This is a genomic window from Shinella zoogloeoides (assembly GCF_020883495.1).
Taxonomy (GTDB): Bacteria; Pseudomonadota; Alphaproteobacteria; order Rhizobiales; family Rhizobiaceae; genus Shinella; species Shinella zoogloeoides.
Window position 1 is genome coordinate 1,873,176 of sequence record NZ_CP086610.1, and the last position, 56,453, is coordinate 1,929,628.

Sequence of the window (56,453 nt, forward strand, 5' to 3'; positions counted from 1 at the left end):
TGCCCGACATGATCTTGCCGAGCTTGCCGCTATCGATGAGATGGCGCACGAACTGGTGCGCGCCGCCGAGATAGGTGTCCGGCGCCGAGCCGACCTTCAGGCTCTTCGCATCCGCGATGCGGCGCAGGTCCTCGCCCTGTTCGAGCGAGAGCACGAAGGGCTTTTCCGAATAGACGTGCTTGCCCGCTTCCAATGCCTGTTTCGAGACGGGATAATGCGCCTCGGGGATCGTGAGGTTCACGACGACATCCACCTCGGGATTGGCGAGCAACGCGCCGATCTCCTGCGCCGGCACGCCGAACTCTTCCGAACGCGCTTTGGATGCGGCGGGATTGATATCGGCGCAGGCGACGAGCTTCAGGTTCCTGAAGGTCGGGATCAGCTTGAAGTAAGCGCCCGAAATGTTGCCGCAGCCGATGATGCCGACTCCGTATTCCTTGCTCATGACGCAGCTCCTCAGAATGCCTTGACGGACGCGATGGAGCGGGTGGCAAGCCGGGCGATATCCTTCGGATTGTCGTGCTCCACGATGTAGTGGCGGACCGGCGTGCCGGCGAGCGCCTTGGCGAGATCGCCCCACGGAACGGTGCCGTGGCCGACATCCGCCCAGCCGTCCTCGTCGGCGTTCTCACCCTTCGGCGCGATGTCCTTGACATGCACGGCGGCGATACGGTTGCCGTATTTCGCGATCCACGCGAAGGGATCGGCGCCGCCGCGGATGATCCAGGCGATATCCGCCTCCCAGGCAAGGTCCGGCCCGCCTTCGAAGAGGTGATCCTGCGGCACAGAGCCGTCGGGCAGCGTGAAGAATTCGAAATCGTGGTTATGCCAGCCGAAGGTGAGACCCGCCGCGCGGATCGGCACGCCGGCCTTCTGCAGCCGCTCGCCGAGCGCGCGCCAGCCGGCGGCGTCCGTCGGGCGCTCCTCGGGCGTCAGGTAGGGGCAGTAGACCGCCTCGATGCCGAGCGTGCGGCAGATCGCGATCACGCGGTCCGGCTCGGCCTCCAGCATGTCGAGGCCGAAATGGGCGGTCGGCATGGCGAGGCCGTTGGCGTCGAGATCGGCCTTGATCTGCTGGATGGCGGCATCGTCAAGCGCGGCGTAGAGCGCGCTGTAGCCTTCGACCTGCTTATAGCCGGCATCGGCGAGGATGCGGAACACCTCGGCGAAGGGCTGGAAGTTGCGGGCGCTGTAGAGCTGGAAGCTGACTGTCTGCATGATTGTCTCCTCAAACTATTCGATATTCGTCTGGCAGGAATGGAGATCCAGCCAGCTAAACTGCGGAACCACACCGCTTTGCGCGGGCGTGAAGATGACGGTGCGGCGCTCGCCGGCCGTCAGGTCGAAGGCATTGTCGGACCAGCGGCCGGCAACGTCCGCCTCGAGCATGACGTGCAGCGCAAGGCCGGTGGCGGAAGCCGTGACCGTGAAGGCGCCGTCGTCGCGCGGCGCGGCGTCGAGCGTCAGGCCGGAGGCTGCAAGGTCGAGCGCCTTGTAGTTGACAGAGACGTGATGCCCCTCGCCCTTCATGCCGTTAGAGGCCTCGAAGGACCAGAAGAGCAGCGTGTCTTCCGGCAGGTCGGCGGCAAAGACGGAGAACAGCATCTCCGCCTTGTCCGGCCCGCAGGCGCCCTCGGCGCTGCGATAGGGCCGGCGCTCGCCGGAAAGCGAGACGAGCCAGGTGTCGAGCCTGATGGAAACCGCCTCCGCCGTGTCGTTGACGACGGAAAAGCCGATGGTCTCGCCGTCCTTCGAGGGAATGGCGGTGACGGCGACAGGCTGGAAGAAGCGGCGCACCATGTAGTGCATCGCCTTCCAGCTTCCGCCGTAGTCGAGGCTCGACCAGGAGGCGACCGGCCAGGTGTCGTTGAGCTGCCAGTAGAGCGTGCCCATGCAATGGGGCTTCAGCGAGCGCCAGTATTCGACCGCCGTGCGGATGGCGAGGCCCTGCTGGATCTGGCTGAGATAGACGAAGCTCGGAAAATCCTTCGGGAAGCGGAAGTAGCGGAACATGGTGCCGGCGATGCGCTCATTGCCGCCGTCGTTCTTCTGGTGGCTCTCCATGACCGGAGAGGCGATGTTCATGTCCTTGCGCTCGGCGAAAGTCTTCATGACAGGCATGGACGTGTAGGACTGGAAGCCGAATTCCGAGCAGAAGCGCGGGCGCACGGTGCGGTAATTGTCGAACGACTTGTTCTCGTGCCAGACGGACCAGTAATGCATGTCGCCGGAACCGTCCGAATGCCAGGCATCGCCGAAATCGAGATAGCCGGAGGCCGGGCTGGAAGGCCACCAGATCGCGCCCGGCGCAGCCTTCTTCATCGCCACTTCGATGGTGCGGTTGAGGCGGTCGTAGGAGACGAGGTAGCGGTCGCGGTTCTCGCGGCTGGCATCGAACCATGTCAGCGCGCCGACCAGTTCGTTGTCGCCGCACCAGAGCACGACGGAGGGGTGCGAGGCGAGACGCCTCACCTGATAGTCCACCTCGGCCGCGACATTGTCGAGGAAATCGACGGTCGAGGGATAGAGGTTGCAGGCGAACATGAAGTCCTGCCAGACCATCAGGCCCATCTCGTCGCAAAGGTCGTAGAACCAGTCCGGCTCGTAGAAGCCGCCGCCCCAGACGCGCAGCATGTTCATGTTGGCGTCGACGGCCGATTGCAACAGGTCGCGCACGCCGGCGGGCGTGATGCGCGAGGGCAAGGCGTCGGCCGGGATCCAGTTCGCACCGCGGCAGAAGATTTCGCGGCCGTTGACCTTCAGCGCGAAGCGGCTGCCGGCCTCGTCCTTGTCGGTGATCAGCTCGACCTGCCGCAGGCCGATGCGGCGCACGACCGTCCCGGCCGGCGTCTCGACGCGCACGGCATAGATCGCCTGCTCGCCATGCCCCGCCGGCCACCAGAGTGCCGGCTTTTCGATGCGGAACATGTGGGTAAGCTGCGTCTCGCCGGCATTGACGCCGATATCGAGCCGCACCCTCTCCTCGCCGAGCGCGAAATGCACCGGCATGATGCCCGGCTCGGCGGCGTGGAACGTGGCGGTGACATAGAGATCGACCGCGCCGTCCGCATGGTGGAACTGCCGGGTCGTGACATGCTCGATGCGGGCGACGACCAGCTTGCGCAGGGTGATTTCGCCATAGATGCCGAGCGGGGCGAGCGCGATGTTCCAGTCCCAGCCGAAATGGCACTGGGGCTTGCGCAGCATGTTGCCGTTGGGGATTGGCGAATTGCCGGGATGCCAGGGAATGAAGAAGGGCTGCTCCGCCTGCCGCACCGCGCCGGCCGCGATACTGGAATGGATCAGCACCTTCACCGTGTTCTCGCCGGCCTTCAGCGCATGGGTGACGTCGGGCCGGTAGCGGCGGAAACAATTGTCCGTGTCCTCGACCAGCACGCCGTTCACATAGACGGAGGCGACGGTGTCGATGCTGCTTATATCGAGATACCAGTCGCCCTCCAGCATTTCGGGGGCAAGGTCGAAGCTGCGCTCGATGGCCCAGTCCTTCTCCGCCACCCATTGCACGTCCCGCTCGTTGCGGCCGGCATAGGGATCGAGGATGAGGCCGGCGGCGAGAAGCGCGCTGTGTACGTCGCCGGGCACGCGCATCGGCGCGCTGTGCTCGGCGTCGGTGCTGGCGAGCTGCCAGGTGCCGGAGAGGTCGATGGTGTCGGGTGTCTGGGTCATGGTGTGATCTCTGAATCTCGCGGGTGGGGCCAGCCCCTCACCCTGCCCCTCTCCCCTCAAGCAGGGAGAAGGAAAGCAATGTTGCCGCATGTCTCCTTCTCCCCGCTCGCGGGCAGAAGATGGCCGGCAAGCCGGATAAGAGGCAGCCGGCCTCTAGATCCGCTCCTCCGTCTGCGCATCGAACAGCGACGCCAGCCCCATGTCGAAGGAGAGTTTTACCGCCGTGCCCGGCGCAAAGCGTCGTGCGCCGGCGACGCGGACGGACATGGTATGGCCGGCGTGCTTCAGCCAGAGCAGGTTGTCCGCCCCCATCGGCTCCTCGATATCGACGGTCGCCTGATGGGTCTCGATGCCGGCAAGCGCCTCATTGACCTTCACATGCTCCGGCCGGACGCCGAGCACGACCTTGCGGCCCGGCTGGAGCGCCTCGCCGGCCGCATAGCCATCGAGCGAAACGTCGACGCCGTTCACCGTGAAGACCGGCTTACCGCCCTTTTCCACGATCTCACCGCGCAAGAAATTCATCGAGGGCGAGCCGATGAAGCCGGCGACGAACATGTTCTTCGGCGCATTGTAGATCGTGTTCGGATCGGCAAGCTGCTGGATGACGCCGCTCTTCATGATGGCGATGCGGTCGGCCAGCGTCAGCGCTTCGATCTGGTCATGGGTGACGTAGATCATCGTGTTCTTCAGCGACTGGTGCAGCCGCTTGATTTCGACGCGCAGCTCCGAACGCAGCTTCGCGTCGAGATTGGACAGCGGCTCGTCGAACAGGAAGACGTCGACATCGCGCACCAGCGCCCGGCCAATCGCCACGCGCTGGCGCTGGCCGCCTGACAGTGCCGAGGGCTTGCGCTTGAGGAGCGGGCCGATCTGCAGGATTTCGGCGGCGCGGGCGACGCGCTTGTCGATCTCCGCCTTCGGCATCCTGGCGACCTGCAGGCCGAAGGAAAGGTTCTTCTCCACCGTCATCTGCGGGTAGAGCGCATAGGACTGGAACACCATGCCGATGCCGCGATCCTTCGGCTCCTCCCAGGTGACGTTCTTGTCCTTGATGAAGATCTGCCCGCCGGTCGGCTCCAGCAGGCCGGCGATGCAGTTGAGCAGGGTCGACTTGCCGCAGCCGGACGAGCCGAGCAGCACGAGGAACTCGCCCTCGCCGATATCGAGGTTGAGGTCCTGCAACACGTTGACCGAGCCGAAGGAGAGCGAAAGGTCCTTGATGGAAACGGAATGCTGCATGGCTTAACCCTTGACTGCGCCGGCGGCGATGCCGCGGACGAAGAGCCGTCCCGACACGAAATAGACGATGAGCGGGACCGCGCCTGTCAGAAGCGTCGCGGCCATGTTGACGTTGTATTCCTTCACCCCCTGCACGGAGTTGACGATGTTGTTGAGCTGCACCGTCATCGGGTAGGTATCCGGCCGGGTGAAGACGACGCCGAAGAGGAAGTCGTTCCAGATGCCGGTGATCTGCAGGATCATCGCCACGACGAAGATCGGCATGGACATGGGCAGCATGATGCGCAGGTAGATCTGCCAGAACCCTGCCCCGTCGATGCGCGCCGCCTTGAACAGCTCTTCCGGCAGGGACGAGAAGTAGTTGCGGAACAGCAGCGTCAGTATCGGCATGCCGAAGATCGTGTGCACGATGACGAGGCCGGTGAGCGTGCCGTAGATGCCCATCTCGCGCAGCACGATGACGATGGGATAGATCATCACCTGATAGGGAATGAAGGCCCCGACGATGAGGATCGTGAAGAAGATGTCGGCGCCCTTGAACTTCCAGTTGGCGAGCGCATAGCCGTTGACCGAGGCGACGAGGATCGAGATCAGCGTCGAGGGAACGGTGATGCGCACGGAATTCCAGAAGCCGCGCGAAAGGCCGTCGCAGTTGAGGCCCGTGCAGGCGGTCGCCCAGGCCTTGGCCCAGGGTTCGAACGTGACTTCGACCGGCGGCGAGAAGATGTTGCCGAGGCGGATTTCCGGCATGCCCTTCAGCGACGTGACGACCATCACGTAGAGCGGCAGCAGGTAATAGAACGCTGCGACGAGGAGCGTGCCGTAGAGCATGATGTTGCGGCCGGAGAGCGCGCGGCGGGGCTTTGCGCCCCACGGCTCGGAGCCGGTCTTGAGGGCGACGGTATCAGCCACGCTTGCGTCCTCCGAATTCGAGATAGGCCCACGGCACGATGATGATGGCGACGGTGACGAGCATCATGGTGGAGGCGGCGAAGCCCTGGCCGAGATTCTGGGCGAGGAACATGTAGTCGTAGACATATTTGGCCGGCACTTCGGACGAAATGCCCGGCCCGCCGCTCGTCTGCGCCACCACGAGGTCGTAGACCTTGACGATGCCGCTCGCGATGATGACGAGCGTGGTGATGAAGACGGGGCGCATCATGGGAACGACGATGAAGAGATAGGTCTTCCACATCGGAATGCCGTCGACGCGCGCGGCCTTCCAGATATCCTCGTCGATGCCACGCAGGCCCGCCAGCAGCAGGCACATGACAAGGCCCGTGCCCTGCCAGAGGCCGGCGATCAGCACGCCGTAGATGACGATCTCGGCATTATAGAGCGGATCGAAGGCGAAGCTCTCCCAGCCGAGCGCGCGCACCACGGACTGGATGCCGAATTCCGGGTTGAGGATCCATTGCCAGACGAGGCCGGTGACGATGAAGGACAGCGCGAAGGGATAGAGGAAGATCGTGCGGAACGTGTTCTCGAAACGGATCTTCTGGTCCATCAGCGCCGCCAGCACGAAGCCCATCACGAGGCTGAAGATCAGCGTGAGGACGCCGTAGATGGCGAGGTTCTCGATGGAGACGATCCAGCGCGGCGCGCTCCAAAGCCGTTCATACTGGTCGAAACCGACGAACTTGGCGCGCGGCAGCAGCTTGGAATTGGTGAACGAGTAGACGACCGTCCAGATCGTGCCGCCGAGAAAGATGACGACGGCGGTGAGCATCATGGGAATGGAAGCAATCTTGGCGTTCAGATTGCGAAAAAGTCGGCTGGGGCGACCGGTGTGTGCCTGGCCCGTCATGGGTCACTCCTCCTTGGTCTTCATCGGGGGTGAACGGCCGGCGGAAAACCGCCGGCCCTGTCACGCGCGCCCGATCACTCCGCCGAAGCGATGATCTCGGCAAAACGCTTCTGGGCGTCTTCCGGGGTCAGCGACGGGTTGGCGAAGAACTCGGAGAAGAGGTCTTCCTTCTGCTTCTGGCTGTCGGCCGACAGAAGCTGGTCGGCCCCCTCGATCACATTGCCCTTGGCAAGAATGTCGAGGCCCTTCTTCATGCAGTCGTTGGCGGCGGCGAGGTCGACGTCGCCGCGCACCGGCAGCGAACCCTTCTTCAGGTTGAAGGCGACCTGCACGGCGGGGCTCACCAGCGTGGAGGCCAGCACTTCCTGCGCCTTGGACTTTTCCTCGTCCTTGAGCAGCGGGAAGTAGAAGGCGTCGCCCCCGGTCGAGATGATCTCGTTCACGCCGAGGCCGGGAAGGCAGGTATAGTCCTTGCCCGCCGTCTGGCCGGCCAGCGCGAATTCGCCCTGCGCCCAGTCGCCCATGATCTGGCCGCCGGCCTTGCCGGTGATGACCATGTTGGTGGCCTGGTTCCAGTCCTGCACATTCGTGCCCTTGGACATGCGGCGCGCATCGTCGGCCGCCTTGAAGACCTTGGCGATCTCCGGGCCGGCGGCGACATCCGCATCCTTGTCGCCGAATACCTTCTGGTAGACGTCCTTGCCGGCGATGGCGACCATCAGCACGTCGAACGCGCCGGCCGCCTGCCAGGCCTGCCCGCCGATGGCGAGCGGCACGATGCCGGCCTTTTCCAGCGCGGGAGCGGCGGCGACGAACTCGTCCCAGTTCTTCGGCACGGCGACGCCGGCCTTCTCGAAGGCGGCGTTAGACAGCCAGAGCCACTGCCAGGAATGAATGTTGACCGGCGCGCAATAGATCTTGCCGTCGATCGTGCAGCTATCGAGCAGGCTCGACGGCTTGATGACCTCTTTCCAGTTCTCCCTGGTCGCGACATCGGTGAGGTCGCGCATCAGGCCGGCCTCGACGAGCTCCTCGGCCTGACGGCCATGGTTGAACTGCGTGGCGGCCATCGGGTCGCCGCCGGTGATGCGGCTGATCATGATCGGACGCGCCGTGGCGCCCGAGCCGGCAATGGCGCCGTCGACCCACTTGTTGCCAGTGGCGTCGAAGGCCTTCGCCAGTTCGGCGACCGCCGCGGCTTCCCCGCCGGAGGTCCACCAATGGGTTACTTCGAGATCGGTCGCATTGGCTGCGGCGAACGGCAGGACCACGGTCGCTGCCAGCATAGCAGCCATAAGGCGAATTTTCATGAGTCTCCTCCCTCACTGAAACGTTGCAGTAAAAACGTAGACCAATCGATTTAAACACGCAACCGGGCCGGGACCGCATTTGCGCGTTTTCTGTCGGATGCCCATCGTCTGCGGTGGATAACGCCATGTGACGGAGGTCAGGAATAACAATCAATATATTGTTTTTGCTGTACTTTTATGCATATTAATTCTTGCCGTGAAAAGGCGGCCCGGGCATGGAGAATTTATCGTTTTGTAGCACGGCCTGCGGTAAAAAAGCGAAAAACGGGATGCCCCCGGAAAATTCGACTCGACAAAACACCTGTATCGTTTCAGATTTACAGGCACTCCCCACGGGGAGTGGCGAGCGTGGTTAAAATATGTATAACCAGCCGCCAATACGAAGGATGGGCAGGCAGGGGATGGACAGGACGAAAAGCGATGGCCGCACCGCAGCAACTGCGCCCTCCAGCGAGCGGCCAACGCTGAAGACGATCGCCTTCATGACCGGCCTCGGCATCACCACCGTGTCTCGCGCCCTCAAGGATGCGCCCGACATCAGCAGCGAGACGAAGGAGCGCGTGCGCCTCGTCGCCCGGCAGATCGGCTACCAGCCCAACCGGGCGGGCGTGCGCCTTCGAACCGGCAAGACCAATGTCATCAGCCTCATCCTCAGCCTCGAGGAAGAGATCATGGGCCTGACCAGCCCGATGGTGGTGGGCATTTCGGAAGTGCTGGCCGCCACGCAGTACCATCTCGTGGTGACGCCTTACCGCACGCAGGGCAACGCGCTCGATCCGGTGCGCTACGTGCTGGAGACCGGCGCGGCCGACGGCGTGATCATCTCGCGCACCGAGCCGAAAGACCCGCGCGTCGCGCTGATGATGGAGCGCAACTTCCCCTTCGTCACGCATGGCCGCACGGAAATGGGCCTCGCCCACCCCTACCACGACTTCGACAACGAGCGCTTCGCCTATGAGGCGGTGCGCAAGCTGGTCGAGCGCGGGCGCAAGCGGATCATGCTGCTCCAGCCGCCGCCATACCTCACCTTCTACCTGCATATGCGAGCCGGCTTCGAGAAAGGCATCCGGGATTTCGGCGCGACGGTCGTGCCCTTCAACGGCGTCGATATCGACCATAGCCTCGCCGAAATCCGCGCGGCCGCCGAAGCGCTGTTCGACGCGCCCGGCGCGCCGGACGGCATCGTCTCGGGCAGCGGCTCGGGCGCCATCGCGCTCATCGCGGCGCTGGAGGCCAAGGGCCTCAGGCTCGGGCAGGATATCGATCTCGTCTCCAAGGAGCCGCATGTCCTGCTGCAATGGTTGCGGCCGGAAGTGATGACCATGCGCGAGGACATCCGCCTTGCCGGCCGGGAACTGGCGAAAGCGGTTCTCGCCCGCATCGAGGGACGTCCACCGGAGGAGTTGCAGACGCTGAGCTATCCGATCCCGACGGGAGAGGTGTAACAGGTCGGCCCGGAGGAGCGGCCTTACCACGGACTGCCCTTACCTGCCTCAAACAAAACGGCCCGGTCTTGCAACCGGGCCGTTTCATTTCAAACATTCACCGAATCTCAGCCGTTCAGTCCCGAACCCCAGGGGCCGTGGTGGCTGTCCGCGCCGTCCACGCGGTCGAAGCCGTGCGCGCCGAAGAAGTCGCGCTGGGCCTGGATGACATTGGCGGTGCCGCGCCCGCGACGGTAGCTGTCGAAATAGCCGAGCGCCGAGGCGAGCGCCGGAACCGGCAGGCCATGCAGCGCGGCGGCGGAAACGACGCGGCGCAGCGCCCCGTCGGTCTCCTTGACCATGTCGGCAAAGGCCGGGGTGACGATGAGGTTGGCGGCGTCCGGCGTCTTCGTGAACGCGCCGGTAATGGCGTCGAGGAACTGCGAGCGGATGATGCAGCCGGCGCGCCAGATTTTTGCGATCGTCGGCATCGGCAGGTTCCAGCCATATTCCTTCGAGGCGGCGGACATGACGGCGAAGCCCTGCGCATAGGCGCCGATCTTGCCGGCGAGCAGCGCGCTTTCGAGGTCCTTGATGAAGGCGGCCCGGTCGGCGACTGCAAGCGCCGGAACGGCCGGCAGGCCGAGAATCGTTTCCGCCGCCTCACGCTCGCCCTTGAAGGAGGAGATGGAGCGGGCGGCGACGGCGGCCTCGATGCCGGTCGCCGGCACGCCCATGTTCTGCGCCTCGATGGCGGACCACTTGCCGGTGCCCTTCTGGCCGGCCTTGTCGAGGATCATGTCGACCATCGGATTGCCGCTGATCGGGTCCCTGGCGGCCAGCACCTTTTCCGTGATCTCGATGAGGTAGGATTCCAGACGTCCCTTGTTCCATTCGCCGAAGACGGCGGCGATCTCGGAGGCACTCATCTTCAGGCCGTCGCGCAGGATGCCGTAGATTTCGGCGATCATCTGCATGTCGGCATATTCGATGCCGTTATGGATGGTCTTGACGAAGTGGCCCGCGCCGTTCTCGCCGAGCCAGGCGACGCAAGGGTCGTCGTTGTACTTGGCGGCGATCGAGGTCAGCACCTTCTCGACGCGCTTCCACGAATCCTCCGTGCCGCCGACCATGATGGACGGGCCGTGACGCGCGCCCTCCTCGCCGCCGGAAACGCCCATGCCGATGAAGGTCAGGCCGGAATCCTTGAGGGCGTCGAAGCGGCGCATCGTATCGCGGAAATTCGCGTTGCCGGCGTCGATCATGATGTCGTTCTTTTCCAGGTAGGGCCGCAGCAGCTCCATCTGCTGGTCCACGGCCGCGCCGGCCTGGATCATGATGATGATGGGGCGCGGCGGGCGAATGGCGGCGACGAATTCTTCAATCGTCTCGCAGGGCACGATCTGGCCCTTGAGGTCGCCGGCCTCCTCGTAGAATTCCTTCGTGCGCGCCGCCGTGCGGTTGAACACCGCGATCCTGTTGCCCTTCTCGGCAATGTTGAGCGCGAGGTTCGACCCCATTACGCCAAGACCGATAAGACCGATTTCCGCCTGTGCCACGATAATGCCTCCGTAGGATGGCGCGGCGGGGAGTGCTTCGGACCTGTGCCGGAAACGCCGCGCGAAGAGAGAGTGGGGAGCTTAGCTCCAGCGCAGGTGTTTTGGCATTCAAATCGATTTACGACAAGCAATTGTTTGTTCGAACAGTGTTTTTAGAACCGCTCGAAATCACTGCCCCGGCTTGTCGTCGCCATCGTCGAGGACACGCCAGGCGGCCCCCTCGACATCGTCGTACTGGCCGCTCTTGAGCGACCAGAGAAAGGCGCCAAGGCCGAGCGCGCCGAGAAAAAGCGCGATGGGGATGAGGAAGATCAGCGTGTTCATGCGGCTTTCACCAGGGTCTTGACCGGACGCGCCTCGTCCGCCGCGCGGGCGGCGAAGGCCGGCAGCCGGCCGCGCAGGCGAAGCGAGTTCACCACCACGATGATCGAGGATGTGGACATGGCTATGGCGGCGATCAGCGGGGTCGCATGGCCGAGGATGGCGATGGGCACGGCGATGGCGTTGTAGCCGATGGCGAGCGCGAAATTCTGCCGGATGAGACGGCCGGCGCGGCGCGCGGTCTCATGGGCGAAGGGCACGGCCTCGAGGCTTTCATGCAGGAAGACGAAGTCCGCCGCCTGCCGGCCGACATCGGCGGCCGTCGCGGGCGCAATGGACACATGGGCAGCGGCGAGCGCCGGAGCGTCGTTGATGCCGTCGCCGACCATCAGCACACGATGGCCGGCCGCAGCGCGCTCAGCGACCGCCTCCGTCTTCTCGCGCGGCGACAGGGCGGCGCGCCAGCGGCCGATGCCGAGCAGGCCGGCAATGCGCGAGACGGCCGGTGCGCGGTCGCCCGACAGGATCGCCATGTCGATGCCGTCCCGCCGGAAGGCGGCGATGGCCTCGGCCGCCCCGGCCCGCAGCGCATCCTCGAAGCGGAAGGTTTCCAGCACCTTGCCGTTGCAGGAAAGGACGACTTCCGAAAGGCCGTGCGCCTCCTCGCCCGATACCGCATTGCCGCTGGCGAAGGCGCGGTTGCCGAGGCGAAGCACGCCCTGCGCCGTCACGGCTTCCAGACCGCCGCCAGCAACCTCCGTCACCGCGTCGATGACCGGCGCGGGGCCGGCATTGGCCCCGGCGAGCGCCATCGAGAGCGGATGGCGCGAATGGGCTGCGAGCGCGGCGGCAAGGGCGAGATAGGCGCGGTTCAGCGTCTCGCGGTCGACGAGGCGCGGCTTGCCGAGGGTGAGCGTGCCGGTCTTGTCGAAGACGGCGGTGTCGATCTCGGCAAGACGCTCCATGGCCGAGCCGTCCTTGACCATGACGCCGCCGGCAAAGAGCCGGCCGGCCGCGACCACCTGCACCACCGGCACGGCAAGGCCGAGCGCGCAGGGGCAGGTGATGATCAGCACCGCGATGGCGACGAGCATGGCATGCTTCCAGTCGCCGTCGAAAAAGCCCCAGCCGAGGAAGGAGGCAAGCGCCAGCAGGTGCACGGCGGGCGAATAGATCTGCGCGGCGCGGTCGGCGATGCGGCGATAACGCGCCCTGCCCCCTTCGGCCGCTTCCATGAGGCCGATGACCTCCGAGAGGAACGAGTTGCGCGCGGTGGCGGTGGCCTCGACGGTCAGCGAGCCGGTGAGGTTCATCGCCCCGGCTTCCAGCCGCGTGCCGGGCGCGGCGGCAAGCGGATCGCTCTCGCCGTTGACGATGGAGCGGTCGACATCGCTGACACCGGAAAGGACGCGGCAATCGACCGGAATGCGCTCGCCGGCGGCAATCGACAGGTGCTCGCCGACGGCGATCTCCTCGACGGGGCGATAGTCCCGCGTGCCGTCCGGCCCGACGACCATGGCCCCGCGCGGCGAAAGGCGGGCAAGGCCGGTGATGGCCGAGCGGGCGCGGTCGCGCATGACGTGGTCGAGCGTGCGGCCGATAAGCAGGAAGAACAGCAGGCTGACGGTCGCATCGAACCAGGCGTGCTCGGCGCTGTGCAGCGTCTCCCAGAGCGAGACGGCATAGGAAAGCGTGATGGCGAGCGCGATCGGCACGTCCATGTTAGTGCGGCCGTGGCGGACGGCGTTCCAGGCGGACTGGTAGAAGAAGCGGCCGGAATAGATCAGCGTCGGGCCGGCGATGAAGGCGGAAATCCAATGGAAGAGATCGCGCGTGGCGGCCTCCGCGCCCGACCAGACGGAGACGGAGAGCAGCATGATGTTCGTGGCGGCAAAACCCGCGACGGCGACGGCGCGAATGAGCTGGTTGCGCAGTTCGTCGCCGCCCTCGGCGGCGAGCGAGAAGAGATGCGTGTCGTAGCCGGTGGCGCGGATGGCGGCGGCGAAGCCCTGCGGGTCCGTGCGCCGGCCCTCGACCTCTTCCTTCCAGACGACCGAGACGCGGCGGGTGGAGAGATTGACGCGCGAGCGAACGACCTCCGGCAAGGCGTTCAGCGCGCCCTCGACGGTGGTAATGCAGGTTCCGCAATGCACGCCCGGCACACTCAGATCGCTCTGGCGCATCCCCTCGCCCACCGGACGGCTGGCGAGCATCAGCTCTTCCGAGGACGGCAGCGCGTGGCTTGCACGCTCCGCTTCCATCGCGCCTTCGGTGCCGGGTGCGCAGCAGCTCATTTCGCGCCTCCCGCGACGACCATCCGCAGCGTCTGGTGGAATACCTTCCGGCCGTCCTGCTTCGTGCTGATATCGATGACCCACTGGCCGGGAAGGATATCGCGCTCGGCCGTGAACAGGCCCTGCCCGGCCGGCTGGAGCGCGAGGGTGAAGTCCTCCCGCTCGTCCACCGGGCGCTTGAAGACGGCGGAAACGTCGTTTGCGACGATCGGCGCGCCCTTGGCGTCGACCACGCGATAGGCGACGCGGCCGCCCTCGATGGCGAGGCTGCCCTCGATGCCGCTGGCGGCGAGCGCCTTGGCCTCGGCGACCTTGCCGTTGAACTCCTGGCTGGCGACATAGGTGTTCTGCACCACGAGGCCGCTCCAGCTATGCGAGGCGTTCCAGGCCATGATGAGGTTGACCGTGATGATCGTTCCGAAGAACAGCACCATGACGCCCAGCATGTGCCAGCCGGTGAAGACGAAGCCCTGTTCCCTGCGTTCTGCGGCCATCACTTTGCTCCCGGCGTGTTGAAGTTGGCGGAATAGACGTCGCGCTCGTGGCCCTGCCGGTCCTCGGCGATAATCTGGAAGCCTTCGGCGGCTTCCGCAAGCCTGTCCTTCGGCAAGGTGACGAAAACACGCAGCGCCGTCACCTTGTCCGGGTCGACCGGCACGTCGACGATCCGGCCGTCCGCGCTGTCGTGACCGGCGACCTTCATCGTCGCGCCCGGCATGCCCTCGATGGAAACGGTGATGACGCGCGGCTCGGGAATCATGTTGAGCAGCTTTACGGCATAGCCGTTGCGGATCGAGCCGTCCGATTCGACGACGAATTGCGGGTTGCGGTCATGGATGACGTTGAGGTCCAGCCGGTCGCGCGAAAGCAGCGCGAAAAGGAGCGCCAGCCCCGCCAGCGACCAGACGCCGAAATAGAGCAGCGTGCGCGGGCGGAAGACGATACGCCAGTTGAAATGCCTGATCCTGTCGTCGAAGCGGCCATCGGCATCGCGCACCTGCTTCGGGTCGATCGGCGCGCTGCCGCCGGCGGTCGCCAGCGCCATGTTGGCCGAATAGTCCGAAAGGGTCGCATAGGCGATCAGGCCGCGCTCCTTGCCGAGCTTGTCCATCACGTTGTCGCAGGCGTCGATGCAGAGCGCGCAGGTGATGCATTCCATCTGCTGGCCGTCGCGAATGTCGATGCCCATGGGACAGACGACGACGCAGGCGTTGCAATCCACGCAGTCGCCGACGCTCTCGCCCGCGGCGGCCGCCTTCTTGGCATGGCGGGTGCGCGGCTCGCCGCGCCAGTCGTTATAGGTGACGACCAGCGAGCTTTCGTCGAGCATCGCCGCCTGGATGCGCGGCCAGGGGCACATATAGGTGCAGACCTGCTCGCGCATCAGGCCGCCGAAGACATAGGTCGTGGCCGTGAGGATGGCGACGGTGATGTAGGCGACGGGCGGCGCCTGCAAGGTCGCGAAATTGACGAGCAGCGTCGGTGCGTCGGCGAAATAGAAGATCCACGCGCCGCCGGTCGCAACGGCGATCACCAGCCAGATCGCGTGCTTGCTGAGGCGCTTCCAGATCTTGTCCAGCGTCCAGGGGCCGGTATCGAGCTTGATGCGCGCATTGCGGTCGCCCTCGATGGCGCGCTCCACGACGAGGAAGAGATCGACCCAGACGGTCTGCGGACAGGCATAGCCGCACCAGGCGCGGCCGACGGCCGAAGTGACGAGGAAAAGCCCGAAGCCCGCCATGACGAGCAGGCCCGCCACGAAGAAGAACTCCTGCGGCCATATCTCGATGAAGAAGAAATAGAAGCGGCGGCCGGCAAGATCGACCAGCACCGCCTGGTCGGGCGCATGCGGGCCGCGATCCCAGCGAATCCAGGGCGTGAGATAGTAGATGCCGAGCGTGAACAGCATCACCAGCCACTTGAACTGCCGGAACCGGCCCTCCGCGCGCTTCGGGAAGATTTTCTTGCGCTTTTCGTAAAGCGGTTTGCGCACCTTGGCGGAGTTGACGGGTTCCGCCTCGTGGCGCTCGACGGAATTGTAGATGGTGGTGGAATTCTGCTGCATGGGATCGGCCGCACCTGTCGTTGTGCCGGCACAATGACGCCAAGCGAGGCCGCTATCGTTGATCTACGTCAAGTTTTCGGCGGAGCGAGGCGTGGCGGGTTGCCGCACGGATTCGCCTGCCGCGCATGTTCTCTTTTTGTTCGACATATGCCACGCGCTCTTCTATTGTCGGGGAAAGGAGACAGCCATGGCCCCCCTTCCCGCCCGCATCATCCACCGCTCGGTGCGGTGCGACTGGCGCATGCTCTACGATTTCGCCGCGCAGCCGCAGAACATGCCGCGCTGGGCCTCGGGCCTCGCATCCGGGCTGACGCGCGACGGCGAGGACTGGATCGCCGATGGCGGGCCGGTCGGCAAGGTCCGCGTGCGCTTTGCACCGGCGAACGATTTCGGTGTCATCGACCATCGGGTGACGCTGCCCGACGGCCGGCATGTGGACAACGCGCTGCGCGTCGTGCCCAACGGCGACGGCGCGGAGGTGATGTTCACGCTGCTGCGGCAACCGGATATGGACGATGCGGCCTTCGAATCGGACGCCGCGCATGTGGCGCGCGACCTCGATGCGCTGGCAGGATTGATGGAAGAAAGGGAGACACGGGAATGAGCGGCAAGGGCGCGGATCGCAAGATCGACTATATCGAATTCAACGTCGCGGATATCGCGAAGAGCAAGGCCTTCTACGGCGGCGCCTTCGGCTGGACCTTCACCGACTACGGCCCGGAATATTGCGAATTCCAGGACGGACGCCTCACCGGCGGTTTCACGACGCTCGCGCCGGTCAACGCCGCCGGCGGGCCGCTCGTCATCCTCTTTGCCGACGATCTGGAAGACACCCTCGCCCGCGTGGAAACGGCCGGCGGCAGGATCGTCAAGCCGATCTTCGCCTTTCCCGGCGGCCGGCGCTTCCAGTTCGCCGACCCGGATGGCTACGAGCTTGCGGTCTGGAGCGACAAATAAAAAGGGCCGCGCAAGGCGCGGCCCTTTCCATTCGAGCATTGGCCGTTATTCCCCGCCGCCCAGCGAATGGACGAAGACGGCAAGCTGCTTGACCGTGGGTTCGCCGAGACGGGGCAGCCATGCGGGCATGACGCCGTGCTTGGGGGCGCGGACCTGAGCGGCGATGGCCGCCTCGCCCTCGCCCTTCAGCCAGATGGCGTCGGCAAGGTTGGGAGCGCCCATATCGCGCATGCCCTTGGCGTCCTCGCCATGGCACGACGCGCAGTTGTCGGCGAAGATCTGCTTGCCGGGTTCGACCAGCGCGGCGTCGGACGGCGTGCCGGTCAGGCTGACGACATAGGCTGCGACCTGCTTGATCTCCTCCGGCTGGAGCATGTCGGCGAAGGCCGGCATTTCCGAAACGCGGGTCTCGTCGTCGCCCGCATGGCGGATGCCGTGGGCGATCGTCTGGAAGATATCGTCCACCGTGCCGCCCCAGACCCAGTCGTCGTCGTTGAGGTTCGGGAAGCCCGGCGCGCCGGCCGCGCCCGATCCATGGCACTGTGCGCAGTTGACCTTGAAGGCCGAGGCGCCGCCGGCAATCGCAAACTGCGAAAGCTGCGGATCGGCAAGAATCTCCTGCAGCGACGCCGTGGCGATCCTGTCGACGAAGCCGGCCTGCGCCGCCTTGGCGTCGGCAAGCTCGACCGCGACATTCTGCCGGCTCGACCAGCCGAGCATGCCCTTGGTCGCATCGGTGATCATCGGCAAGGCCGGAAAAGCGACGATATAGCCGATGGCCCAGAGGATCGTGGCGTAGAACGTCCAGACCCACCAGCGCGGCATCGGGTTGTTCAGTTCGCGGATGCCGTCCCATTCGTGGCCGGTGGTTTCGACGCCCGAGATTTCGTCAATATGCTTCTCGGCCATGATCAGTCCTCCTTGAGAGGGATTTCGGCGGCCCGTTCGGCGGCCTTGCGGGCGCCGGGGCGGAGGGTGAAGAGAACGACGGCCAGGAAGAACAGCGTCATGGCGAGCAGACCCCAGCTATCGGCGAAGTGACGCATGGCGGTATAGGTTTCCATGGGTCCCTCCTCAGCGGTAGCCGGCGGCATCGTCATAGGTGGAGAAGTCCACCAGCGTGCCGAGCATCTGCAGATAGGCCACGAGCGCATCCATTTCGGTGAGCTTCGTCGGATCGCCGTCGAAATCGCCGAGCTTGGCCTTCGGATAGCGGGCCAGGACGCCGGCCGTGTCGGCGTTCGGGTCGGCCTGCGCCCGAAGATCGGCCTCGGCATTGGCGATCATCTCGTCGGTGTAGGGCACGCCAACGCCGCGATTGGCCGTCAGGTGCATGGCGATGTTGGTCGCCTCCAGCTTCGTCTCCTTGAGGAAGGCGTAGCTCGGCATCACCGATTCCGGCACCATCGAGCGCGGCTCGATCAGGTGCTGGACGTGCCATTCGTTCGAGTAGCGGTCGCCGACGCGGGCAAGGTCCGGCCCCGTGCGCTTGGAACCCCACTGGAACGGATGGTCGTACATCGATTCCGCCGCCAGCGAATAATGCCCGTAGCGCTCCACCTCGTCGCGGAACGGCCGGATCATCTGACTGTGACAGACGTAGCAGCCCTCGCGGACATAGATGTCGCGGCCGGCCAGTTCCAGCGGCGAGTAGGGCCGCATGCCCTCCACCTTCTCGATGGTGTTCTCGAGGTAGAAGAGTGGGGCGATCTCGACGATGCCGCCGATGGCCACGACGAGCAGCGAGCCGACGAGAAGCAGCGTCGCATTGCGTTCGAGGAGGACGTGTTTATCAAGAATGGACATGGATCCACCTCCTATTCGGCAGGCTGCAGGGTGGGCGCGGCGCCCGGGATCGGGGCCTCGTCACGCTGGTAGCCGAGGATTGTCATGGTCACGTTGTAGGCCATGATGAGCGCCCCCAAGAGGAACAGCCCACCGCCGACGGCGCGCAACGTGTAATAGGGGAACATGGCGGCGACCGTTTCGGCGAACGAGTAGACCAGGAAGCCCTGCTCGTCGTATTCGCGCCACATCAGGCCCTGCTGGATGCCGGCCACCCACATGACGGCCGCGTAGACGACGATGCCGAGGGTTGCGAGCCAGAAGTGCCAGTTGACCATGCGGATCGAGTAGAGCCGCTCGCGCTTCCACAGCTTCGGAACGAGGAAGTAGACCGCGCCGAAGGTGATGAGGCCGTTCCAGCCGAGAGCGCCAGAATGCACGTGACCGATGGTCCAGTCCGTATAGTGGCTGAGCGCATTGACCGAGCGGATCGACATCATCGGGCCTTCGAAGGTCGCCATGCCGTAGAAGGCGACGGACATGACCAGCATGCGCACGATCGGGTCGGTGCGGACCTTGTCCCATGCCCCCGAAAGCGTCATCAGGCCGTTGATCATGCCGCCCCACGAGGGCATCCAGAGCATGACCGAGAAGACCATGCCGAGCGTCTGCGCCCAGTCGGGCAGAGCCGTGAAGTGCAGGTGGTGCGGGCCGGCCCAGATATACATGAAGATCAGGGCCCAGAAGTGGATGATCGACAGGCGGTAGGAATAGACCGGACGGTTCACCTGCTTCGGGATGAAGTAGTACATCATGCCGAGGAAGCCGGCCGTCAGGAAGAAGCCCACGGCGTTATGGCCATACCACCACTGGGTCAGCGCATCCTGCACGCCCGAGAAGGCCGAATAGCTCTTCACGCCGAGGAACGAGACCGGGATCGCCAGGTTGTTGACGATGTGCAGCATGGCGATCGTCACGATGAAGGCCAGGAAGAACCAGTTCGCCACGTAGATGTGCGGTTCCTTGCGGGTCATGATCGTGCCGAGGAAGGCGACGAGATAGGCGACCCAGACGACCGTCAGCCAGAGGTCGACATACCATTCCGGCTCGGCATATTCCCTGCCCTGCGTGATGCCGAGCAGATAGCCGGTGGCGGCCATGACGATGAAGAGCTGATAGCCCCAGAACACGAACCAGCCGAGATTGCCGCCGAAGAGGCGCGCCCGGGACGTGCGCTGCACGATGTAGAAGGACGTCGCGATCAGGGCGTTGCCGCCGAAGGCGAAGATCACCGCCGAAGTGTGCAGCGGGCGCATGCGGCCGAAGTTGAACCACGGCTCGATGTTGAGATCGGGGAAGGCAAGCTGAAGCGCCACGACGACGCCCACCAGGAAGCCCGTGACACCCCAGAACACCGTCGCGACGACGCCGTACTTGACGACCTCGTCGAAGTAGCCGTCGTCCTCTACGGCCGGCGCGCGGCCGGCGGGCGCGAAGGAGACGCGCCGGACCATGAAGAGCGTGCTGGCGAGCAGCACGAAGAAGAGGACCCACATATGGGCCTCGAAGAGCCTGTCCTGGGCAAAGGCCGCGCCGAGAAGGGCGAGGAACGCCCCCACGGCCAGGACGATCGTTTCCGTTACATATTTCATCGTTGGCATCCCCCAACTCGTCGATTTCTCGCGACGGCCGGTCCCGCACGGAATCGGCCATTACGCTCGACTGAGCCTTCGCAGATGCGGCGCAAACCCTCCTTGACATGGATCAAGGCACGAAGCGGAAGCCGGCGGCATCAAGAGACAGGTTGACGCAGCCGCGCGTCGCGACGCCGCGGCCCCTTCCCCAACGAGGAAGCACGATATGACGGACTATACAGGCATCGCCCGGCTGCTTTCGGATCGCCCGACGGACGCCGTTTCACTCGACTGGCTGAAAAAGGCCCACGACGCCCAGCTCACGCTCTGCACGGCGCTGGAGGAGATCGCCGACAGCCTGCCGACCAACATCAACCGGCAGAAGTGCATCTATGCCGCCAAGTCCCTGATCCCCCTCATCAACGGCATTCACCGCTATGAGGAGGAGGCCCTGTTTCCCATGCTGGAGACGAAGGGGCCGGACAACCGGGAACTGACCGAATCCATCGCCCGGCTGAAATTCGAGCATGTCGAGGACGAGTGCTTCGCCGAGGAACTGACCGACACGCTGAACCGCCTCGGCAGCGGCGACGGCACCGTGAACGCGGAAGCCGCGGGCTACATGCTCCGCGGCTTCTTCGAATCGATCCGGCGTCACATCGCTTTCGAGCAGCAGTTCATGCTGCGCGGCGCGAACCCGGCCTCCTGAGTTTCAGGCGGCCATGGGATCGCGCGATTCCACCCGTTCCTGAAGAACGAGGATGGCGCCGAGCACCTTGCCCGCGCTCGACCGGCACGGCGTCATACGACAATATGTCATGGCGTTGCCGCGCCGCGGCGACATGTAGTCGAACTCGACCACCTCGCCGGCAAAGCAGCGGTCGAGATGCCGCTTCGCCTCGCCCTCGAAACGCTGCACGCCGATGAACTCGGCAACATGCCGCCCGACGAGATCGATGGGCTTCTCGCTGAAACTTTCCGCATTGAGCGGGTTGGAGTAGAGGTATCGGTAATGCGTCGTGACGACGAAGACGCGGTCCGGCAGGCTGTCGAGGATCGCCTCGTTGAGCAGCCCGTCTTCCGCGACGCGCAGGGCAGCCATAGGCCGCGCCACCTCGGCCGCAGCGGAAGCGACCGGCCTTGCGGCCGCCTCGGTTCCGAAATAGCGGTCCAGCAGCAGCTTGAAATTATGCGCCTGCCGGAGCACGCAAGCCCTGTCCTCCGATTCCTCCCGGAGAAGATCCACCACGAGCTGGAACTGGGAACGGATCTCTGAGGCGTCCGTCGCCTCCTTCTGCAGCACGGCCAACAACGCCGGCTCGATTTCCCTGTCCAGCATGGCGACGAGATTCTCGTTTCCGGCCTTCACCGCATGCTGGAGTTGTGAATACTTAAACCAGAACAACTCTACAAGAGCTTTCAATTCATGCTCCCTAATTGCTGAGAACTACAGCAATTGCACCACAATATTACTTAATCTGTTCAGAAGCGCGGTAGATTTTGATCGAACCCTCCTGAAGGCACGCCCTCAAAAACGTTTACATTAGCAAAATGGTAACAGCGCCCAAAGAGATGTCAAACCAATAATGCAGGAAAAAGCGCGTAAACAGGAAAATTGAACGCGTTCAATTCTGAAGGAACAATAAAGAAGATCGATGCTCAAGTATTAAGGTTATGCTTGATGTTCCAGCGGTCGTGATACCACAGCCATTGGCCGGGATATTCCCGCACCCATTGCTCCACCTTGTCGTTTAGCATCTGGGCGGTCGCCTCGACGTCGATGGCGCCGTTCGCCTTGCGGGGGATCGCCATCGCCGGCTCCAGCTCGAGACGATAGCGATTGCCCGGCAGGCGAATGCAGCGGGCGGGATAGACCTCGCAGCCGAACTGGCGGACGAGCTTTGCCAGAAGCGGATTGGTCTGCACGTCGCGGCCGAAGAATTTGGTGTGCAGGCCCCGCGTGAACTTCTGGTCGACCAGCACGCCGACTGGTCCGCCGCCCTCCAGTTTGCGGGCGAGCGTGAAGGAGGAGCCGGCATGGGACGGCACCAGCTCGCCCATGCGCGCGCGGCGGAATTCGAACACCTTGTCGGCGACATAGGGATTGTTCGGCGGGCGGAAGAGCACCGTCACATCCAGCCCGAAGGCAGCGCCCGCCACCGGCAGAAGCTCGAAATTGCCGGTATGGGCGGTGAAGACGATGAAGGGGCGCGGATTGTCGCGCAGGTCCACGAAGAGCGGAATGCCGGACACCTCGATACGGCCCGGCTCCGTCTTCTCCGGATCGAAGTCGAACAGCTTGTCGAGGAAGACATATTCGGCGGCAAGCCGGCCCATATTGCCCCAGGCATCGAGCGCGATGGCCTCGATCTCCGCCTCGGATTTTTCCGGATAGGCATTGCGCAAGTTCGTCAGCGTCAGCTTGTGGCGGCGCGTCTTCGGGCCGACCCAGCGCGCCATGCGATCCGCGAAATTGATCGCACCGTCCGCCGGCAGCAGCTTCAGGATGTTCAAGAGGCCGAAGGCGAACTGCGCCACCAGCCATTGCTTGAGGTTCCTGAACGCCAGGACGAGGCGTGTGACGATCATCTTCACCGCGATCAATCCAGCTTCAGGACGATCTTGCCGAAGATCTGGCGCGATTCCATGCGCTCCAGCGCGGTCTCGATGCCGTCGAAGGTGACTTCCGTGTCGATGACCGGATGCACGATGCCGCGCGCCATCTTCTGCATGGCGTCCGCCATGTTCTCCATGCGGCAGCCGAAGGAGCCGAGGAGCTTGAGCTGCTGCTGGAACAGCATCATCAGGTTCATGTCGGTGGAAACGCCCGAAGTGGAGCCGCAGGTAACGAGGCGGCCACCGCGCTTGAGGCAGAGCATGGAGCCGGCCCAGGTGTCCTTGCCGACATGTTCGAAGACGACGTCGACGCCCTTCTTCTTCGTCAGCTTGCGCACGACGCCCTCGAAGCGGTCTTCGCGGTAGTTGATGACGTGATCGGCGCCGAGCGCCTTGGCTTTCTCGATCTTGTCGTTCGAGCCGACCGTGGTGATGACGGTGCAGCCGATCTTCTTGGCAAGCTGGATCGCTGCCGTGCCGATGCCCGAGCCGCCGGCATGGACGAGGATCGTCTCGCCGGGTTCGAGCTTGGCGTTGTCGAAGAGCATGTGCTCGACCGTGCCGAAGGTGACGGGCGCAAGCGCCGCGGCGACGGCATCGATGCCGGGCGGTGCCGGAACCAGCAGGCGGGCGGGAAGGTTCACCTTCTCCTGCGCGAAGCCGTCGAGATGGAAGCCGTAGACGCCGCCGACATGTTCGCACAGATTGTCGCGCTTCTCGCGGCAGGGCTTGCACAGGCCGCAGGTGCGTGCGCCGTAGATGGAGACGAGCTGGCCGGGCAGAACGTTGGAAACGCCCGGGCCGAGCGCTTCCACGACGCCGGCGGCTTCCGCGCCGATGACCAGCGGCATCTTGCGCTTGGCAAAGGCCATGCCGCGCCAGCCCCAGACGTCGATATGGTTGAGGGCGACGGCCTTGACGCGCAGCGTCACCTCGCCGGGGCCGGGAGCCTCCGGTTCCGGGATATCGGTGATTTCGAGCTTGCGGTCGTCGAGAAGCTGGAGGGCGCGCATGGTAGACTTCCTATCAGGCCGGTTCGGCCGTCATCACGAGGCTGGCGTTCTGGCCGCCGAAGCCGAAGGAGTTGGACAGAACCGCCGTGACGCGCGCATCGCGCTTCACGTTCGGCACGACGTCGAGAAGGATCGTCGGGTCCGGGTTCGTGTAGTTGATGGTGGGCGGCAGGGTGCCGGTCAGCATGGTCTGGATCGAGAACACCGCCTCGACCGCACCGGCGGCCGTCAGCGTGTGACCGATCATCGACTTGTTGGACGAGACAGGGATATTCGCCAGCTTGTCGCCGAAGACGGTCGACATGGAGAGATATTCCATCTTGTCGTTTTCCGGCGTCGAGGTGCCGTGGGCGTTGATGTAGCCGATGCCGCTCTCGTCGATGCCGGCGTCTTCCAGCGCCGCGCGGATCGTCGCAATGGCGGGGCCGCCATCCGGCGAGGAGCGCGTGCGGTGGAAATGATCCGCCTTCTCGCCGCAGCCCTTGAGGATGCCGAGCACCCTGGCGCCGCGGGCAATGGCCGATTCCAGCGATTCCAGCACCAGCGTCGCCGCGCCTTCGGCGATGACGAAGCCGTCGCGGTCCTTGCTGAACGGCTTGGAGGCCTTGGTCGGCGGGTCGTTCTGTGTGGAGAGCGCCGAGAGCAGCGCGAAGCGGATCAGCGCTTCCGCCGTCACGGAGCCGTCGGTGCCGACAGTCAGCGCGCGGTCGGTGCGGCCCTGGCGGATCGCCTCGACGCCGAGCTGGATCGCCGTCGCGCCGGAGGCGCAGGCGGTCGACAGCGTCACCGGCAGGCCGCGCGTGCCGTAGCGGTCGGAAAGCCGCTCGGAGATGGAGCCGAAGGCCCAGGCTTCATGCAGCGCCGCGCTCGGATGCTCGCGCAGAACGGCGAGGAAGCGATCATAGGCATCGCCCGGGCGCTGCGAGGCCGGCGCACGGTCGGCGAGCGCGAAGCGGTCGCGCCAGTCCGGCTCGATCGGCGGAGCGGCGAGGAAGAGCGGGCCGCCGAATTCGCCGGAGATACCGGCCTGCGCCAGCGCCTCGTCCGTCGTCTCGCGGGCATAGGCATAGGAGCGCTCGACCGGGTTTTCGACCGGAACGTCGATAAAATCGACCGTGCCGGAAATGCGGGTGTTCAGCCCGTCGACCGGGAAGCGGGTGATGTCATGGATGCCCGAGACGCCGCCGGTGAGCGCGGCCCAGTTGTCCTTGAGGCCCTGCCCCAGCGAGGTGACCACGCCCATGCCGGTGACGGCGACGATGGGGCGACCGAGATGATCCCTGTAAGCGGCATTCGTCATGGCCGGAACCTCACTTCTCTGCGGAAAGGATGGCGACGCCCTCGCCGCGCGAATGGCCGACCGTCGTGACGACGGCCGTTGCGGCGGGTGCGCTCATGGCGGCTTCGACGACCGTATCGAACGGCGCGACCTTGACGCCCGCGCCGAGCGTCAGGGCGGCAAGCGCAAGACCGAGCGGGAACTGCGCTTCGAGCGACTGGCCGATGACGGCGCTGTAGCCGCGCAGGGCGCTGCCGGCAAAGCGCTTATCGAGCCAGGCCTTTTCACGGGCCGTCGCATCATGTGCGCCGGATGCGCCGGAGAAGACGACGGTCTCGTTGCCGGTCGAAGCGCCTTCGGCAAGACGCTCGAGGCGTGCTTCCAGCCGGCCTTCGTCGCGCGAGCCGCGGTCGCCGCCGATGGCGTCGATGGTCGCGTAGATGCGCGCGCCACGGGCTTCGGCATGTTCACGGGATTCCAGGATCAGGAAGGCAGCGGCCGAACCGGTGATGATGCCGCCACCGGCGTTTTCATCACGCGACCAGAGCGGCGTCCAGCCGCCCGTCGCATGCGCGCCGATGGCTTCGTAAAGCAGGATGACGTCCTGTCGTTCCGCAACGAGCGCGCTGCCGACGAGCGTATGCGTCGACTGGCCGGAGCGGATGCGGTGGAAGGCGGTCTCGACGGCGCTGATGCCGGCGGCTTCCTCGCCCATGAAGGTGCGCGACGAGCCGGTGACCTTGTGAACGATGGAGATATTGCCGGCGAGCAGGTTCGAAAGCTGGGCGAGGAAGAGCGTCGGGCGCAGTTCCGTGGTCAGCTTCTCGTTGAGCAGGCGTTCGCGATCGTTGCGCTTCAGGCCCTCGTCGACGATCAGCGAATCGACGGCGATATCGCGCTCGCCGCCGCCGGCCGCCACGATCATGTCCATCGTGCCGCAAGCATCCGCATTGTCCTTGAAGCCGGCATCGTCCAGCGCCAGGCCCGCGGCGAAGACGCCGAGACGCTGCCAGTTTTCCATCTGGCGCTGGTCGCCGCGCTTGGCGATCTGCTGGTTCCAGTCGATCTCCGGCATCGGATGGACCGGATAGGGCGCGAAGCGCTCCGTATCGATCTTCAGCTCGGGAGCCTTCGCGCTACCCAGAATCTGCACATGGGCCTCGGCCCCGACACCGTGACAGGTGACGATACCGACGCCGGTGATGACCACATCGTTCTTCGCCTTCGCCATGCTCACTTCCCTTCAGCAGACGCTGCCAGCGCCTCGAACAAACCCACCTCGCCCGCGCGCTTGCGCACGATATCGGCGAGCGGCACTTCGGCAAACGGCATGGTGCGCAGCTTGAGCTGCGCGTCGCACACCTTCTTGCCGGCCGACGTAATCTTCGTCTTCGTCACGGCATAACCCGATCCGTCATGCTCCAGCACGGCCTCGATGTCGAGCACCGCATCGGGCTCGACGAAGGTGCGCATCTTCGCGCCGTCGACGCTCATCAGGAAGGGCATGGCCGCGAAATCGGACGCCGCCAGCACGAGGAAGCCGGAAGCCTGCGCCATGGTCTCGATGAGGAGCACGCCCGGAACGAGCGGCATGCCCGGGAAATGGCCCTCGAAGACCGGGCTTTTGGACGGGACCACGGAACGCGCTTTCAGCACGCGGCGCGCGCCGTCGACGGCTTCCACCCGGTCGATCATCTGGAAATATTCTAGCAGCATCGGATATGCCTCCGCCGAAAACCGAAAGGCCTGCCGAAGACGGCAGGCCGATAGCCCCTTGCGCCGGGATCGTCCGGAACAGCGCCGCCAGCGGCGGCCGGGCGCCGTGTGATCAGGCCTTGGCGGCCCGCAGTTCGTCGATCTTGGCGCAAAGGTTCTTCAGGACGAAGTATTCTTCCGTCGCGACCTTGCCTTCGTTGACGTCCTGCGTCCACTTTTCCAGCGGGATCTTGATGCCGAATTCCTTGTCGATCGCAAAGACGATGTCGAGGAAGTCCAGGCTGTCGATGCCGAGATCGTCGATCGTGTGGCTTTCCGGCGTGATCGTCTCGCGATCGATCTCGCTCGTTTCAGCAATGATGTCGGCAACCTTGTCGAATGTAGCAGTCACGCCCATACCTCATGAATCTATAGTTGGGGCGATCCTATATGGAAATCCGACGCGATTGCCAATGGGGTTGATGAGGGACCTGCATGGCTCGCGCGTCTGTGTTGCGCAAAGACCATGGCTGCGGCCCGCTATCAGACCGCGACGGAATGCCGGCCGCGCCCGCTCGCAAGATGCGCGTCGAAGACCGCCGCCACCGTGCGGGCGAAAGGCCGGCCCGCCGCCGTCAGGATGAACCGATCCCCCTCGATGCGGCCAAGGCCGTCCCTGTCCGAGGCGGCGAAGCTGCGGGCCTCGGCCCGGATCGCCGGCGCGAAGGCCGGATGGCGGGCGGCAAGATCGGCAAAGGAGAAGCCGAAATCGCACATGACGCGCTCGATCACATAGGCGCGGGCGCGGTCCTCCTCCGTCAATGCATAGCCGCGCACGACCGCGACGCCCTCCTCCTCCACCCGGCGCAGATATTCCCCCGTCGCCGGCATGTTCTGGAAATAGCCCTGCGGCAACTGGCCGATGGCGGACGCGCCAAGGCCGATCAGGGCGTCCGCCCGGTCGTCGGTATAGCCCTGGAAATTGCGGCGCAGCGTGCCTTCCCGCGCGGCGACGGCGAGCCGGTCGGCCGGCAGGGCGAAATGATCGATGCCGACGGCCTCGTAGCCGGCGGCGACCAGCATCTCCGCCGCCATCGCCATCTGGGCGAAACGCTCGACGACACCCGGCAGCGCGGCCTCGTCTATCATCGTCTGGTGCTTCTTCATCCACGGCACATGGGCATAGCCGAAAAGCGCGACCCGGTCCGGCGCAAGCGAGACGACGGCGCGGACGGTCTGCGCCAGCGTCTCCATCGTCTGGTGCGGCAGGCCGTAGAGAATGTCGCAGTTGACCGAGCGCACGCCCCTCGCCCTCGCCGCCTCCGCCACGCCGCGCGTCTGCTCGAAGGTCTGGATGCGATTGATCGCCGTCTGCACCCTGGGATCGAAATCCTGGATGCCGAGGCTGGCGCGCGTCATGCCGATGGCGGCGAGCGCGTCGTGCCGGGCCTCGTCCAGATCGTTCGGGTCCATCTCCACCGCGATTTCGGCATCGGGCGAGAAGGCGAAATGCCGGTCGAGACAGCGTTTCAACGCCACCATGTCGTCCGGCCGCAGCAAGGTGGGCGAACCGCCGCCGAAATGCAGCGCCGTGACGGGCGCATCGCGAGACACGCGGCTGCCAATGGCCGCAATCTCCGCATGAAGCCCTTTCAGATAGGCCTCGACCGGCTCGTAGCGCAGCGTCTGCTTGGTGTGACAGGCGCAGAACCAGCAAAGACGGTCGCAATAGGGAATGTGCGCGTAGAGCGACAGGCGATTCGCGGCGCCCAAGGCCTCCAACCCCTGCAGATAGGCCTGTGGACCTACACTTTCGTCGAAATGCGGCGCCGTCGGATAGCTCGTATAGCGCGGAACGGGGGAAGAAAGGCGTTTTACGAGTGCGTCCTGCATGGGATTCTCCTTCTGGGAAGGGAAATAACCCCGAAACGATTCCAGCCATTTGATTTTGATCAAGTGAAAGCCGTCAGGACTGCGCTACGATTTGACAATAGTCAGGAAGCGCTATTTCGCCGCGAGGCGACACGCTTTATGTTCATGTTTGCGTGCGGTAGCACGGCTTTGTCATGCCGCCAGGGGAAGGGACAATCGATATGGAAGTTCGCCGCCAGGATATCCATAACTCCGATATTCCGCTGGTTTGCCGGGCCTGCGAGGCGCGCCACGGCGGCGTCTGCGGCGCGCTGACGCCCGAGCAACTGACCGAGCTGAACAAGCACACCTTCCGCCACCGGCTGGAAACGGGCGCCGAGGTGATCGGTCAGGGCGAGACGGTCGTGAATTATTCCAACATCATGCGCGGCGTGGTGAAGCTGACGAAGGTGATGGCGGACGGCCGCCAGCAGATCGTCGGCCTGCAGTTCGCTCCCGATTTCCTCGGCCGCCCCTTCCTCGAGGAAAGCGCGATCACCGCCGAGGCCGCCACCGAAAGCGAGGTCTGCAACTTCCCGCGCAACGTGCTCGACCGTCTCGTCAAGAAGACGCCCGAGCTGGAGCACAAGCTGCACCGGCAGGCGCTGAAGGAGCTGGACGAGGCGCGCGACTGGATGCTGACCCTCGGCCGCAAGACGGCGCAGGAGAAAGTCGCAAGCTTCCTCTACCTCATCGCCATCCATATCGACCCGGAAAGTGTCGATACGTCGTCCTTCGACCTGCCGCTTTCGCGCGCCGACATCGCCGATTTCCTCGGCCTGACCATCGAGACCGTCAGCCGGCAGTTCACCAAGCTGCGCAAGGAAAACGTCATCCACATCGAGAACAACCGCCACGTCACCGTGCCCGACATGGACCGGCTGATGCGCCACGCGGGCAACGACTGAGGCATCGCCTCAGCGCGTGATGACGATCCGCGTGTTGGCGAGGCCATGCGTATTGGCGAGCTGGTAGAACGTCGCCGCATTGTTCGGCGAGAGCCGCACGCAGCCATGCGAGGCGGGACGGCCGAGGCGCTTGGTGTCGAAGGTCGCATGCACGGCATAGCCGCCATTGAAGAAGATCGCATAGGGCATCGGCGCATTGTCGTATTTGCGCGAGCGATGATTGCGCGAGGCCCATTTCGCCTTCCAGTTCCCTGTCGGCGTGCCAAAACCCTTGCGGCCCGTCGAAACGCGCCAGCGGTGTTTTACGATGCCGTTCTGGCTGACCACCATGGTTTGCGAAGAAAGACTGACCTCGGCCGTCAGATTAGCGGCAAGAACGGCCTCCGTCTGGAACAGCACAAGAAGGAACGCGACCGCGGTCGCAAGCAAGGTACGCATGACTTCCCCTCTCCTCGATTGCACATGACCTTTCCGTCATGTCTCACAGCGAGACAGAGTATAGACGTTTCAGCCTTCCACAATATTGACGCGCACAGCGAAAATTGAACGAAGCCGAGGGGAACATTCTTAACGGGCCGGTTGGGGAACGGCATATCTGCCTAAACCCGCACCACGCCCCAGAATACATGCCTTGAGGACAGCGACGATAAGGATCGCCAGGCCAAGACCGGCAACGATATCGACGAAATAATGACTGCCGTGCGAAATCGCCGAGATAGCCATGCCGATATTCAGAAGCACCATCGGCCATTTCACTGCGCGGACCGCTGATGCCGCCCATGCGCAAAGAAAAGCAGTGCCGGCGTGTACGGAAGGAAATGTCAGGATACCGGCGGCTCTATCGGCCGAGAGCAAAAAGGCCACGGAATCCCTTACGGCATGGAACTGCTTCAGGAAGGCATAGCCGAAATATGGATTGAGGTTTTTCAGGGACGCAGGATCAACGTCGAGCGTGACATGCGCGCCCAATGCGGGAAACCAGATCGAAATCACGCTCGCGGACATGCAGAGCAGGCCGAATGCGGCGACAAGCATGTAACCTCGTACCGCATGTCCTAGCACCACGAGAAGCAGCGGAAGCAGGAGAAGCTGGTACATGAAGCTCTGGTACGCGGCAAAAAGGGCCGTGGCGAGCCAGGGTATCCCGTCAATCACATGCGCGAAGGCGAGCCAATCGAAGCCGAGGCTCCGGTCGAGGCCGAGCAGCCTTTCGTCCGCAAGAGGCAAGGCGAAGGAAATCGCCGTATAGCTCCAGACGAGACCGGCATAGGAGATCAGGACTGCGCATCCCAGCACATCCATGAGGCCACGCAACATGATCATGCCGCGCCAGTGCAGATAGAAGGCAAGCGCGAACAGCAGGACGACTGACGGCAGGACGCTGTAGAACGACTGCCGGTCGAGCGTGACCTTCGTCCAGGGAAGCACGAGCAACCCGCAGCATGCGGCAACCGTCACCGTAAAGAGTGCGATACGTGCGCGTGTCAATTCTGAAGACATCAATTCCCGTTCCGGCTGGAGACGAGTTCAATATCCGACGCGCGGCTAAAGATACTTTAAACAGTCCTCAAAATAAGCCCGCGCCAAGGGCAGCCAGCAGCACGGCAAAGGCCAGAACGGCGCAGGCCCCGGAGAAGATGCGGAGCGACAGATCGATATCGGCGGCCGTTGCGACGGTGCGGCCGCTGGCGTTCATCATCGGCTCGTCGACGCGCGCGCCGCCATAGATGCGCGGGCCGGCGAGACCGATGCCGAGCGCGCCGGCCATCGCCGCTTCCGGCCAGCCGGAATTGGGCGAGCGATGGAGGCCGGCATCGCGCAGCGCCGCGCCTATCGCCGCCCGCGCCGCCGCCCTGCCCTTGGCCATCCATGCACCGGCGGCGATGAAGAGGATGGAAAGGCGGGCTGCCGGCCAGTTGGCGAGATCGTCGAGGCGGGCGGAGGCCCAGCCGAAATCGAGATATTTCGCATTCTTGTGGCCGATCATGGAATCGGCCGTATTCAGCATCTTGTAGGCGAAGAGGCCCGGCAGGCCGAACAGCGCATACCAGAAGGCCGGCGCGACGACGCCGTCGGAGAAATTCTCCGCAAGGCTTTCGATGCCGGCGCGGCAGACGGCCGGCTCGTCCAGCGTCGCCGGATCGCGGCCGACGATCATCGACACCGCCTGCCTGCCCCCCTCGATGCCGCCTTCGCGCAGGCCGACGGAAACGGCGCGCACATGATCGTGAAGGCTTTTCTGGGCGAGAAAGACGGCGACAACCGCAATCTCTATGGCCGCGCCGAACAGCCCGAACGATGCCAGAACCCGATGCAGGACGACGCCGAGGAAGACGCTGGCGGCAAGCAACACGGCGATACCGGTTGCGCCGTTGAAGCGCCGCGTCTCGGCGGAAAGGCGCTTTTCATTGAAGAGCCGGTCCATCGCGCCGATCGCCTTGCCGAACAGCACGACCGGATGCGGCACGCGCCGCCAGAGTGCGTCGGGGTCGCCGACGATGCGGTCCAGCACCAGCGCGAGGAACAGGATGAAGAGCGTGCAGCCCATGCCCATGGTTCAGCCCATCACCGCGCCGAGCGCGGCGGCAAGCCGGGCGTCCGACGCCGCATCCGGCGCAAGGCCGAAGCGCAGCCAGCGGGGATTGTAGTCGAAGGGCCGCACCAGAATATGATGGCGGCAAAGGCCTTCATGGATGGCGGCGGCCGCGGCATGGTCGACCAGCGAGAACAGGCCGGTGCCGCCGGCGACAGCAAGCCCGGCACCGGCAAGCGCCGCATCCAGCGCGGCCTTGCGCTGCGCGATATCGTGGCGGATGCCCGATGTATCGGCGGCCATCAGCGCCGCCGCGATGGTCAGAGCGGGGCCGGAGACGGCCCAGGGACCCAGCCCGTCCTCGATGCGATCCAGAACGGCCGCCTCGCCGATGACGAAGCCGAGCCGCAGGCCCGCAAGGCCGAAGAACTTGCCGAAGGAGCGGAAGACCAGAAGGCCGGGCATGCCCTCGCCGGCAAGCGGCGCGATGCAGGTTTCCGGGCGCATGTCGCCGAAGGCCTCGTCGACAACGAGGAGGCCGCCCGTCGCCGAAACGCGGGCATGGAGCGCGAGAAGCGCATCGCGCGGGACAAGGCGGCCGTCCGGGTTGTTCGGGTTGACGACGACGACGAGGCCGTGGGCGTCCGTCACCGCATCGAGGCTTTCCACGCAATCGACCGCCACGCCGGCATTGCCGAGCACGCGGGCATATTCGCCATAGGTGGGCGCGAGAACGGCGGCGCGGCGGCCGGCAGCGATCAGACGCGGCAGGAGCTGGATAACGGATTGCGTGCCGGGAACGGGCAGCGGCTGCGCCTTGGGAGCACCGTAATAGCGGGCGGCGGCGGCGCGGGCCGCATCCTGGCGATGACGATCCGGCAGGCGGTGCCAGGCGGCGATATCGACCGGCGGAAGGGCGACGGGATTGGGATTGATGCCGGTGGAAAGGTCCAGCCAGTCCTCCGGCCGGCCACCGAAACGCGCGGCGGCGGCGGCGATGCCGCCGCCATGGGCGATGCGCGGCGCGGTCATGCGGCCTCCGGCGAAAGATCGATCAGGTGCATGTAGGAGCCGCTGACGGCACCGCGGCGAAGGCCGGCCTGACCAAGGTCCTCGCCCATCGCATCCGTGACGGCGAACAGCCGGTCGGCCTCTCCCTCATGCAGCACGGTCGAATAGTGGAATTCATGCGCGGTCATTGGCGCGGTGAAACCGGAGCCGGCCAGCGGCGCGACACGGCGATAACCGAGATGGCGGCGGCGCTCAGCAAAGCTGGTGACGAGCGGCAGCAGGCCGAGCATGCCATGGCGGGTTCCGTCCGCCGCAACCAGCCCTTCCCCCAGAACCATATAGCCCCCGCATTCGCCGTAGATGCGCGCCCTCCGGCGCGCTGCCTCTCCCATGCCTTGGCGGAAACGGCCGGCATTGGCAAGGGTCGCGGCGTGGAGTTCCGGGTAGCCGCCGGGCAGATAGACGGCATCGGCATCGGCGGGCGGCGGCTCGTCTGCCAGCGGCGAGAAGAAGGCGAGGCTCGCCCCCATCCCGCGCCAGCCCGAAAGCAGATGCTCGTAGCTGAAGGCGAAGGCCCGGTCGCGGGCGACGGCGATGGTCTGCCCGAGCGGCGGCAGGCACGCGGCGGCGGGCGCGAAAGGTTGCGCCGCACGCATCTGCGCGATCGCGACGAGGCGTTCGAGCGCGCAGTTCTTCGAGACGACCTCTGCGGCATGGGCGATGAAGGACGCCAGCGCGTCGTGTTCCCCGGCCTGTACGAGACCAAGATGGCGTTCCGGCAGGCCAAGCGCGGGATCGGCCCGCAGAACGCCGAAAATCTCGATGCCGCTCGCCTCCAACGCCCCGCGCAGCATCGCCTCGTGGCGGGCGCTGCCGACCTTGTTGAGAATGACGCCGGCCACATGCACATCGCTGCGGAAATCCGTGTACCCCTTCACCATCGCGGCCACGGATTGCGACAGGCGGCTGCAATCGACGACAAGCACGACCGGCAGGCTGAGCGTGACGGCAAGATCGGCCGGCGCGCCGGAACCGTCGGCCGCGCCGTCGAAGAGGCCCATCATCGCCTCGACCAGCAGGAAATCCCCCTCGCCGGCCTGCATGGCGGCATTGGCGCGGATCAGTTCCGGGCGCATCGCCCAGGGATCGTAGTTGAGGCAGGGTTTGCCGCTGGCGGCGGCATGGAAGGCCGGGTCGATGTAATCCGGCCCCGCCTTGCCGGAGACGAGGCGTACGCCGGCATCGCGAAGCGCCCGGGCAAGGCCGAGCGTCACCGTCGTCTTGCCGGAGCCGGATGCGGGCGCGGCGATGAGCAAGCCGCTCATGCCGGATCCTTCAATTCGCGCGAGCCGAAGGGATCGGCGGAAAGCCGGCGCCCCTGCGTCAGCGCACCGAGCCAGTCGAGCGAGGCGCGCAGCCGCACGACCTCGCCGACGACGACGATGGCGGGCGGCTCGATCCCGGCCGCCTCGGCATCCGCCTGCGCGCGGGCAAGCGTGGTTTCCAGCACCGCCTGCTCGCCGGTCGCGGCATTGCAGACGAAGGCGACCGGCTCGTCCGGCGCGCGGCCGCCAGCGATGAGATTGGCGGCGATCTGGCCGATATGCTTCATCGCCATATACATGACGATAACGGGCGAGCCCTTGGCGATGCCTTCCCAGTTGATGCGATCCGGCACGAGGCCGGAGGAATCGTGGCCGGTGAGGAAGGTGACGGCGTGGTTGACCTCGCGATGCGTCACCGGAATGCCGGCATAGGCCAGCCCGCCGATACCCGCCGTGATGCCCGGCACGATGCGGAAGGGGATGCCGTGCTCGACCAGCGTCAGCGCCTCTTCCCCGCCGCGCCCGAAGACGAAGGGATCGCCGCCCTTCAGCCGCAGCACGCGATGGCCGGCGCGCGCCAGCTCGACCAGCCGCAGCGAGATATCGCGCTGCTTGTGTGAGGGCTTGCCGCCACGCTTTCCGGCGAATTCCAGCACCGCGCCGGGACGGGCGAGCGACAGGCACTCGGCATTGACCAGCGCGTCATGCACGATGACATCGGCCTGCTGCAGCGCATTGGCGGCGTGCAGCGTCAGGAGACCCGGATCGCCGGGTCCGGCACCGACGAGCCAGACAGTGCCTTTTTCCATCGGCGGAAGGGCGGAGAACAGGCCGTGCATCAGGCACACTCCCGGCTTGAATCAGAATGTAAGGAAGCGGAATCGAGCGCGGAGGAAACGGCGCCAAACGCCTGAAAAGACTCGGCAACCGCCGCCGTGGCATGGGCGGATTTCGTCTTGCCGACGATCAGGCGTGCGCCCGCGCCGGCCTGCGCCAGCGCCGCCGCCTCGGCAACGCCATGGCAGCCGGTATGGGCGAAGACGATATCGGACGGATTGGCAAGGCGCGGCGTCTCGGCTTCCAGCCGGTCGGCCGGGAAGGTCACGAGCGGCACGGAAAAATGCTCCGCCACGGCCTGCATGGCCGGCTCCCCGGCGCGCGTATCCAGCGTCGCGACGAAGGCGACATCCCCGGGCCGGGCGACGACGGAGACGGCGAGCGCTACGAGTTCGGCGGGCGGCGTGCCGCGTTCGCAGCCGAGGCCGAGAACGAGCGGGCGTCGTCGAATATCGGGTGATGGGGCCTTGGCATACATGGGCGGTTTCTCGCAAATTCCACGCGAAAGGCCCGGCCCTGCCGTTTCCGACGGTCCCGGATGAGGCCCCTCTGGGTCAGCCGCACCGGACACCGCTCGGCCCGCCTGGCGGGCACCGTCGCCCATCCTTAGTATCGAAGGGCCGCAGGCCGGTCAAACCGGATTGCGGCACGCAGGACGCAAGATGCGGCAGGCCTTGCTTTTGACGCGCAGTCTGACAGAAGTGCGCCCATTGCCTTCCTCGCTCTCCCGAGTCCCGCCGTGGCCGATATCGCCCTTCACATCCTCGTCTTCCTGTTCATCGCCGCCTTCCTCGCCGGCTTCATCGATTCCATCGCGGGCGGCGGCGGCATGATCACCATTCCCGCCATGCTGCTCGCCGGCATTCCGCCGCTGCACACGCTCGGCACCAACAAGCTGCAATCGCTGTTCGGCGCAGGCTCTGCGACCATCGCCTATGCGCGCGCCGGCCATGTGCGGCTTTCCGAGCAATTGCCGATGGCCGCGCTCTCGGCGCTCGGCGGGGCCTTGGGGGCCTTGCTGGCGACGGTGGTTCCCGGCGACGTGCTGAAGACCTTCATGCCCTTCCTGCTGGTGGCCATCGCCGTCTATTTCGGGCTGAAGCCGAATATCGGCGACGTCGACAGGCACCGGCGCATGAGCGTCTTCCTCTTCACCGTCACCGTCGTGCCGCTGATCGGCTTCTACGACGGTGTCTTCGGCCCCGGCACCGGCTCGTTCTTCATGCTGGCCTTCGTCACGCTCGCCGGCTTCGGCGTGCTGAAGGCGACGGCGCATACCAAGCTCCTGAACTTCGGCTCCAATGTCGGCGCCTTCGCCGTCTTCGTCTCCTACGGCGTCGTCCTGTGGAAGGTCGGCCTCGTCATGGGCGCGGGGCAGTTCCTCGGCGCGCAGGCCGGCTCACGCGTGGCGATGAAGGCGGGCGTCAAGGTCATCAAGCCGCTGCTCGTCATTACCTCCATCGCGCTCGCCATCCGCCTGATGGCCGATCCGAGCCACCCGATCCGCGTCTGGCTCGGCTGGTAGGGCTCAGTATTCCACGCCCTGCTGCGCCTTAATGCCCGAGCGGAACGGGTGCTTCAAAAGCTCCATCTCGGTCGCAAGGTCGGCGATTTCGATCAGTTCTTCCTTCGCGTTACGGCCCGTCAGCACGACATGCGTCATGTAGGGCTTCTCGTTCTTCAGGAAGTCGATGACCTCGTTGACGTCGATATAGTCGTAGCGCAGCGCGATGTTGATCTCGTCGAGCAACACCATGGAATTACGCTCGTCGCGGATCAGGTCCTTGGCCTTCTCCCAGGCCTTCTGAGCCATCGCCACGTCGCGGGCGCGGTCCTGCGTTTCCCAGGTAAAACCCTCGCCGAGCGTGAAGAACTGGCAGAGATCGGAAAAATGCGCCTCGATGAGGTCGCGCTCGCCCGTCACCATCGCCCCCTTGATGAACTGCACCACCGCGCAGGGCTTCTTGTGGGCGATGTGGCGGAAGATCATGCCGAAGCCGGCCGTGGACTTGCCCTTGCCTTTGCCCGTATGGACGATGACGAGACCCTTCTCGTCCGTCTTCGTCGCCATGATCTTCTCGCGCGCCTGCTTCTTCTTCGCCATCTTCTCCGAATGACGGGCAAGCTCGGCTTCGCTCATGCCGGCGGTTTCGTCGTGGTTCTCGCTCATCTTTCTTCCCTTCCCTCTCAGGACGCCTTGCGGGCGCCCAGCATATCCAGTTCGAAGCGCGCCGAATTGGAGCGCGGCGTCCAAAGCCCCCGGTCTATCGCCTCGGCGAAGCGCGCCGCCATTTCGGCAAGCGCCGCCGGGTTCTTTTCCGCGAGAAATTCCCGCACGCGCTCGTCCAGCACATAGGCCTGGTAGGCCGCCTCGAAATGATGATCCTTCACCGCGCCGGTCGTGGCGGCGAAGGCGAACATGAAATCGACCGTCGCGGCAATCTCGAAGGCGCCCTTGTAGCCATGGCGCATGACGCCGTCGATCCATTTCGGATTGACCACGCGGGCGCGCACGACACGGCCGATCTCGTCCTCCAGCGTGCGCACGACGGGCGTTTCCGGCCGCGACAGGTCGTTGTGGTAGACGACCGGCTGCTTGCCGGAAAGATGCTCGGCGGCAGCGGCCATGCCGCCCTCGAACTGGTAATATTCGTCGCTGTCGAGCAGGTCGTGCTCGCGGCTGTCCTGGTTCTGGATGACGGCCTGAAGGCTCCGCATGCGCGCCTCCAGCCGTTCGCGCATCGGCACGCCATCCCCGTCTCCGTCATAGGCATGCGCGCCCCAGGCAAGCCATGCCTCGGCAAGGTCGCCCCGCTCGGTCCAGAGCCCCTCGTCCATCATGGTCTGGAGACCCGCGCCGTAGCCGCCGGACTTCGCGCCGAAGATGCGGAAGCCGGCTTCCCGGACCGCCTCGTGCTCGCAAATGCCCTTTTCCGCCAGCGCCGCCGCCTCGGCGCGCATGCGCGCGGCGATGGGATTGTCCGCATCGTCCTCGTCCAGCGCCCCGACGGCGCGCACGGCGCGGTCGAAGAGCGCGATCTGCTCCGGGAAGGCATCGCGGAAGAAGCCGGAAATCCGAAGCGTCACGTCGACGCGCGGATGGCGAAGCGTGGCGGGCGGGATGATCTCGAAGCCGGTGACGCGGCGGGAGGCCATGTCCCAGGTCGGCCTGACGCCGATCAGCGCCATGGCCTGCGCGATGTCGTCGCCGCCGGTGCGCATGTTGGAGGTGCCCCAGGCGGTGATACCGAAGGAGGTCGGCCATTCGCCATGGTCCTGCGCGTAGCGGGTGACGATGAGTTCGGCGGATTTCCGGCCGAGTTCCCAGGCGGCGGGCGTCGGCACGGCACGGCTGTCGACGGAGTAGAAGTTGCGCCCCGTCGGCAGCACGTCCGGCCGCCCGCGCGTCGGCGCGCCGGAAGGGCCGGGTTCGACGAAGCGCCCGTCTAGGCCCCGCATCAGCGCGGCGATTTCGGCCGGCCCGCAAGCGGCGATAGCGGGGCGGATGGTCGTTTCGATTGTGTCGAGCACGGCGCGGGTCGCCGGCCAGTCCTCCGGGCACGGCAGGGTGCCGTCCACCAGTCCGGTCGCCAGAAGCTCGATGCGCTCCACCGTGTCGCCATTGCTGCGCCACGGGGCGTCGGATTGCGCGGCGAGGATCGGCGGGCGCGGGCCGTGCCATGGGTCGGACGTTATGCAGTCGAGCGGGTCGAAGGCAAAGCCGCCCAGCGCATCCGCCGCAATCGCCCGCTGCAGGCTTGCCTCGCCGCCCTCGCCCAAGCCGCGCGGCACGCGGGCCAGCGCCACCGTCAGGTCGGTGAGCAGCCGCCCCTCCGGCGAGACGCCGAAGACGTGGAGGCCATCGCGAATCTGCATTTCCTTGAGGTCGCAGAGATAGGCGTCGAGCTTCTGCAGCGCCGTCTCCTCGCCATCGGACCTGGCAATGCCGGCGTCGCGGTCGAGGCCGATGTCGCGCACCAGATCGAGAATCTGCTTCGACAGCAGCCTGATGCGGCGGGGATCGCCGCCGGAGGCATCGTAATATTCGTCGACCAGCGCTTCGAGGTCCTTGAGGGGACCGTAGGTCTCGGCCCTGGTCAAAGGCGGGGTCAGGTGATCGATGATGACGGCCGCGGAGCGGCGCTTGGCCTGCGTGCCCTCGCCGGGATCGTTGACGATGAAGGGATAGAGATGCGGCACCGGGCCGAGAACGGCTTCGGGATAGCAGGCCTCCGACAGCGCCAGCGCCTTGCCCGGCAGCCATTCGAGATTGCCGTGCTTGCCCATATGCACGATGGCATGGGCGCCGTAGTGGGCGCGCAGGAAGGCGTAGAAGGCGAGGTAGCCATGCGGCGGCACGAGGTCCGGCGAATGGTAGGTGTCCTTCGGATCGATATTGTAGCCGCGCGCCGGCTGGATGCCGACCGGCGTCTCGCCGAAACGGGCGAGCGGCAGGGCGAAGACGTCGCCGGCAACGAAGGGATCGTCTTCCGGAGCACCCCAGCGCTCCGTCATTTCCCGCTGAATCACCTTCGGAAGCGAGGCGAAGAAAACCTTGTAATCCTTCAGGGAAAGCGTCTCGCGGATTTCCTTTCCGTCGCGCGCCGCATTGGTCGGACCGGCCATGAGATGGGCGATCAGCGCATCGCCATCCGCGGGCAGACCGGCGACCGCATAACCTTCCGCCGCCATGGCGCGCAGCACCTCCATCGTGCCGGCCGGCGTATCGAGGCCGACGCCATTGCCGAGACGGCCGTCGCGGTTCGGGTAATTCGCCATGACGAGGGCGACGCGGCGCTCCTGCGGAGCCGCGCGCCGAAGCCGCGCCCAGCCGGCGGCGAGCTTCGCAGCAAAGCGGATGCGATCCTCGACGGGATCGAGGCTCACGATGTTGGTCTCGACCCGCTCGTCATAACGCGCGGCCGCCTTGAAGGAGACGGCGCGGGAGAGCACGCGGCCGTCGACCTCCGGCAGCGAGACGTTCATGCCGAGGTCGCGCGCCGTCAATCCCTGCCCGGACGCCTCCCAGGCCTCGCGCGAGGAGCCGGAGAAGATGACCTGCAGGACGGGCGCGCCCGTCTCGTCGAGCACCGTCGGCTTACGGCCCGCGCCGGGCGCGGACACGGCGAAGCTTGTGGCGTTCAGGACGATTTCCGGGCGGATATCGGCGAAGGCGGCGCGGACCGTCTCGATGGAAACGGCCTCCTTGAGACTGGAAACGAAGAGCGGCAGGGTACGGACGCCTTCCGCAGCCAGCGCCTCGATGAGCATTTCGACGGGGCGTGTCTCGCCGCTCTGGACATAGGCGCGGTAGAAGCAGACCACGGCTGTCGGGGGTTCGAATCCCTCCCCCGAGACCGCTTTCGCAGCCATGCTCCGCCACGTCGCGATATCCACCACGCCCTGCCCCGGCCACCAGATTCCCGCCTTTTCCAGCGGCATGGCCGGCTCGGGCTTCCGCCCGCCGAGAACGAGCGCATCCGCATAGGCGAGGAAGCGATCCGCATTGTCCGCGCCGCCCTCGTTGAGATAGGCCCAGAGGCTCCGCCGGTCCTCGTCCTCGATACGGTTGAAGGGAACCAGCCCTTCGTCCGGCCGGTCGTCGCCGGGCAGCGCGACGAGCTTGATGCCATTGGCGACGGCCGTTGCCAGCAGGGCCTCCAGCACGTAATGGAAATAGCTGGCGCCGCCGAGGGCGCGGATGACGATGAGCCTGGCATGCCGCGCCGTGCGCTCGATATAGGTATCGACCGACATGGGATGCGACAGCGTGGCGAGGCTGGCGAGGCGCAGGCGCGCTTCGCCGCCCCGCGCGCGATGCGCGGCGGCGATGGCCGCCAGTTCCGTATCGGCGGCGGAGAGGAAGAGGATATCGCCCGGCGTCTGGCCGAGGTCGATAGCCTCCCTGCCATCGGCGATGGTGCCCTTCTGAGCTAGCAGGAGATGCATGACGCGCCTCCCGTTATGTACCGCCGCCGATCCATATCGAAATCACACCGCCGCGGCGATGGCCGCGCGCACGGCCGCCTCGTCCATATCGTGCAGGCCGATGACGACGAGGCGGGTGCCCCGGGTCTCGCCAGGCGTCCAGGCGCGTTCGAAATAGGTGTCGACGCGGCTGCCAACCGCCTGGACGAGCAGGCGCAGCGGCTTGCCGGGCACGTCGGCGAAGCCCTTGAGGCGCAGCACGTCATGCTCGGCGATCACGCCCTTCAGGCGTTCGGTGAAGGCTGCCGGATCGGCGACCGGGCCGAGTTCGACGACGAAGCTTTCGAATTCGTCGTGATCGTGGTCATGCTCCTCGCCGCCCTCGTGCTCCAGCTCGTGGTGCGACTTGCGGTTGGCGATATCGTCTTCCGTGCCCACACCCAGGCCGAGCAACACGGCGGCGGCGACGTCGCCGTTCCGCGCCTCGATCATCGAGGGCTTGCGGGCGATGCGGGAGGCGACTTCGTCGCGGACGGCCTGGAGGCCGGCGGCGTCGATGAGGTCGGTCTTGTTGAGAACGATGAGGTCGGCGGCGGTAAGCTGGTCCTCGAAGAGTTCTTCCAGCGGGCTTTCATGGTCGAGGTTCTCGTCCTCGGCGCGCAGCGCATCCACCCTGTCGTGGTCGTCTGCGAAGCGGCCAGCGGCGACGGCGGCGCTGTCCACCACGGTCACGACGCCGTCGACCGTCACCTGCGTCTTGATTTCCGGCCAGTTGAAGGCCGCGACGAGCGGCTGCGGCAGGGCAAGGCCGGAGGTCTCGATGACGATGTGATCCGGGCGGTTCTCGCGCTCCAGCAGCTTCGACATGGTGGGGATGAAATCATCCGCGACCGTGCAGCAGATGCAGCCATTGGTCAGCTCGATGATGTCGTCTTCCGTGCAGGCTTCGGCCCCGCAGCCCTTCAGCACGTCGCCGTCGACGCCAAGGTCGCCGAATTCGTTGATGATGAGTGCGATGCGTTTTCCCCCGGCATTCTGCAGGAGATTGCGGATCATGGTCGTCTTGCCCGCGCCGAGGAAGCCGGTGATGACGGTGGCGGGAATCTTCTGTTGCAGCATGGCTCAACCCTTCATTTTCAGCGGCAGGCCCGCCGCGAGGAAATAGACTTCAGGCACGAGGGCGGCGACCTTCTGGTGCAGCCGCCCGGCATGGTCGCGGAAATCGCGCGCCATGCGGTTATCCGGCACGATGCCGAGACCGACCTCGTTCGAGACGAGGATCAGCCGGCCGGGCGCCGTCTTGATGGCGTCGAGAAGGCCGGAGAATTCGGCGACCATGTCGCGCTCCTCCAGCATCAGGTTCGTGACCCAAAGCGTCAGGCAATCGACCAGCACCGCGCGGTCGGGGCGCGCCATCTCGTTTATGCGGGCGGCAAGCGCCAGCGGTTCCTCATGGGTCACCCAGCCGTCGCCGCGATCCTTGCGATGATGGGCGATGCGCTCGCGCATCTCCTCGTCAAAGGCGCGGCCGGTGGCGATGTAATGGCGTAAAAGACCGCTCGCGGTGACAAGGCCTTCGGCGAAGGCGGATTTTCCGGAACGCGCGCCCCCCAGAACCAGGACGGCTCCGGACGATGTCTCGGTCATGTCAGGCAGCCCTGGCGATCGCGCCGCTGAGGAAGCCCATGCATCGACCTGCCCGTAGCGGGCCGGTCATACCGGACGCGACACCGCCCTTTCGGCGGAAAACAGCCATGACAACCTCCGTGCTGGCAGTTGGGAGAACCCTCCCCGGTCGGGCGCTATTGCCCTCATTGGCTGGCAGGTCTCCTGGCTCGCAGCGTCCGGCGCATCAGCGCCTGCGGGTTCCCTTCGCCTTCCCGGGCGGTCTGCATCGCGAAAGGCGGACGATTCGTAGAAAAAGAGGCGTCCGGCCCCGGCTTATCGCGATGCCACCCAGTGGCTTTTCCGGTCGGCGTCCCGTTTGCAGTCCATGGGCACCATTGCCCCGGCTCCGCGCCCGTTCCTCAACCGGACAGGGTCCCCTCGCCACTCTACAGTCGCGGGGTCGGCCGTGATTGCGGCGTCCGGTCGGACTGCCGCGTCACATTCCCATTTGCTCCCCGATCCGTCGCCGGATTCGGGAACCATCCAATGTCCGGATGATTATGCTTCCGCCGGATGCGAGTCAATCGACCGCCGCCGGCACGCACAGCCTCAATAGCGGGGAATGATCACCACGCCGCCGCCATCGTCGTAATAGCCGTCGTCGCGATAGTAGGGGCCATCGTAATATCCGTCGACCGGGCCTTCCAGCACGTCGTATTCGCGCCGGTCACGCTGGTAGCGGCGCTGCTGGCGATATTGCCGGGTCTCGGCATATTGCGCGGCCTGCCGCAGCGCGCGGAACTGCTGGCGCGAGAGGTAGCCATCGGCGCGATAGCCGGACGAACGCTGCCAGGCGGCAATCGCCGAGCGGGAGCGCGGGCCGAAGACGCCATCGGCGCCGTTGGTGCTGTAGCCGAGCGCATTCAGCCAGCGCTGCGCCTGGACGCGGGTGTTGCGCCCCAGATAGGCCTCGCGCGGATCGACGACCGGCTCTCTGGTGACCTTGCTTTCCGCCTCCGCCGCATCCAGCGGACCGGTGGCCTTGGCCAGACCGACAAGGCGCTCGCGGGCATCGGCGACGAAACGGCCGTTCGGATATTGGGCAATGTAACCGCGGAAAGCCTTTTCCGAACCTTCGAGAACGGCCTTCTGGAAAGCCGCCTCCTCGCGCTTTGCCGCTTCCGCCTTGTCGGCGGCGGCGTTGCCGGTGCCCTGCGCCGCGCTCGTGGCAGCGGCCGCGCCGTCTTCGGCCTGCTTGCGCGCGGCGGCAGCTTCCGCCGCCCGCTTTTCGGCTTCCTTCGCAAGGCGCGCAGCTTCGGCGGCCTTCGCCTCGGCATCGGCGGCGGCCTTGGCGGCTTCGGCCTTCAGCCGTTCCAGTTCAGCCGCCTTCTCTTCGGCAAGCTTGCGGGCAGCGGCGGCTTCCTGCTCGATCCGCGCCTTTTCGGCAGCGGCGGCCTTTTCCGCCTCGATGCGCTTTGCCTCGGCCTCGCGGCGGGCAGCGGCCTCCTGTTCTGCCCGGGCCTTTTGCGCGGCAGCGGCTTCCTCGGCTTTCTTGCGGTCGGCCTCGGCCTTGAGCCGTGCGGCCTCTTCCACCTTCGCCTTGTCGGCAGCGGCCGCAGCCTCCGCCTTCAGGCGCGCCGCCTCGGCAGCCTGTTCCTCGGCCTGTTTGCGGGCGGCCGCTTCCTTCTTCTCGGCTTCAGCCTTGAGGCGGGCGGCTTCTTGCGCCCTCGCCTTGTCGGCGGCCTCGGCCTCCGCCTTCAAACGCGCCGCCTCGGCGGCCTGTTCCTCGGCCTGTTTGCGGGCGGCCGCTTCCTTCTTCTCGGCCTCGGCCTTGAGGCGCGCGGCCTCCTCTGCACGGGCCTTTTCCGCCGCGGCGGCCTCGGCCTTCGCCTTCGCTTCCGCAGCCACCTTCTCCTCCGCGAGCTTTTGCGCGGCGGCCGCCGCCTCCTCCGCCTTCAGGCGCGCGGCCTGCGCCTCGGCCTCGGCGGCCTTGCGGGCATCCTCTTCGGCCTTTTTGGCCTCGGCAGCCTTGCGGGCGGCCTCGTCGGCGCGGGCTTTCTCGGCTTCGGCAGCCTTTTGCGCCTCTTCAGCCTTCTTCGCTTCGGCAGCCTTCCGCGCCGCTTCCTCCGCCTTCGCGGCGGCGGCAGCCTCCTCGGCCTTTGCCTTGGCGGCAGCGTCGTCGGATGCGGTCACCGCCGGCTTCGCCTTGGCGGAGGCCTGCAATTCGGCGATGCGCAGGCGCGCCATGGAGGCGAAGGTGCCGTTCGGATATTGCTTCAGGTAGCCTTCATATTGCGCAAGGTCGCTGCCGGAGGACACCTTCTGCCAGAGGGCGAACTCCTCCTCCCAGCGCTTTCCGGCGCTGGCGGCCTCATTGGCCGTCTGGGCGGCGGCGACCGCCGGAAGACCGGCGAGCGACAGCCCGACCAGACCGGCCAGAACGGAGCGTGCAAGAGGTCCAGAACGCATCTACTTCACCCTTTTCGGATCGCGCGCAGGCGCGGCAAGCGCCCGTCGGCCAAACGTGTTTTCGTCACTCCTCGCATCGAATTCTGGCGCAACTTTGGTGCGCCGTATCGGTGCGAGGCAACCTGATGGCTGTACGTTCGAGACGGCCCGTTTAATCAGATGCGCCCAAAAGATCGTCCAGCCAGCGGCGGTCCAGAACCGCCTCCAGTTCCGCCGCCACGCCGTCGAGCGCGGCGTCCACCCCGGCGCGGTAATCGAACCCGCCGCCCTCGATGCCGAAATCGGCAAGAAGCCGCGCCCGGTAGGCGTCGCTCGAAAGCAGGCCGTGCAGATAGGTGCCCATCACCCGCCCATCGGGGGAGACCGCCCCGTCCGGCCGCCCGTCTATGCTGACGGAGGGATTGAGGGCGTCCGGGCCGGCGGTGCGGCCGAGATGGATTTCGTAGCCTTCCAGCGGCACATCATATTGCAGCGAGCGCGCCCGGCTGTTGCGCACGGTCTTTTCCGGCGCCATTTCCGTCTCGACGTCGAGTAGGCCGAGGCCTTCCACCTCCCGCTCGCTCCCTTCGATGCCAAGCGGATCGGTGACGCGGCGGCCGAGCATCTGGTAGCCGCCACAAATGCCGATGACCCGTCCGCCGCGACGCATGTGCATGGCAATATCCCGGTCCCAGCCGGCGGCGCGGAAATCGCCGAGATCCGCGATGGTCGACTTGGAGCCGGGCAGCACGACAAGGCCGGCATCGGCGGGCAACGGTTCGCCCGGCCGCACGAAGACGAGGTCCACCTGCGGTTCGGCCTTCAGCGGATCGAGATCGTCGAAATTGGCGATGCGCGACAGGACGGGCACGGCGACCTTCAGCGCCCCGCCGCTCCCGCCGGCCAGCCTTTCCAGCACGACCGAATCCTCCGCCGGCAGCCGCCCCGCCTGCCTCAGCCACGGCACGACGCCGAAGCAGGGCCAGCCGGTGAAGCGGCCGATCTCGGCGATCCCGCCGTCGAAAAGTGTCACGTCGCCCCGGAACTTGTTGATGAGGTAGCCCGTGATCATCCGCCGGTCCTCTTCCGGCAGGATCGCGTGGGTGCCGACCAGCGAGGCGATCACGCCGCCGCGGTCGATATCGCCAACAAGCACGACGGGCACGCCCGCCCGCGTCGCAAAGCCCATATTGGCGATGTCGCCGGCCCGCAGGTTGATTTCCGCCGGCGACCCGGCCCCCTCGACGACGACGAGATCGGCCCCGGCGGAGACCGCCGAGAAGCTTTCCATGACGGCATCCATCAGCCTCGGCTTCAGCGCCTGGTAGTCGCGCCCCTTCGCCTGGCCGAAGACCTTGCCCTGCACGACGATCTGGCTGCCGACATCGGACTGCGGCTTCAGCAGAACGGGATTCATATGCACGGAGGACGGCACGCGGGCGGCCAGCGACTGTAGCCATTGTGCCCGGCCGATCTCCCCGCCGTCGGCGGAGACCGCGGCGTTGTTCGACATGTTCTGCGGCTTGAAGGGCCGCACGGTCAGCCCGCGATTGGCGGCGATGCGGCAAAGCCCCGCCACCAATACCGTTTTTCCGACATCCGAGCCGGTGCCCTGCAGCATGATCGTTCTTGTCATGGCGCTTCCTAACATTACCGCCCCCCGCCGGAAAGCCCTGACATATCGCAATCTTGCCACATTTTCCGGAGGCCGGGGGCGAAGGCCCGCACCCTTTCGCCATGCAGTTTGCGCATAGCGGATAGAATGTTCCATTTGCGACGACAAGCGCCGTGAACGACCATGACTTCCACCGCCGGCAGGCCTATATCCACCCTATCGCACAGCCGTGGCGCGTGGCCCCGGACTTCAAGGACAGAGACATGCTGTACATCTTCAGCAAGCAGAATTTCGTTCAGATCGCCTGGAACGGCAAGGCGCCGCGAAGCGAGTCGCGGGTGCGCAACGTCGTCCTCGACGCGCCGCTCGGCCCGCTCGGCGTCGTGCGCACCGGCAATGTCGGTTAACCCTTAGGGCGTGACGTCAGGTCCGCCCGCATGCAGCGCCGCCTCTCTCCGGGAGGCGGCGTTTTTCGTTTTTGCGAAGGCCTGAAACGGCGAAAGCCGTACATCCCTTTCGGTGATGCACGGCTTGCCAAAATACGCATGGCGGCTTCCGACAAAAACGCATCGGAACCAGGCACTCCGGTACGCAAAACCTTTCCGGAGCAGGCGGCGATGTCCCCCGCCGTGTTGAAACAAATAGCGGCACATCCTTACCGGACCGTTATCGGGACGTTAAGCAAAGATGAATCGCGCTCTTTTTTCGAAAAATTCCCGAAAAAGTTTTTCATCGACGCCATCGGCGGACGGCTCCCGGACCGGATATGGCCCCGCAGGCGGTTGATTTCTTTACGCGATCCCGTAGGCTTGCCGACGTGACGCAAGAAACGCGTCGCCGGCAACACATTTCCGGCGGACAAAAAACAGCCTTGGAGCAGGCCTAGCGGGACGAAGCGCCCGGCGCGCCCTCCGCCGTCACAGACATTACGGGCAGCCGGCTTGAGAAAACCATCGCGCCGCCCTTGGCCGAACACCGTATGAAAGACTGGGAGGTCTTGACCCCATGAAGACGCTGCTTGCCTCCACGCTCCTTGCCGCCGGGCTTTTCGCCCTCGCCGGTTCCGCGCGGGCAGCGGAGTGCGGCAAGGTCAGTATCGCCGAGATGAACTGGGATTCGGCGAGCATTGCCGCCCATATCGACAGGCTGATCCTCGAAAAGGGCTATGGCTGCACCGTCACGCTCGTGCCGGGCGATACGATGTCGACCTTCACCAGCATGAACGAGACCGGAAAGCCGGACGTCGCGCCCGAATTGTGGGTCAACGCCGTGCGCAGGCAGCTCAACGCCGCCATCGCCAAAGGCCGCCTGTTCCAGCTCGCCCCGCTTCTTGCCGACGGCGGCGTCGAAGGCTGGTGGATTCCGAAATTCCTTGCCGACGAGCATCCCGAGATCAAGACGGTCGCCGACGCCCTGAAGCAGCCGGAGCTTTTCCCCGCGCAGGACAATCCCGAAAAGAGCGCGGTCTACAATTGCCCGGCCGGCTGGAGCTGCCAGGTTTCCACCGCCAACCTCTTCCGGGCGCTGAAGGCGGACGAATTGAATTTCGAGCTGGTCGACACCGGCTCGGCCGCCGGCCTCGACGCCTCGATCGCCAAGGCCTTCGAGACGAAGACCGGCTGGCTCGGCTATTACTGGGCGCCGACCGCGCTGCTCGGCAAATACGAGATGACCAAGCTCTCCTTCGGCATCGAGCACGACAAGGCCGAATGGGACGCCTGCACGGCGGTGCCGGATTGCCCGAACCCCAAGGTCAATTCCTTCCCGACCTCCGATGTCTTCACCATCGTGACCGAGGCCTTCGCCAAGAAGGCCGCCGTCGCCATGGATTATATGACCGTCCGTAGCTGGGACAACGCCACCGTCAGCAAGGTTCTCGCCTGGAAGGCGGAGAACAGCGCGACGAGCGAGGATGCCGCGAAACATTTCCTGGCGACCTATCCCGACTTCTGGAGCGGCTGGGTCAGCCCTGAGATCGCCGAGAAGGTCAAGGCGGCGCTCTGAACGGATTTTCGGGAAGAACGGCCGAACGCGCATCAAAAAAGCGAAGAGGTCGCAAACAGTATACTGTCGGGCGGCGGTTCATGCGATGACAATGCGGGGACAGGGACCAGAACAAGAATAATCCCGCACCAATCCTGAACGGAACCGCGCTCCGCCGATCCTCATCGGCTGCGGGCGTGCAAGACAGGCAAGCGGCTGCAGCAGCATTCGGAGGGAATTCATGGTTAGTCATGCAATCGAGGTCCGCAATCTCTACAAGATCTTCGGACCCCGTGGCGGCGATTACGTCGATGCCGTCAAGAACGGCATGGGCAAGGCGGAGCTGAACCAGAAATACGGCCATGTGCTCGGCCTGCGCGACATCAACATCTCCATGCCGGCCGGCGGCATCATGGTGGTCATGGGTCTCTCCGGCTCGGGTAAATCCACCCTCATCCGCCACATCAACCGCCTGATCGACCCGACCGCCGGCGAAGTGCTCTATGACGGCGTCGACGTCTGTCGCATGAACGAGAACGACCTTCGCGAATTCCGCCGGCACAAGACCGCCATGGTGTTCCAGAAATTCGCGCTGCTGCCGCACCGCACGGTCCTCGAAAACACCGTCTACGGCCTCGAAATTCAGGGCGTCGCCCCCGCCGAGCGCGAAAAGCGCGCCAAGCAGTGGATCGCCCGCGTCGGCCTTGCCGGTTTCGAGAACCATTATCCCAACCAGCTTTCGGGCGGCATGCAGCAGCGCGTCGGCCTTGCCCGGGCGCTGACCAACGATGCCGACATCCTCCTGATGGACGAGGCCTATTCGGCGCTCGACCCGCTGATCCGCGTCGACATGCAGACCGTGCTGCTCGACCTGCAGAAGGAACTGAAGAAGACCGTCGTCTTCATCACCCACGACCTCGACGAGGCGCTGCGCCTCGGCGACAAGATCGCCATCCTGCGCGACGGCATGGTGGTGCAGCAGGGCACCGGCCAGGAGATCGTGCTGAACCCGGCGGACGAATATATCACGGCCTTCGTCAAGGAAGTGAACCGTGGCCGCGTCGTCAATGTCGAAACGATCATGGCGCCCCTTTCCGGCAATCCCGAGGGCATGCCGGTCAGGAGCGGCACAGTGCTTGAAGAGGCCGCCCGCGCCATGACCTCCGCCAACCAGACTTTGGCCCATGTGGTCGACGAGGCCGGCCGGCCGCTCGGCGCGCTCAGCCTCAGCGCCATCATCGCCGCCATGGTGACCTCGGCGAGCCACGAAACGAAAGCGGCCTGACGGCGACGACCATGCCGAACGGAAGGGCGCCCACAAGGCGCCCTTTTCTTTTGCCGAAGCCTATCGTTGCATTCACATAAAGAAATCTTTATATGATGCGACAAACAGAAGGATCCTCCGATGACCGCGACGAACCCGCTTGCCCAGCTTCTTGCCGAAAAGCCCTTCCTGCTTGCCGATGGCGCCACCGGCACATCGCTCTTCGCCATGGGCCTGGAAGCCGGTGAAGCGCCGGAACTGTGGAACGAGGCGAAGCCGGAAAACATCACGAAGCTGCACCAGGACTTCGTCGATGCGGGCGCGGACATCATCCTCACCAACACCTTCGGCGGCACGCGCCATCGCCTGAAGCTGCACCATGCGCAGGACCGCGTGTTCGAGCTCAACAGGAAGGCTGCCGAGATCGCCCGCGCGGTCGCCGACAAGGCGCCGCGCAAGGTCATCGTCGCCGGCTCCGTCGGCCCGACGGGCGAGCTGCTGATCCCGCTCGGCGCGCTGACCTATGACGACGCCGTCGCCGCCTTCGCCGAACAGATCGAGGGCCTGAAGGCCGGCGGCGCGGATGTCGCCTGGATCGAGACCATGTCCTCGCCGGAAGAAATCCGCGCGGCGGCGGAAGCGGCCACCAAGACCGGCATGCCCTTCGTCTATACCGGCTCGTTCGATACGGCCGGCAAGACGATGATGGGCCTGCATCCGAAGGACATCCACGGCGTTGCCGGCGACATCGGCTCCGGCCCGCTCGCGGTCGGCGCCAATTGCGGCGTCGGCGCGTCGGATATCCTGTCCTCGCTGCTCGACATGACGGGCGCCAACCCGTCCGCGACCGTGGTCGTCAAGGGCAATTGCGGCATCCCGGAATATCGCGGCGCGGAAATCTACTATTCCGGCACGCCGCCGCTGATGGCCGAATATGCACGCCTTGCCCGCGATGCCGGCGCGCGCATCATCGGCGGCTGCTGCGGCACGTCCTGCGAGCACCTTGCCGCCATGCGCGTGGCGCTCGACGCCCACGAGCCGCGCGAGCGCCCCTCGCTCGAAACGATCATCGAGAAGATCGGCCCGCTGCGTAACAAGACCGCCGACGAAAGCGCGGCAGCGCCCGCCCGCGAACGCGGCGGCCGCCGCCGGAGCTGATATCCGGCTTTATGACGAAAAGATAAGCCGCCCCAGCCATCGCTGCGGGCGGCTTTTTTCTGCCCAGCTCAGGCCAGAAACGCCCGCCAGGCCTCAAGCCCCGCATCGATATTGCGGCGGCCGACGCCGACGCGGAAACGGTCCATCGGCACCGGCAGAAGGTCCGAGACGAAGAGACTGGAGGGCAGCAGCAGCACGCCCTTCTCCTCCACCAGCCGGCGGCAATGCTCCTCCACTCCGTCCTTGCCGAGATAGCGCGCGAAGGCGACGCAGCCGCCATCCGGCTCGGTCCATTCGTAGAGATACGGGTATTGCGCGAAGAACACGTCGAGCTTTGCCATGTTCTCCGCGCAGAGCGCGCGGTTGCGGGCGAAAATCGTCTCGCGCGCCTTGAGCGCAATATTCGCCAGCACCTCCGAAGGCCCCGCATTGGCGATGGACAGGTAGTGTTTCATCTTCTCCATGCGCGCCAGCAGGGCGCGGTCGCGGCTGGCGATCCAGCCGATGCGCAGGCCCGGCAGGCCATAGGCCTTGGAGGTGACATTAACCGAAACGCCCTTGTCGAAGAGGTCGGCGGCCTGCGGCAGACGCTTTTCTTCATGGACTTCCAGCCCGCGATAGACCTCGTCGGAAAAGAGATGGATGCCGCGCTCGGCGCAAAGATCGACAAGGCCATGGAAGATCGCCTTGTCGGCAATGGCGCCGGTGGGGTTGTTGGGGAAATTGACGGCGATCAGCTTCGTTTCCGGCCGCAGGGCGGCGCGCACCTCGTCGAGATCGAGCTGCCAGCGGTTTTCCGGGCGCAGCGCCACGCCCGTGACATTACCGGCGATGGCAAGCGGCAATGTCTCCATCGACTGGTAGTTCGGCACGGTGACGATGGCATGGTCGCCGGGCGCAAGCAGCGCCAGCATCGCGCAGTAGATCCCCTCTCCCGCCCCGGCGAAGGTGAGGATATCCGCAGCCGACAGCGTGTCGTAGGTCGAGGCGATGGTTTCGCGCAGCGCCGGTGCGCCCCAGGTCTCGGTATAGCCGAGCGACAGGCGGTCCCATGCCTCGCGGTCCTCGGGACCGGCAAGCGCCAGCAGCGCCGACATGGTCATGGTTTCGGCATCGCTCGCCGTCATGTGGTGGCGCGCCTTGAATTCCCAACGGGAGAAATGGGTTTCGAGGCGGAAATCCGGCAGGGTCGTCACGAGATACTGTCCTTCTGGTTCGGGCGCCGGGCATCGGCGAGGTAATTGTAGATGGAGGCGCGCGAAGACCCCATGAGACCGGCGAGATGATCGACGGCGTTGCGGGTCTGGAACAGGCCGCGCCGGTCGAGCGCGGCGACGAGTTCCACCCGGTCGCCCTTCTTCAGCGCCGTCAGGGCCAGCCCGCGCGTGCGCAGCCAGTCGTGCAGCGCCGTGTTGATTTCTTCGCGCCAGTCGCCGGCAAAGAGCGAGGCCGGGCGCGGCGCAGCAGCGCCGGTAAAGGCCGAAAGCAGCTTCGCCGCCGCCTCGAAATGCGAAACATCCATGTTGATGCAGAGAAGCCCGGCGGCCTGCCCGAAGTCGTCCTGCAAGACGGCCGTCACCGATTTCAAATGCCGCCCGTCCTCGCCGGTCTTTTCATAGGGGCCGTAGACCCCGGCTTCGCCGATCCCCTCCAGGGCATCGCCGACGAGCGATTCCATGCCCGGCTTGCGGCCGGAAAAGGCGTTCCAGATTCCGGCGATCCGCCCCGTTTCGAGATCGTGCAGCACGACCTCGGCATGGGGATGGAGCAGGATCGACATGGCCGCGGCCGTGGCGGCGTGCTGGCGAAGCAGCGTATCGGCATTGGATGATTCAGACATGGCGACAAACAATCCAATTATAGACTTTTTGTCAATATTGGATTTTCAGTCCAATGCTACCCGACACGCTTGCGGCCGGTTTTCGGCCGTCCTATCCAAGGGAGAAGCGATTCTGGGGGATGATCATGAATGCCGATGCCGCAGCCTTTCCGAACCGGGAAGCCGTCGCCGACAAGCTTGCCGCATTGGCCGAGGCCGATCAGGCCTATCTGCGCCTGCTGATGGAGACGCCGCAGCAGGACGAGAACCTGCTCGAAGGCCTCGACCTCTGCCTCAACCGCGCGGCGGAGGCCCGCTTTCTCAACACGCTGAAGCTGGAAAAGCTCGGCGAATGGCTCGGCAACAGCGCGCCCGCCCGCCTGCAGATCCGTCTCATGGAAGCCGCCCGCTCCAGCCAGCACGCGGCCTTCGCCGCATTCCGCGCGGGCCTCACCCGCTCGGGCGGCATCGAGCGCGCCTATCCGAAGGCCTGATCGGCAAGCACCGCCAGCGGCGCGAAGGATTTGCGGACCATGTCCGCCATGCCGTCGATGGCCGGCCCGCCACGACGCGGATTGCGCTTCAGCACGACCCGGGACGAATCGACCGGCGGAAAACCGTCCGCCGCGGTCAGTTCGCGCGCGCCCGGCGGAATGTTGCTGCGGGCGAGCGGGGCGATGGCGAGGCCGCTCGCGACAGCCGAGCGCAGGCCGCCGCTCGTATCGCTGGTATAGGCCACCCGATAGGAAATGGAGTGCGGCTCCAGCGAGCGCTGGGCGAATTCCCGGCACCAGACCGACCGCCGGTAAAACGCCACCGGCACCGGCCGCTCCAGATGCAGGTTGTGCGTAAGCGACGTGACCCAGACCGTGGGGTCGATGGCCAGAAGCTCGCCGGAAATGCCGCCGTCCCATTCGAAGATGACGGCAAGGTCCAGTTCATCCGCCTCCAGCGCCTCCATCTGCTGCGCCGTGTAGCCGCAGAACACCGTCACCTCCGTGCCCGGATTGGTCTCGGCGAAGGCGGCGAGCGCGCCGGGCAGAACGGTCTGGTTATATTCTTCCGGAATGCCGACCCGCACCGGCCCGTCCAAAGGCAGGGTGCGCATGGCCGCCGTCGTCTCGTCGACAAGCCCCACGATGCGCCGCGCATAGGGCAGCAGCCGCTCCCCCTCCATCGTCAGCGTCACCCCGCGCGGCCCGCGTTCGAAGAGCGCAAGGCCCACCGCCTCCTCCAGCTTGCGCACCTGCATGCTGACGGCCGATTGCGTGCGCCCGAGCTTCTCGCCGGCATGGGTGACATTGCCGGCCTGGGCTACGGCAACGAAAATTCTGAGCAGATCGCTTTCGAGCGGAGGATACATGGCGTCATCGCTTTTTCTGATGCCTGCCATCATCGCTATTCGTTTGTGAAATGTCTACGACTTTGCTTGGCTGTGTGCAGAAAGAAAGGCAGCGGCCATGGATATTTTCGGAAAAGTGCTGGCAAGGATAAGGCGTTACCGGCAGGTGCGGGCGGAGCGGGAAGCGCTGCGATTGCTGATCGCGCGCAAGGATGAACACATGCTGCGCGACGTGGGGCTGGTCCTGGTCGAGACGGAAAATGTCGATCCCTACTGCGAGCCCATGCCGCAGGCGAAGGAGAGGCGCTGGACCGCCCCCCTCATCCGCCTGCTGCCCCCGCCCCTTCGCAGACGGAACGGAGCAACGGCATCCGCCACGCATAGCTCCCAGGATGACCGGGAAAAGCCCGCCGCGTGAGTGCGGCGGGCCGGGTAAGAGAAACTTAGCGGCCTATTTCTGCCCGGAAAGCCCCTCGGCCAGTTGCACCAGCTTCAGGAATTCCGCCCGGTAGCCGAAGGGATCGTTGCCCTTGGCGGCTTCCGCAAGGCCGAGGATCGAGCCATAGGCGTAATCCTGCAGGGCGGAGACACCCTTGAGCTTCTGCCCGAAGGCGGCGACCGCGACCGAGAAGCGCACGTCCCCGGAAGCCGCATTCACATCGGCAACCGCATTGGCGTCCGTCACCGGCATCGTAACGAGATCGCTCGTATCGCCATCCGGCTTCTTCCAGCGCATTTTGAGGAAGGCGAGTTCCGAACCGCCCGAAGCCTGCGTTTCGGCCGCCTCCCCCTTGCCGTAGCGCAGCGGGTCGTTCAGCACGGCCGGGCTGCCCTTCGGCGTCACTTCGTAGATCGCCGTGACGCGGTGGCCCGAGCCGATATCGCCGGCATCCACCTTGTCGTTGTTGAAGTCCTCGCGGTTCAGCGTGCGGGTCTCGTAGCCGATCAGGCGGTATTCGGCGATGCGCTCCGGGTTGAACTCGATCTGGAACTTCACATCCTTGGCGATGGGGAAGAGCGAGGATCCCGCCTCCTCCACCAGCGTTTTCTGCGCCTCGGCGAGCGTATCGATATAGGCGGCCGTGCCGTTGCCGTTCTGCGCCAGCGTCTGCATCATGCCGTCATTGTAATTGCCGCGGCCGAAGCCGAGTACGGAAAGGAAGATGCCGCTCTTGCGGCGCTCCTCGATGATGCGCTTCAGGTCCTCGTCGCTCGCCGGGCCGACATTGAAATCGCCGTCCGTCGCCAGCATGACGCGGTTGACGCCATCCTTCCTAAAGGCCTTTTCGGCGAGCCTGTAGGCCGTCTCGATGCCCGCCGCGCCGGCCGTCGAGCCGCCGGGCTGGAGATTGTCGATGGCATCGAGAATCGTCTGCCGCTCCTTCGCCTGCGTCGGCTCCAGCACCACGCCGGCATCGCCTGCATAGGTGACGATAGACACGGTATCGGTGTCCTTCAGCTTGCCGACGAGCAGGCGGAAGGCGCTCTTCAGCAGCGGCAGCTTGTCCGCCTCGTCCATCGAGCCGGAAACGTCGATGAGGAAGACGAGATTGGCCGGGGGCTGCTCCGTCATCACGGTCTCGAAGCCCTTGATGCCGATATGCAGCAGCTCGGTATCCTTGTTCCACGGCGTCGGCATGACGGTGACGGTGGCGTTGAACGGCTTTTCCGCCGTCTCCGGCCCCTTCCAGTCATAGGGGAAATAATTGACCAGTTCCTCGACGCGCACCGCCTCCGCATCCGGCAGGCTGCCGCCGAGCAGCGACCGGCGCACATAGGAGTACGAGGCCGTGTCGACATCGGCCGAGAAGGTCGAGACGGGATCGGTGGCGACGCTCTTCACCGGGTTGGGATCGGCCGAGGCGAAGCGCTCGCGGTCTTCCTCCGGCGCAGGCATGGCGACCGCATCAGCGACGGCCGAGGGCTGCGCAATGACGCGGCTGAGATTCTGCGTGGCCGCCGCGCCGCCAACAGCAAGGGATTCCGGTGCGGCAGCGGCAACTTCTTCCTTGCGCATCTCGGCAAGCGGCTCTTCGGCAGGCATGTTCGTCGGCTGGGCGCTGTCGGCGGCGACC

The 56,453-nt window shown here is 65.4% G+C and carries 54 protein-coding genes and 1 riboswitch (2 of these 55 cut by a window edge); of the genes, 13 read left to right on the plus strand and 41 right to left on the minus strand.

Features of this window, described 5'->3' with window-relative positions; genetic code table 11:
* The 7 genes from K8M09_RS09435 to K8M09_RS09465 all read right to left on the minus strand — a co-directional run.
* Positions 1-445: the 5' end (the start) of a Gfo/Idh/MocA family protein gene (locus tag K8M09_RS09435; protein WP_160784485.1), read on the minus strand. It extends 689 nt beyond the left edge of the window; the window shows 445 of its 1,134 coding nt (coding positions 1-445); its start codon is at positions 443-445; its stop codon lies beyond the left edge, outside the window.
* Positions 446-456: 11 nt separating this feature from the next.
* A complete protein-coding gene (locus K8M09_RS09440; protein ID WP_160784486.1) occupies positions 457-1,218 on the minus strand; it encodes a sugar phosphate isomerase/epimerase family protein in 762 nt (253 codons plus the stop codon).
* Between the two features lie 15 nt (positions 1,219-1,233).
* Positions 1,234-3,687 (minus strand): beta-mannosidase, encoded by a 2,454-nt coding sequence (locus tag K8M09_RS09445; protein WP_160784487.1) that lies wholly within the window; start codon positions 3,685-3,687, stop codon positions 1,234-1,236.
* Between the two features lie 153 nt (positions 3,688-3,840).
* Positions 3,841-4,929, minus strand: a complete 1,089-nt coding sequence (locus K8M09_RS09450) for an ABC transporter ATP-binding protein (protein ID WP_160784488.1) — start codon at positions 4,927-4,929, stop codon at positions 3,841-3,843.
* A gap of 3 nt (positions 4,930-4,932) precedes the next feature.
* Positions 4,933-5,865, minus strand: a complete 933-nt coding sequence (locus tag K8M09_RS09455; RefSeq protein ID WP_160784596.1) for a carbohydrate ABC transporter permease — start codon at positions 5,863-5,865, stop codon at positions 4,933-4,935.
* The gene (locus tag K8M09_RS09460) at positions 5,834-6,736 is read right to left on the minus strand and encodes a carbohydrate ABC transporter permease (protein WP_160784489.1); all 903 of its coding nucleotides are present in this window, start codon (positions 6,734-6,736) and stop codon (positions 5,834-5,836) included. The genes K8M09_RS09455 and K8M09_RS09460 overlap by 32 nt, the downstream gene beginning before the upstream one ends.
* Positions 6,737-6,810: 74 nt before the next feature.
* Complete coding sequence (locus tag K8M09_RS09465) at positions 6,811-8,046, minus strand: ABC transporter substrate-binding protein (RefSeq protein WP_160784490.1); 1,236 nt, start codon at positions 8,044-8,046, stop codon at positions 6,811-6,813.
* A gap of 401 nt (positions 8,047-8,447) precedes the next feature.
* On the opposite strand from K8M09_RS09465, the gene K8M09_RS09470 reads away from it, so the two are divergent.
* Positions 8,448-9,491: a LacI family transcriptional regulator gene (locus K8M09_RS09470; protein WP_160784491.1), complete on the plus strand. Its 1,044-nt coding sequence runs from the start codon at positions 8,448-8,450 to the stop codon at positions 9,489-9,491.
* A gap of 107 nt (positions 9,492-9,598) precedes the next feature.
* On the opposite strand, the gene gndA is transcribed toward K8M09_RS09470, so the two are convergent.
* From gndA to ccoG, 5 genes are all read right to left on the minus strand, one after another.
* The gene (gndA, locus tag K8M09_RS09475) at positions 9,599-11,029 is read right to left on the minus strand and encodes an NADP-dependent phosphogluconate dehydrogenase (RefSeq protein WP_160784492.1); all 1,431 of its coding nucleotides are present in this window, start codon (positions 11,027-11,029) and stop codon (positions 9,599-9,601) included.
* Between the two features lie 168 nt (positions 11,030-11,197).
* Positions 11,198-11,353 (minus strand): cbb3-type cytochrome oxidase assembly protein CcoS, encoded by a 156-nt coding sequence (ccoS, locus tag K8M09_RS09480; RefSeq protein ID WP_160784493.1) that lies wholly within the window; start codon positions 11,351-11,353, stop codon positions 11,198-11,200.
* The gene (locus K8M09_RS09485) at positions 11,350-13,644 is read right to left on the minus strand and encodes a cation-translocating P-type ATPase (protein WP_160784494.1); all 2,295 of its coding nucleotides are present in this window, start codon (positions 13,642-13,644) and stop codon (positions 11,350-11,352) included. Before K8M09_RS09485 ends, ccoS begins: the two co-directional genes overlap by 4 nt.
* The gene (locus K8M09_RS09490; protein ID WP_380733982.1) at positions 13,641-14,141 is read right to left on the minus strand and encodes a FixH family protein; all 501 of its coding nucleotides are present in this window, start codon (positions 14,139-14,141) and stop codon (positions 13,641-13,643) included. Before K8M09_RS09490 ends, K8M09_RS09485 begins: the two co-directional genes overlap by 4 nt.
* The gene (gene ccoG, locus K8M09_RS09495) at positions 14,138-15,709 is read right to left on the minus strand and encodes a cytochrome c oxidase accessory protein CcoG (RefSeq protein ID WP_160784496.1); all 1,572 of its coding nucleotides are present in this window, start codon (positions 15,707-15,709) and stop codon (positions 14,138-14,140) included. The genes K8M09_RS09490 and ccoG overlap by 4 nt, the downstream gene beginning before the upstream one ends.
* Positions 15,710-15,896: 187 nt before the next feature.
* Here ccoG and K8M09_RS09500 point away from each other — a divergent pair, with 187 nt between their 5' ends.
* Together K8M09_RS09500 and K8M09_RS09505 are read left to right on the plus strand one after the other, a co-directional pair.
* Complete coding sequence (locus tag K8M09_RS09500; protein ID WP_160784497.1) at positions 15,897-16,313, plus strand: SRPBCC family protein; 417 nt, start codon at positions 15,897-15,899, stop codon at positions 16,311-16,313.
* Entirely contained in the window at positions 16,310-16,666 is a 357-nt protein-coding gene (locus K8M09_RS09505) for a VOC family protein (RefSeq protein ID WP_160784498.1), read from the plus strand. The genes K8M09_RS09500 and K8M09_RS09505 overlap by 4 nt, the downstream gene beginning before the upstream one ends.
* A gap of 45 nt (positions 16,667-16,711) precedes the next feature.
* On the opposite strand, the gene ccoP is transcribed toward K8M09_RS09505, so the two are convergent.
* From ccoP to ccoN, 4 genes are read right to left on the minus strand one after another with little or no spacing between them, the layout of a single operon-like run.
* Positions 16,712-17,575 carry a cytochrome-c oxidase, cbb3-type subunit III gene (gene ccoP / locus K8M09_RS09510; protein ID WP_160784499.1) on the minus strand — a complete coding sequence of 288 codons (864 nt, stop codon included), beginning with the start codon at positions 17,573-17,575 and terminating at the stop codon, positions 16,712-16,714.
* A gap of 2 nt (positions 17,576-17,577) precedes the next feature.
* Complete coding sequence (locus K8M09_RS09515) at positions 17,578-17,730, minus strand: cbb3-type cytochrome c oxidase subunit 3 (protein ID WP_160784500.1); 153 nt, start codon at positions 17,728-17,730, stop codon at positions 17,578-17,580.
* Positions 17,731-17,740: 10 nt separating this feature from the next.
* Complete coding sequence (gene ccoO / locus K8M09_RS09520; RefSeq protein ID WP_160784501.1) at positions 17,741-18,472, minus strand: cytochrome-c oxidase, cbb3-type subunit II; 732 nt, start codon at positions 18,470-18,472, stop codon at positions 17,741-17,743.
* 11 nt (positions 18,473-18,483) lie between these two features.
* The gene (gene ccoN / locus K8M09_RS09525; protein ID WP_160784502.1) at positions 18,484-20,103 is read right to left on the minus strand and encodes a cytochrome-c oxidase, cbb3-type subunit I; all 1,620 of its coding nucleotides are present in this window, start codon (positions 20,101-20,103) and stop codon (positions 18,484-18,486) included.
* 208 nt (positions 20,104-20,311) lie between these two features.
* On the opposite strand from ccoN, the gene K8M09_RS09530 reads away from it, so the two are divergent.
* Complete coding sequence (locus K8M09_RS09530; protein ID WP_160784503.1) at positions 20,312-20,794, plus strand: hemerythrin domain-containing protein; 483 nt, start codon at positions 20,312-20,314, stop codon at positions 20,792-20,794.
* Positions 20,795-20,797: 3 nt separating this feature from the next.
* Here the strand turns inward: K8M09_RS09530 and K8M09_RS09535 are convergent, their stop codons facing one another.
* From K8M09_RS09535 to hemN, 8 genes are all read right to left on the minus strand, one after another.
* On the minus strand, positions 20,798-21,508 hold the full coding sequence (locus K8M09_RS09535) for a PAS domain-containing protein (protein WP_160784504.1): 711 nt from the start codon (positions 21,506-21,508) through the stop codon (positions 20,798-20,800).
* Positions 21,509-21,744: 236 nt separating this feature from the next.
* On the minus strand, positions 21,745-22,674 hold the full coding sequence (locus tag K8M09_RS09540; protein WP_160784597.1) for a lipid A biosynthesis lauroyl acyltransferase: 930 nt from the start codon (positions 22,672-22,674) through the stop codon (positions 21,745-21,747).
* An 11-nt stretch (positions 22,675-22,685) separates the two neighbouring features.
* Entirely contained in the window at positions 22,686-23,714 is a 1,029-nt protein-coding gene (locus tag K8M09_RS09545) for a zinc-binding dehydrogenase (protein ID WP_160784505.1), read from the minus strand.
* A gap of 13 nt (positions 23,715-23,727) precedes the next feature.
* Positions 23,728-25,014, minus strand: a complete 1,287-nt coding sequence (locus K8M09_RS09550) for a beta-ketoacyl-ACP synthase (protein WP_160784506.1) — start codon at positions 25,012-25,014, stop codon at positions 23,728-23,730.
* 10 nt (positions 25,015-25,024) lie between these two features.
* Positions 25,025-26,224: a beta-ketoacyl-ACP synthase gene (locus K8M09_RS09555; RefSeq protein ID WP_160784507.1), complete on the minus strand. Its 1,200-nt coding sequence runs from the start codon at positions 26,222-26,224 to the stop codon at positions 25,025-25,027.
* Between the two features lie 2 nt (positions 26,225-26,226).
* Positions 26,227-26,709, minus strand: a complete 483-nt coding sequence (locus tag K8M09_RS09560; RefSeq protein ID WP_119256118.1) for a 3-hydroxyacyl-ACP dehydratase FabZ family protein — start codon at positions 26,707-26,709, stop codon at positions 26,227-26,229.
* A 112-nt stretch (positions 26,710-26,821) separates the two neighbouring features.
* The gene (locus K8M09_RS09565; protein WP_119256117.1) at positions 26,822-27,106 is read right to left on the minus strand and encodes an acyl carrier protein; all 285 of its coding nucleotides are present in this window, start codon (positions 27,104-27,106) and stop codon (positions 26,822-26,824) included.
* A gap of 125 nt (positions 27,107-27,231) precedes the next feature.
* On the minus strand, positions 27,232-28,581 hold the full coding sequence (gene hemN, locus K8M09_RS09570; RefSeq protein ID WP_160784508.1) for an oxygen-independent coproporphyrinogen III oxidase: 1,350 nt from the start codon (positions 28,579-28,581) through the stop codon (positions 27,232-27,234).
* Between the two features lie 200 nt (positions 28,582-28,781).
* Here hemN and K8M09_RS09575 point away from each other — a divergent pair, with 200 nt between their 5' ends.
* Positions 28,782-29,507, plus strand: a complete 726-nt coding sequence (locus tag K8M09_RS09575) for a Crp/Fnr family transcriptional regulator (RefSeq protein WP_160784509.1) — start codon at positions 28,782-28,784, stop codon at positions 29,505-29,507.
* A gap of 9 nt (positions 29,508-29,516) precedes the next feature.
* Here the strand turns inward: K8M09_RS09575 and K8M09_RS09580 are convergent, their stop codons facing one another.
* From K8M09_RS09580 to K8M09_RS09610, 7 genes are all read right to left on the minus strand, one after another.
* Positions 29,517-29,945, minus strand: a complete 429-nt coding sequence (locus K8M09_RS09580) for a L,D-transpeptidase (RefSeq protein WP_160784510.1) — start codon at positions 29,943-29,945, stop codon at positions 29,517-29,519.
* A gap of 129 nt (positions 29,946-30,074) precedes the next feature.
* Complete coding sequence (locus K8M09_RS09585; RefSeq protein ID WP_160784511.1) at positions 30,075-31,007, minus strand: phosphatase PAP2 family protein; 933 nt, start codon at positions 31,005-31,007, stop codon at positions 30,075-30,077.
* A gap of 67 nt (positions 31,008-31,074) precedes the next feature.
* A complete protein-coding gene (gene cbiB / locus K8M09_RS09590; protein WP_380733973.1) occupies positions 31,075-32,061 on the minus strand; it encodes an adenosylcobinamide-phosphate synthase CbiB in 987 nt (328 codons plus the stop codon).
* Between the two features lie 3 nt (positions 32,062-32,064).
* Positions 32,065-33,072, minus strand: a complete 1,008-nt coding sequence (gene cobD / locus K8M09_RS09595) for a threonine-phosphate decarboxylase CobD (RefSeq protein WP_160784512.1) — start codon at positions 33,070-33,072, stop codon at positions 32,065-32,067.
* Positions 33,069-34,376, minus strand: coding sequence for a cobyrinate a,c-diamide synthase (locus K8M09_RS09600; protein WP_160784513.1), 1,308 nt, complete (start codon positions 34,374-34,376; stop codon positions 33,069-33,071). The genes cobD and K8M09_RS09600 overlap by 4 nt, the downstream gene beginning before the upstream one ends.
* A complete protein-coding gene (gene cobA, locus K8M09_RS09605) occupies positions 34,373-35,215 on the minus strand; it encodes a uroporphyrinogen-III C-methyltransferase (protein WP_160784514.1) in 843 nt (280 codons plus the stop codon). The genes K8M09_RS09600 and cobA overlap by 4 nt, the downstream gene beginning before the upstream one ends.
* Positions 35,215-35,691, minus strand: coding sequence for a cobalamin biosynthesis protein (locus K8M09_RS09610; RefSeq protein ID WP_160784515.1), 477 nt, complete (start codon positions 35,689-35,691; stop codon positions 35,215-35,217). The genes cobA and K8M09_RS09610 overlap by 1 nt, the downstream gene beginning before the upstream one ends.
* A gap of 261 nt (positions 35,692-35,952) precedes the next feature.
* Between K8M09_RS09610 and K8M09_RS09615 the strand changes: the two genes are divergently transcribed.
* A complete protein-coding gene (locus tag K8M09_RS09615) occupies positions 35,953-36,738 on the plus strand; it encodes a TSUP family transporter (RefSeq protein ID WP_160784516.1) in 786 nt (261 codons plus the stop codon).
* A 3-nt stretch (positions 36,739-36,741) separates the two neighbouring features.
* Here the strand turns inward: K8M09_RS09615 and cobO are convergent, their stop codons facing one another.
* The 6 genes from cobO to K8M09_RS09645 all read right to left on the minus strand — a co-directional run bounded on the left by cobO (position 36,742) and on the right by K8M09_RS09645 (position 46,833).
* Entirely contained in the window at positions 36,742-37,383 is a 642-nt protein-coding gene (cobO, locus tag K8M09_RS09620; RefSeq protein ID WP_160784517.1) for a cob(I)yrinic acid a,c-diamide adenosyltransferase, read from the minus strand.
* A gap of 17 nt (positions 37,384-37,400) precedes the next feature.
* Positions 37,401-41,162, minus strand: coding sequence for a cobaltochelatase subunit CobN (gene cobN, locus K8M09_RS09625; protein ID WP_160784518.1), 3,762 nt, complete (start codon positions 41,160-41,162; stop codon positions 37,401-37,403).
* Between the two features lie 42 nt (positions 41,163-41,204).
* Positions 41,205-42,260: a cobalamin biosynthesis protein CobW gene (cobW, locus tag K8M09_RS09630; RefSeq protein WP_160784519.1), complete on the minus strand. Its 1,056-nt coding sequence runs from the start codon at positions 42,258-42,260 to the stop codon at positions 41,205-41,207.
* A 3-nt stretch (positions 42,261-42,263) separates the two neighbouring features.
* On the minus strand, positions 42,264-42,788 hold the full coding sequence (gene cobU / locus K8M09_RS09635) for a bifunctional adenosylcobinamide kinase/adenosylcobinamide-phosphate guanylyltransferase (RefSeq protein WP_160784520.1): 525 nt from the start codon (positions 42,786-42,788) through the stop codon (positions 42,264-42,266).
* A gap of 156 nt (positions 42,789-42,944) precedes the next feature.
* Positions 42,945-43,308, minus strand: a riboswitch (cobalamin riboswitch).
* Between the two features lie 50 nt (positions 43,309-43,358).
* Positions 43,359-45,218 carry a peptidoglycan-binding domain-containing protein gene (locus K8M09_RS09640; protein WP_160784521.1) on the minus strand — a complete coding sequence of 620 codons (1,860 nt, stop codon included), beginning with the start codon at positions 45,216-45,218 and terminating at the stop codon, positions 43,359-43,361.
* 151 nt (positions 45,219-45,369) lie between these two features.
* Positions 45,370-46,833 (minus strand): cobyric acid synthase, encoded by a 1,464-nt coding sequence (locus K8M09_RS09645; protein WP_160784522.1) that lies wholly within the window; start codon positions 46,831-46,833, stop codon positions 45,370-45,372.
* 152 nt (positions 46,834-46,985) lie between these two features.
* Here K8M09_RS09645 and K8M09_RS09650 point away from each other — a divergent pair, with 152 nt between their 5' ends.
* From K8M09_RS09650 to bmt, 5 genes are all read left to right on the plus strand, one after another.
* A complete protein-coding gene (locus K8M09_RS09650) occupies positions 46,986-47,219 on the plus strand; it encodes a hypothetical protein (protein WP_170299379.1) in 234 nt (77 codons plus the stop codon).
* 30 nt (positions 47,220-47,249) lie between these two features.
* Entirely contained in the window at positions 47,250-47,633 is a 384-nt protein-coding gene (locus K8M09_RS09655; RefSeq protein ID WP_160784523.1) for a hypothetical protein, read from the plus strand.
* 184 nt (positions 47,634-47,817) lie between these two features.
* Complete coding sequence (locus K8M09_RS09660) at positions 47,818-48,816, plus strand: ABC transporter substrate-binding protein (RefSeq protein ID WP_160784524.1); 999 nt, start codon at positions 47,818-47,820, stop codon at positions 48,814-48,816.
* Between the two features lie 220 nt (positions 48,817-49,036).
* On the plus strand, positions 49,037-50,080 hold the full coding sequence (locus K8M09_RS09665) for a quaternary amine ABC transporter ATP-binding protein (protein ID WP_160784525.1): 1,044 nt from the start codon (positions 49,037-49,039) through the stop codon (positions 50,078-50,080).
* 120 nt (positions 50,081-50,200) lie between these two features.
* On the plus strand, positions 50,201-51,217 hold the full coding sequence (bmt, locus tag K8M09_RS09670; protein ID WP_160784526.1) for a betaine--homocysteine S-methyltransferase: 1,017 nt from the start codon (positions 50,201-50,203) through the stop codon (positions 51,215-51,217).
* A gap of 68 nt (positions 51,218-51,285) precedes the next feature.
* Here bmt and K8M09_RS09675 read toward each other — a convergent pair whose 3' ends face one another.
* Both K8M09_RS09675 and K8M09_RS09680 read right to left on the minus strand, forming a co-directional pair.
* Positions 51,286-52,413, minus strand: coding sequence for an aminotransferase class I/II-fold pyridoxal phosphate-dependent enzyme (locus K8M09_RS09675; protein WP_160784527.1), 1,128 nt, complete (start codon positions 52,411-52,413; stop codon positions 51,286-51,288).
* The gene (locus K8M09_RS09680) at positions 52,410-53,057 is read right to left on the minus strand and encodes a helix-turn-helix transcriptional regulator (protein ID WP_160784528.1); all 648 of its coding nucleotides are present in this window, start codon (positions 53,055-53,057) and stop codon (positions 52,410-52,412) included. The genes K8M09_RS09675 and K8M09_RS09680 overlap by 4 nt, the downstream gene beginning before the upstream one ends.
* A 125-nt stretch (positions 53,058-53,182) precedes the next feature.
* Between K8M09_RS09680 and K8M09_RS09685 the strand changes: the two genes are divergently transcribed.
* The gene (locus K8M09_RS09685) at positions 53,183-53,530 is read left to right on the plus strand and encodes a hypothetical protein (RefSeq protein ID WP_160784529.1); all 348 of its coding nucleotides are present in this window, start codon (positions 53,183-53,185) and stop codon (positions 53,528-53,530) included.
* Here K8M09_RS09685 and K8M09_RS09690 read toward each other — a convergent pair.
* Positions 53,515-54,399 carry a LysR family transcriptional regulator gene (locus tag K8M09_RS09690; RefSeq protein ID WP_160784599.1) on the minus strand — a complete coding sequence of 295 codons (885 nt, stop codon included), beginning with the start codon at positions 54,397-54,399 and terminating at the stop codon, positions 53,515-53,517. The genes K8M09_RS09685 and K8M09_RS09690 overlap by 16 nt on opposite strands.
* 97 nt (positions 54,400-54,496) lie before the next feature.
* Here K8M09_RS09690 and K8M09_RS09695 point away from each other — a divergent pair, with 97 nt between their 5' ends.
* Positions 54,497-54,796: a hypothetical protein gene (locus K8M09_RS09695; protein WP_160784530.1), complete on the plus strand. Its 300-nt coding sequence runs from the start codon at positions 54,497-54,499 to the stop codon at positions 54,794-54,796.
* Between the two features lie 33 nt (positions 54,797-54,829).
* Here the strand turns inward: K8M09_RS09695 and K8M09_RS09700 are convergent, their stop codons facing one another.
* Positions 54,830-56,453, minus strand: partial view of a VWA domain-containing protein gene (locus K8M09_RS09700; protein WP_160784531.1) — the 3' portion only. The gene runs 455 nt beyond the window's last position; only the last 1,624 of its 2,079 coding nucleotides appear in the window; its start codon lies off the right edge, out of view — the gene reads right to left on this strand; the stop codon is at positions 54,830-54,832.

Coding starts and splice junctions, on each gene's coding strand:
- K8M09_RS09540 (WP_160784597.1), bottom strand. CDS start 22,674: ATGATCGTCACACGCCTCGTCCTGGCGTTCAGGAACCTCAAGCAATGG.
- K8M09_RS09470 (WP_160784491.1), top strand. CDS start 8,448: ATGGACAGGACGAAAAGCGATGGCCGCACCGCAGCAACTGCGCCCTCC.
- K8M09_RS09560 (WP_119256118.1), bottom strand. CDS start 26,709: ATGCTGCTAGAATATTTCCAGATGATCGACCGGGTGGAAGCCGTCGAC.
- K8M09_RS09460 (WP_160784489.1), bottom strand. CDS start 6,736: ATGACGGGCCAGGCACACACCGGTCGCCCCAGCCGACTTTTTCGCAAT.
- ccoN (WP_160784502.1), bottom strand. CDS start 20,103: ATGAAATATGTAACGGAAACGATCGTCCTGGCCGTGGGGGCGTTCCTC.
- K8M09_RS09585 (WP_160784511.1), bottom strand. CDS start 31,007: ATGTCTTCAGAATTGACACGCGCACGTATCGCACTCTTTACGGTGACG.
- K8M09_RS09505 (WP_160784498.1), top strand. CDS start 16,310: ATGAGCGGCAAGGGCGCGGATCGCAAGATCGACTATATCGAATTCAAC.
- K8M09_RS09660 (WP_160784524.1), top strand. CDS start 47,818: ATGAAGACGCTGCTTGCCTCCACGCTCCTTGCCGCCGGGCTTTTCGCC.
- K8M09_RS09690 (WP_160784599.1), bottom strand. CDS start 54,399: ATGTATCCTCCGCTCGAAAGCGATCTGCTCAGAATTTTCGTTGCCGTA.
- K8M09_RS09685 (WP_160784529.1), top strand. CDS start 53,183: ATGAATGCCGATGCCGCAGCCTTTCCGAACCGGGAAGCCGTCGCCGAC.
- K8M09_RS09440 (WP_160784486.1), bottom strand. CDS start 1,218: ATGCAGACAGTCAGCTTCCAGCTCTACAGCGCCCGCAACTTCCAGCCC.
- cobU (WP_160784520.1), bottom strand. CDS start 42,788: ATGACCGAGACATCGTCCGGAGCCGTCCTGGTTCTGGGGGGCGCGCGT.
- K8M09_RS09465 (WP_160784490.1), bottom strand. CDS start 8,046: ATGAAAATTCGCCTTATGGCTGCTATGCTGGCAGCGACCGTGGTCCTG.
- K8M09_RS09665 (WP_160784525.1), top strand. CDS start 49,037: ATGGTTAGTCATGCAATCGAGGTCCGCAATCTCTACAAGATCTTCGGA.
- K8M09_RS09610 (WP_160784515.1), bottom strand. CDS start 35,691: ATGTATGCCAAGGCCCCATCACCCGATATTCGACGACGCCCGCTCGTT.
- K8M09_RS09645 (WP_160784522.1), bottom strand. CDS start 46,833: ATGACAAGAACGATCATGCTGCAGGGCACCGGCTCGGATGTCGGAAAA.
- K8M09_RS09640 (WP_160784521.1), bottom strand. CDS start 45,218: ATGCGTTCTGGACCTCTTGCACGCTCCGTTCTGGCCGGTCTGGTCGGG.
- K8M09_RS09555 (WP_160784507.1), bottom strand. CDS start 26,224: ATGGCGAAGGCGAAGAACGATGTGGTCATCACCGGCGTCGGTATCGTC.
- K8M09_RS09485 (WP_160784494.1), bottom strand. CDS start 13,644: ATGAGCTGCTGCGCACCCGGCACCGAAGGCGCGATGGAAGCGGAGCGT.
- K8M09_RS09565 (WP_119256117.1), bottom strand. CDS start 27,106: ATGGGCGTGACTGCTACATTCGACAAGGTTGCCGACATCATTGCTGAA.
- K8M09_RS09695 (WP_160784530.1), top strand. CDS start 54,497: ATGGATATTTTCGGAAAAGTGCTGGCAAGGATAAGGCGTTACCGGCAG.
- K8M09_RS09580 (WP_160784510.1), bottom strand. CDS start 29,945: ATGCGTACCTTGCTTGCGACCGCGGTCGCGTTCCTTCTTGTGCTGTTC.
- K8M09_RS09500 (WP_160784497.1), top strand. CDS start 15,897: ATGGCCCCCCTTCCCGCCCGCATCATCCACCGCTCGGTGCGGTGCGAC.
- cobD (WP_160784512.1), bottom strand. CDS start 33,072: ATGACCGCGCCGCGCATCGCCCATGGCGGCGGCATCGCCGCCGCCGCC.
- cobW (WP_160784519.1), bottom strand. CDS start 42,260: ATGCTGCAACAGAAGATTCCCGCCACCGTCATCACCGGCTTCCTCGGC.
- K8M09_RS09450 (WP_160784488.1), bottom strand. CDS start 4,929: ATGCAGCATTCCGTTTCCATCAAGGACCTTTCGCTCTCCTTCGGCTCG.
- K8M09_RS09530 (WP_160784503.1), top strand. CDS start 20,312: ATGACGGACTATACAGGCATCGCCCGGCTGCTTTCGGATCGCCCGACG.
- bmt (WP_160784526.1), top strand. CDS start 50,201: ATGACCGCGACGAACCCGCTTGCCCAGCTTCTTGCCGAAAAGCCCTTC.
- K8M09_RS09600 (WP_160784513.1), bottom strand. CDS start 34,376: ATGAGCGGCTTGCTCATCGCCGCGCCCGCATCCGGCTCCGGCAAGACG.
- ccoS (WP_160784493.1), bottom strand. CDS start 11,353: ATGAACACGCTGATCTTCCTCATCCCCATCGCGCTTTTTCTCGGCGCG.
- K8M09_RS09550 (WP_160784506.1), bottom strand. CDS start 25,014: ATGACGAATGCCGCTTACAGGGATCATCTCGGTCGCCCCATCGTCGCC.
- cobA (WP_160784514.1), bottom strand. CDS start 35,215: ATGCACGGCCTGTTCTCCGCCCTTCCGCCGATGGAAAAAGGCACTGTC.
- ccoP (WP_160784499.1), bottom strand. CDS start 17,575: ATGGCCGAGAAGCATATTGACGAAATCTCGGGCGTCGAAACCACCGGC.
- K8M09_RS09655 (WP_160784523.1), top strand. CDS start 47,250: ATGCAGCGCCGCCTCTCTCCGGGAGGCGGCGTTTTTCGTTTTTGCGAA.
- cbiB (WP_380733973.1), bottom strand. CDS start 32,061: ATGGGCATGGGCTGCACGCTCTTCATCCTGTTCCTCGCGCTGGTGCTG.
- K8M09_RS09545 (WP_160784505.1), bottom strand. CDS start 23,714: ATGCGCGCCCTCCAGCTTCTCGACGACCGCAAGCTCGAAATCACCGAT.
- ccoO (WP_160784501.1), bottom strand. CDS start 18,472: ATGTCCATTCTTGATAAACACGTCCTCCTCGAACGCAATGCGACGCTG.
- K8M09_RS09575 (WP_160784509.1), top strand. CDS start 28,782: ATGGAAGTTCGCCGCCAGGATATCCATAACTCCGATATTCCGCTGGTT.
- hemN (WP_160784508.1), bottom strand. CDS start 28,581: ATGCAGGACGCACTCGTAAAACGCCTTTCTTCCCCCGTTCCGCGCTAT.
- K8M09_RS09515 (WP_160784500.1), bottom strand. CDS start 17,730: ATGGAAACCTATACCGCCATGCGTCACTTCGCCGATAGCTGGGGTCTG.
- cobO (WP_160784517.1), bottom strand. CDS start 37,383: ATGAGCGAGAACCACGACGAAACCGCCGGCATGAGCGAAGCCGAGCTT.
- ccoG (WP_160784496.1), bottom strand. CDS start 15,709: ATGCAGCAGAATTCCACCACCATCTACAATTCCGTCGAGCGCCACGAG.
- K8M09_RS09680 (WP_160784528.1), bottom strand. CDS start 53,057: ATGTCTGAATCATCCAATGCCGATACGCTGCTTCGCCAGCACGCCGCC.
- K8M09_RS09445 (WP_160784487.1), bottom strand. CDS start 3,687: ATGACCCAGACACCCGACACCATCGACCTCTCCGGCACCTGGCAGCTC.
- cobN (WP_160784518.1), bottom strand. CDS start 41,162: ATGCATCTCCTGCTAGCTCAGAAGGGCACCATCGCCGATGGCAGGGAG.